At 67.1% G+C, this 54,646-nt stretch carries 61 protein-coding genes (2 of these 61 only partly in view); 31 read left to right on the top strand and 30 right to left on the bottom strand.

Features of this window, described 5'->3' with window-relative positions:
• Positions 1–286 carry the 3' end of an AraC family transcriptional regulator gene (locus AB3K92_RS03215; RefSeq protein ID WP_059492759.1) on the top strand. 629 nt of this gene lie to the left of the window's left edge, so 286 of the gene's 915 nt are visible here — the last part of the coding sequence; the start codon falls outside the window, past its left edge; it ends in the stop codon at positions 284–286.
• An 89-nt stretch (positions 287–375) separates the two neighbouring features.
• Here the strand turns inward: AB3K92_RS03215 and AB3K92_RS03220 are convergent, their stop codons facing one another.
• Complete coding sequence (locus AB3K92_RS03220; protein WP_369464634.1) at positions 376–1,317, bottom strand: MBL fold metallo-hydrolase; 942 nt, start codon at positions 1,315–1,317, stop codon at positions 376–378.
• Between the two features lie 165 nt (positions 1,318–1,482).
• The gene (locus AB3K92_RS03225) at positions 1,483–2,133 is read right to left on the bottom strand and encodes a DsbA family oxidoreductase (protein WP_369464429.1); all 651 of its coding nucleotides are present in this window, start codon (positions 2,131–2,133) and stop codon (positions 1,483–1,485) included.
• 120 nt (positions 2,134–2,253) lie between these two features.
• On the opposite strand from AB3K92_RS03225, the gene AB3K92_RS03230 reads away from it, so the two are divergent.
• Entirely contained in the window at positions 2,254–3,159 is a 906-nt protein-coding gene (locus tag AB3K92_RS03230; protein WP_369464430.1) for a LysR family transcriptional regulator, read from the top strand.
• A 38-nt stretch (positions 3,160–3,197) separates the two neighbouring features.
• Here AB3K92_RS03230 and AB3K92_RS03235 read toward each other — a convergent pair whose 3' ends face one another.
• Genes AB3K92_RS03235 through AB3K92_RS03245 form a run of 3 tightly spaced genes read right to left on the bottom strand, consistent with a single transcriptional unit; the run spans position 3,198 to position 6,394 of the window.
• Positions 3,198–4,658: an alginate export family protein gene (locus tag AB3K92_RS03235; protein ID WP_059855991.1), complete on the bottom strand. Its 1,461-nt coding sequence runs from the start codon at positions 4,656–4,658 to the stop codon at positions 3,198–3,200.
• Between the two features lie 14 nt (positions 4,659–4,672).
• Positions 4,673–5,614 (bottom strand): glyoxalase, encoded by a 942-nt coding sequence (locus AB3K92_RS03240; protein WP_369464431.1) that lies wholly within the window; start codon positions 5,612–5,614, stop codon positions 4,673–4,675.
• Between the two features lie 48 nt (positions 5,615–5,662).
• Complete coding sequence (locus AB3K92_RS03245; protein WP_048027023.1) at positions 5,663–6,394, bottom strand: YoaK family protein; 732 nt, start codon at positions 6,392–6,394, stop codon at positions 5,663–5,665.
• Positions 6,395–6,738: 344 nt separating this feature from the next.
• Here AB3K92_RS03245 and AB3K92_RS03250 point away from each other — a divergent pair, with 344 nt between their 5' ends.
• The 3 genes from AB3K92_RS03250 to AB3K92_RS03260 all read left to right on the top strand — a co-directional run bounded on the left by AB3K92_RS03250 (position 6,739) and on the right by AB3K92_RS03260 (position 9,810).
• A complete protein-coding gene (locus tag AB3K92_RS03250) occupies positions 6,739–7,458 on the top strand; it encodes a TetR/AcrR family transcriptional regulator (RefSeq protein ID WP_021158247.1) in 720 nt (239 codons plus the stop codon).
• 294 nt (positions 7,459–7,752) lie between these two features.
• Positions 7,753–8,628 carry an alpha/beta fold hydrolase gene (locus AB3K92_RS03255; RefSeq protein ID WP_059587589.1) on the top strand — a complete coding sequence of 292 codons (876 nt, stop codon included), beginning with the start codon at positions 7,753–7,755 and terminating at the stop codon, positions 8,626–8,628.
• Positions 8,629–8,667: 39 nt separating this feature from the next.
• A complete protein-coding gene (locus AB3K92_RS03260; RefSeq protein WP_318834393.1) occupies positions 8,668–9,810 on the top strand; it encodes an FAD binding domain-containing protein in 1,143 nt (380 codons plus the stop codon).
• A 51-nt stretch (positions 9,811–9,861) separates the two neighbouring features.
• Here the strand turns inward: AB3K92_RS03260 and AB3K92_RS03265 are convergent, their stop codons facing one another.
• Positions 9,862–11,136, bottom strand: a complete 1,275-nt coding sequence (locus AB3K92_RS03265) for a hypothetical protein (RefSeq protein WP_369464432.1) — start codon at positions 11,134–11,136, stop codon at positions 9,862–9,864.
• A gap of 403 nt (positions 11,137–11,539) precedes the next feature.
• Here AB3K92_RS03265 and AB3K92_RS03270 point away from each other — a divergent pair, with 403 nt between their 5' ends.
• Positions 11,540–11,860: a hypothetical protein gene (locus tag AB3K92_RS03270; RefSeq protein ID WP_027792604.1), complete on the top strand. Its 321-nt coding sequence runs from the start codon at positions 11,540–11,542 to the stop codon at positions 11,858–11,860.
• 83 nt (positions 11,861–11,943) lie between these two features.
• On the opposite strand, the gene AB3K92_RS03275 is transcribed toward AB3K92_RS03270, so the two are convergent.
• Together AB3K92_RS03275 and AB3K92_RS03280 are read right to left on the bottom strand one after the other, a co-directional pair.
• Positions 11,944–12,942, bottom strand: coding sequence for an ABC transporter substrate-binding protein (locus AB3K92_RS03275; RefSeq protein ID WP_048027016.1), 999 nt, complete (start codon positions 12,940–12,942; stop codon positions 11,944–11,946).
• A gap of 52 nt (positions 12,943–12,994) precedes the next feature.
• Positions 12,995–13,339 (bottom strand): DUF3088 domain-containing protein, encoded by a 345-nt coding sequence (locus tag AB3K92_RS03280; protein ID WP_021158240.1) that lies wholly within the window; start codon positions 13,337–13,339, stop codon positions 12,995–12,997.
• 487 nt (positions 13,340–13,826) lie between these two features.
• On the opposite strand from AB3K92_RS03280, the gene AB3K92_RS03285 reads away from it, so the two are divergent.
• The gene (locus AB3K92_RS03285) at positions 13,827–15,011 is read left to right on the top strand and encodes a porin (protein ID WP_021158238.1); all 1,185 of its coding nucleotides are present in this window, start codon (positions 13,827–13,829) and stop codon (positions 15,009–15,011) included.
• Positions 15,012–15,310: 299 nt separating this feature from the next.
• Positions 15,311–16,498, top strand: a complete 1,188-nt coding sequence (locus AB3K92_RS03290; RefSeq protein WP_226167454.1) for an LLM class flavin-dependent oxidoreductase — start codon at positions 15,311–15,313, stop codon at positions 16,496–16,498.
• Positions 16,499–16,553: 55 nt separating this feature from the next.
• Here AB3K92_RS03290 and AB3K92_RS03295 read toward each other — a convergent pair whose 3' ends face one another.
• On the bottom strand, positions 16,554–17,771 hold the full coding sequence (locus AB3K92_RS03295) for an acyl-CoA dehydrogenase family protein (protein ID WP_369464433.1): 1,218 nt from the start codon (positions 17,769–17,771) through the stop codon (positions 16,554–16,556).
• A gap of 255 nt (positions 17,772–18,026) precedes the next feature.
• A complete protein-coding gene (locus tag AB3K92_RS03300) occupies positions 18,027–19,256 on the bottom strand; it encodes a DKNYY domain-containing protein (protein WP_226204571.1) in 1,230 nt (409 codons plus the stop codon).
• Positions 19,257–19,555: 299 nt separating this feature from the next.
• Here AB3K92_RS03300 and AB3K92_RS03305 point away from each other — a divergent pair, with 299 nt between their 5' ends.
• Together AB3K92_RS03305 and AB3K92_RS03310 are read left to right on the top strand one after the other, a co-directional pair.
• Positions 19,556–19,840 carry a helix-turn-helix domain-containing protein gene (locus AB3K92_RS03305; RefSeq protein ID WP_021158233.1) on the top strand — a complete coding sequence of 95 codons (285 nt, stop codon included), beginning with the start codon at positions 19,556–19,558 and terminating at the stop codon, positions 19,838–19,840.
• The gene (locus tag AB3K92_RS03310) at positions 19,830–21,134 is read left to right on the top strand and encodes a HipA domain-containing protein (protein WP_060309359.1); all 1,305 of its coding nucleotides are present in this window, start codon (positions 19,830–19,832) and stop codon (positions 21,132–21,134) included. Before AB3K92_RS03305 ends, AB3K92_RS03310 begins: the two co-directional genes overlap by 11 nt.
• 179 nt (positions 21,135–21,313) lie before the next feature.
• On the opposite strand, the gene AB3K92_RS03315 is transcribed toward AB3K92_RS03310, so the two are convergent.
• On the bottom strand, positions 21,314–22,351 hold the full coding sequence (locus tag AB3K92_RS03315; RefSeq protein ID WP_369464434.1) for a LysR family transcriptional regulator: 1,038 nt from the start codon (positions 22,349–22,351) through the stop codon (positions 21,314–21,316).
• An 81-nt stretch (positions 22,352–22,432) separates the two neighbouring features.
• Entirely contained in the window at positions 22,433–23,176 is a 744-nt protein-coding gene (locus AB3K92_RS03320) for an SDR family oxidoreductase (protein ID WP_224052879.1), read from the bottom strand.
• A gap of 192 nt (positions 23,177–23,368) precedes the next feature.
• On the opposite strand from AB3K92_RS03320, the gene AB3K92_RS03325 reads away from it, so the two are divergent.
• Positions 23,369–24,886: a PLP-dependent aminotransferase family protein gene (locus tag AB3K92_RS03325; RefSeq protein WP_059710522.1), complete on the top strand. Its 1,518-nt coding sequence runs from the start codon at positions 23,369–23,371 to the stop codon at positions 24,884–24,886.
• A gap of 292 nt (positions 24,887–25,178) precedes the next feature.
• A complete protein-coding gene (locus AB3K92_RS03330) occupies positions 25,179–25,679 on the top strand; it encodes an Ohr family peroxiredoxin (protein WP_021158227.1) in 501 nt (166 codons plus the stop codon).
• 108 nt (positions 25,680–25,787) lie between these two features.
• Here AB3K92_RS03330 and AB3K92_RS03335 read toward each other — a convergent pair whose 3' ends face one another.
• A complete protein-coding gene (locus AB3K92_RS03335; protein WP_369464435.1) occupies positions 25,788–26,996 on the bottom strand; it encodes an NAD(P)/FAD-dependent oxidoreductase in 1,209 nt (402 codons plus the stop codon).
• Positions 26,997–27,222: 226 nt separating this feature from the next.
• Between AB3K92_RS03335 and AB3K92_RS03340 the strand changes: the two genes are divergently transcribed.
• The 7 genes from AB3K92_RS03340 (at position 27,223) to AB3K92_RS03370 (ending at position 32,992) form a co-directional block, all read left to right on the top strand.
• Positions 27,223–28,224, top strand: a complete 1,002-nt coding sequence (locus tag AB3K92_RS03340) for a bestrophin family protein (protein ID WP_369464436.1) — start codon at positions 27,223–27,225, stop codon at positions 28,222–28,224.
• Between the two features lie 352 nt (positions 28,225–28,576).
• Positions 28,577–29,581 (top strand): DedA family protein/thiosulfate sulfurtransferase GlpE, encoded by a 1,005-nt coding sequence (locus AB3K92_RS03345; RefSeq protein WP_369464437.1) that lies wholly within the window; start codon positions 28,577–28,579, stop codon positions 29,579–29,581.
• Between the two features lie 222 nt (positions 29,582–29,803).
• Positions 29,804–30,607 (top strand): lipid II flippase Amj family protein, encoded by an 804-nt coding sequence (locus tag AB3K92_RS03350; protein WP_060156596.1) that lies wholly within the window; start codon positions 29,804–29,806, stop codon positions 30,605–30,607.
• A gap of 86 nt (positions 30,608–30,693) precedes the next feature.
• Positions 30,694–31,152 (top strand): MEKHLA domain-containing protein, encoded by a 459-nt coding sequence (locus AB3K92_RS03355; protein WP_369464635.1) that lies wholly within the window; start codon positions 30,694–30,696, stop codon positions 31,150–31,152.
• Positions 31,153–31,447: 295 nt separating this feature from the next.
• On the top strand, positions 31,448–31,948 hold the full coding sequence (locus AB3K92_RS03360) for an Ohr family peroxiredoxin (RefSeq protein ID WP_369464438.1): 501 nt from the start codon (positions 31,448–31,450) through the stop codon (positions 31,946–31,948).
• Between the two features lie 155 nt (positions 31,949–32,103).
• Complete coding sequence (locus AB3K92_RS03365) at positions 32,104–32,583, top strand: carboxymuconolactone decarboxylase family protein (RefSeq protein ID WP_021158220.1); 480 nt, start codon at positions 32,104–32,106, stop codon at positions 32,581–32,583.
• Positions 32,584–32,587: 4 nt separating this feature from the next.
• Positions 32,588–32,992 (top strand): cupin domain-containing protein, encoded by a 405-nt coding sequence (locus tag AB3K92_RS03370; RefSeq protein ID WP_021158219.1) that lies wholly within the window; start codon positions 32,588–32,590, stop codon positions 32,990–32,992.
• A 563-nt stretch (positions 32,993–33,555) separates the two neighbouring features.
• Here AB3K92_RS03370 and AB3K92_RS03375 read toward each other — a convergent pair.
• Complete coding sequence (locus AB3K92_RS03375) at positions 33,556–34,521, bottom strand: SDR family NAD(P)-dependent oxidoreductase (RefSeq protein ID WP_060219804.1); 966 nt, start codon at positions 34,519–34,521, stop codon at positions 33,556–33,558.
• 139 nt (positions 34,522–34,660) lie between these two features.
• Here AB3K92_RS03375 and AB3K92_RS03380 point away from each other — a divergent pair, with 139 nt between their 5' ends.
• The 6 genes from AB3K92_RS03380 to AB3K92_RS03405 all read left to right on the top strand — a co-directional run bounded on the left by AB3K92_RS03380 (position 34,661) and on the right by AB3K92_RS03405 (position 38,148).
• Positions 34,661–35,581, top strand: a complete 921-nt coding sequence (locus AB3K92_RS03380; RefSeq protein WP_059707858.1) for an AraC family transcriptional regulator — start codon at positions 34,661–34,663, stop codon at positions 35,579–35,581.
• An 895-nt stretch (positions 35,582–36,476) separates the two neighbouring features.
• Entirely contained in the window at positions 36,477–36,761 is a 285-nt protein-coding gene (locus AB3K92_RS03385) for a hypothetical protein (RefSeq protein ID WP_027792578.1), read from the top strand.
• A 47-nt stretch (positions 36,762–36,808) separates the two neighbouring features.
• The gene (locus AB3K92_RS03390) at positions 36,809–37,018 is read left to right on the top strand and encodes a hypothetical protein (protein WP_042973949.1); all 210 of its coding nucleotides are present in this window, start codon (positions 36,809–36,811) and stop codon (positions 37,016–37,018) included.
• Between the two features lie 33 nt (positions 37,019–37,051).
• Positions 37,052–37,264, top strand: coding sequence for a 30S ribosomal protein S21 (gene rpsU / locus AB3K92_RS03395; protein WP_021158214.1), 213 nt, complete (start codon positions 37,052–37,054; stop codon positions 37,262–37,264).
• A gap of 256 nt (positions 37,265–37,520) precedes the next feature.
• The gene (locus tag AB3K92_RS03400; RefSeq protein ID WP_059492741.1) at positions 37,521–37,757 is read left to right on the top strand and encodes a hypothetical protein; all 237 of its coding nucleotides are present in this window, start codon (positions 37,521–37,523) and stop codon (positions 37,755–37,757) included.
• A gap of 73 nt (positions 37,758–37,830) precedes the next feature.
• Positions 37,831–38,148, top strand: a complete 318-nt coding sequence (locus tag AB3K92_RS03405; RefSeq protein ID WP_369464440.1) for a hypothetical protein — start codon at positions 37,831–37,833, stop codon at positions 38,146–38,148.
• Positions 38,149–38,327: 179 nt separating this feature from the next.
• Here the strand turns inward: AB3K92_RS03405 and AB3K92_RS03410 are convergent, their stop codons facing one another.
• Together AB3K92_RS03410 and AB3K92_RS03415 are read right to left on the bottom strand one after the other, a co-directional pair.
• Positions 38,328–38,540, bottom strand: a complete 213-nt coding sequence (locus AB3K92_RS03410; protein ID WP_006489184.1) for a twin transmembrane helix small protein — start codon at positions 38,538–38,540, stop codon at positions 38,328–38,330.
• Entirely contained in the window at positions 38,537–38,887 is a 351-nt protein-coding gene (locus AB3K92_RS03415) for a hypothetical protein (RefSeq protein ID WP_027792574.1), read from the bottom strand. The genes AB3K92_RS03410 and AB3K92_RS03415 overlap by 4 nt, the downstream gene beginning before the upstream one ends.
• Positions 38,888–39,138: 251 nt before the next feature.
• Here AB3K92_RS03415 and AB3K92_RS03420 point away from each other — a divergent pair, with 251 nt between their 5' ends.
• Both AB3K92_RS03420 and AB3K92_RS03425 read left to right on the top strand, forming a co-directional pair.
• The gene (locus tag AB3K92_RS03420) at positions 39,139–39,897 is read left to right on the top strand and encodes a YoaK family protein (RefSeq protein WP_021158210.1); all 759 of its coding nucleotides are present in this window, start codon (positions 39,139–39,141) and stop codon (positions 39,895–39,897) included.
• Between the two features lie 106 nt (positions 39,898–40,003).
• Positions 40,004–40,189 (top strand): ribbon-helix-helix protein, CopG family, encoded by a 186-nt coding sequence (locus tag AB3K92_RS03425; protein WP_021158209.1) that lies wholly within the window; start codon positions 40,004–40,006, stop codon positions 40,187–40,189.
• 64 nt (positions 40,190–40,253) lie between these two features.
• Here AB3K92_RS03425 and AB3K92_RS03430 read toward each other — a convergent pair whose 3' ends face one another.
• Complete coding sequence (locus tag AB3K92_RS03430) at positions 40,254–41,090, bottom strand: spermidine synthase (RefSeq protein ID WP_369464441.1); 837 nt, start codon at positions 41,088–41,090, stop codon at positions 40,254–40,256.
• Between the two features lie 40 nt (positions 41,091–41,130).
• On the bottom strand, positions 41,131–41,475 hold the full coding sequence (locus AB3K92_RS03435) for a zinc ribbon domain-containing protein YjdM (RefSeq protein ID WP_021158207.1): 345 nt from the start codon (positions 41,473–41,475) through the stop codon (positions 41,131–41,133).
• Between the two features lie 357 nt (positions 41,476–41,832).
• On the opposite strand from AB3K92_RS03435, the gene AB3K92_RS03440 reads away from it, so the two are divergent.
• The 3 genes from AB3K92_RS03440 (at position 41,833) to AB3K92_RS03450 (ending at position 43,063) form a co-directional block, all read left to right on the top strand.
• Positions 41,833–42,096: an HPr family phosphocarrier protein gene (locus AB3K92_RS03440; protein WP_042973918.1), complete on the top strand. Its 264-nt coding sequence runs from the start codon at positions 41,833–41,835 to the stop codon at positions 42,094–42,096.
• 63 nt (positions 42,097–42,159) lie between these two features.
• Entirely contained in the window at positions 42,160–42,381 is a 222-nt protein-coding gene (locus AB3K92_RS03445; protein WP_021158205.1) for a hypothetical protein, read from the top strand.
• Positions 42,382–42,520: 139 nt separating this feature from the next.
• Positions 42,521–43,063, top strand: coding sequence for a carboxymuconolactone decarboxylase family protein (locus AB3K92_RS03450; RefSeq protein ID WP_059485826.1), 543 nt, complete (start codon positions 42,521–42,523; stop codon positions 43,061–43,063).
• A gap of 275 nt (positions 43,064–43,338) precedes the next feature.
• On the opposite strand, the gene AB3K92_RS03455 is transcribed toward AB3K92_RS03450, so the two are convergent.
• Complete coding sequence (locus tag AB3K92_RS03455) at positions 43,339–44,340, bottom strand: AraC family transcriptional regulator (RefSeq protein ID WP_124467788.1); 1,002 nt, start codon at positions 44,338–44,340, stop codon at positions 43,339–43,341.
• Positions 44,341–44,720: 380 nt separating this feature from the next.
• On the opposite strand from AB3K92_RS03455, the gene AB3K92_RS03460 reads away from it, so the two are divergent.
• Positions 44,721–45,260, top strand: coding sequence for a GNAT family N-acetyltransferase (locus AB3K92_RS03460; RefSeq protein ID WP_059587615.1), 540 nt, complete (start codon positions 44,721–44,723; stop codon positions 45,258–45,260).
• Between the two features lie 23 nt (positions 45,261–45,283).
• Here AB3K92_RS03460 and AB3K92_RS03465 read toward each other — a convergent pair whose 3' ends face one another.
• The 11 genes from AB3K92_RS03465 to AB3K92_RS03515 all read right to left on the bottom strand — a co-directional run.
• Positions 45,284–45,505 carry a hypothetical protein gene (locus AB3K92_RS03465; RefSeq protein WP_059587617.1) on the bottom strand — a complete coding sequence of 74 codons (222 nt, stop codon included), beginning with the start codon at positions 45,503–45,505 and terminating at the stop codon, positions 45,284–45,286.
• A 35-nt stretch (positions 45,506–45,540) separates the two neighbouring features.
• Positions 45,541–45,909: a hypothetical protein gene (locus AB3K92_RS03470; protein WP_369464442.1), complete on the bottom strand. Its 369-nt coding sequence runs from the start codon at positions 45,907–45,909 to the stop codon at positions 45,541–45,543.
• 23 nt (positions 45,910–45,932) lie between these two features.
• Positions 45,933–46,283: a hypothetical protein gene (locus AB3K92_RS03475; RefSeq protein ID WP_155637512.1), complete on the bottom strand. Its 351-nt coding sequence runs from the start codon at positions 46,281–46,283 to the stop codon at positions 45,933–45,935.
• 153 nt (positions 46,284–46,436) lie between these two features.
• Positions 46,437–48,065, bottom strand: coding sequence for an efflux transporter outer membrane subunit (locus AB3K92_RS03480; RefSeq protein WP_369464443.1), 1,629 nt, complete (start codon positions 48,063–48,065; stop codon positions 46,437–46,439).
• 1 nt (position 48,066) lies between these two features.
• Positions 48,067–49,659: a DHA2 family efflux MFS transporter permease subunit gene (locus AB3K92_RS03485; protein WP_060156584.1), complete on the bottom strand. Its 1,593-nt coding sequence runs from the start codon at positions 49,657–49,659 to the stop codon at positions 48,067–48,069.
• A gap of 100 nt (positions 49,660–49,759) precedes the next feature.
• Positions 49,760–51,136: an HlyD family secretion protein gene (locus AB3K92_RS03490; RefSeq protein ID WP_369464444.1), complete on the bottom strand. Its 1,377-nt coding sequence runs from the start codon at positions 51,134–51,136 to the stop codon at positions 49,760–49,762.
• Positions 51,137–51,274: 138 nt separating this feature from the next.
• Positions 51,275–51,757, bottom strand: coding sequence for a DUF1641 domain-containing protein (locus tag AB3K92_RS03495; RefSeq protein ID WP_059492735.1), 483 nt, complete (start codon positions 51,755–51,757; stop codon positions 51,275–51,277).
• 112 nt (positions 51,758–51,869) lie between these two features.
• On the bottom strand, positions 51,870–52,346 hold the full coding sequence (locus AB3K92_RS03500; protein ID WP_059492961.1) for a BON domain-containing protein: 477 nt from the start codon (positions 52,344–52,346) through the stop codon (positions 51,870–51,872).
• 222 nt (positions 52,347–52,568) lie between these two features.
• Positions 52,569–53,081, bottom strand: a complete 513-nt coding sequence (locus AB3K92_RS03505) for a low affinity iron permease family protein (protein ID WP_059485836.1) — start codon at positions 53,079–53,081, stop codon at positions 52,569–52,571.
• A gap of 133 nt (positions 53,082–53,214) precedes the next feature.
• On the bottom strand, positions 53,215–53,598 hold the full coding sequence (locus AB3K92_RS03510) for a DUF305 domain-containing protein (RefSeq protein WP_059492734.1): 384 nt from the start codon (positions 53,596–53,598) through the stop codon (positions 53,215–53,217).
• Positions 53,599–53,686: 88 nt separating this feature from the next.
• Positions 53,687–54,646: the 3' portion of a GMC family oxidoreductase gene (locus AB3K92_RS03515; protein WP_369464445.1), read on the bottom strand. The gene runs 711 nt beyond the window's last position; 960 of the gene's 1,671 nt are visible here — the last part of the coding sequence; its start codon lies beyond the right edge, outside the window — the gene reads right to left on this strand; the stop codon is at positions 53,687–53,689.

The following is a 54,646-nucleotide window of genomic DNA, read 5'->3' on the forward strand; positions in this document are numbered from 1 at the left end:
GGAGAAGGCCGATCTCGGCGTGTCGATCGAGGAAGTCGCGCGCGAATGCGATCTGTCGCGCGGCTATTTCATTCGTGCGTTCTCGCGCACGACGGGGCGCACGCCGCATCAATGGCTGCTCGAACAGCGCGTGATCCGCGCGCGGCAACTGATCGAGACGACCGACATGTCGCTCGCGGAAATCGCGGCAGCCTGCGGCTTCGCTGACCAGAGCCACCTGAACCGCGTGTTCGCGCGCATCGTCGGCCATCCGCCCGGCGCCTGGCGGCGCGAACTGACGCGCTGACGCGGCCGCGCGCCGCGCGCCACCGCTACGCGCGCATCGCGGCACATCACGGCACATCACGGCACATCACGGCCCGCATCGCCCGTCGCTCACCGCAGCGGCGTCGCGTCGTAATTGACCGGCACCCAGTCGTACTGCTCCCCGTCCCTTCGCAAATGCCCGAGCCCGGGAAACGCGATGTGCGCGGCGCCGACGAGGTAACGCTGGTCCGCGACACGCTTCAGCGTATCGCGCCGGGTGCGGCGCGCCGCGTCCGCATCGCTGTCGTACTGGACCGTCGCGTCCGGGTCCTGCAGCTGGATCGCCGCGACGTGCACGATGTCGCCCCACGCGAGCAGCCCGGCGTCGCCGCTCTCGATCAGGTATGCGGTATGGCCCGGCGTATGGCCCGGCATCGGCACAGCGCGAATGCCGGGCGCGAGCGTCGCTTCGCCGCGAAACGTCCTGAAGCGGCCCGCCGCCACGTACGGCGCGACCGACGCGGCAGCCGCATCGAAGAACGACGCGAGGAACGCCGGCGCCTGTGCCTTGTTGTCCGGATCGAGCCAGTAGTTCGCTTCGATCTCGTTCACGCGCACCACCGCGTTCGGAAAGGTCATCCTGCCGTTCGTCACGATGCCGCCGACATGATCCTTGTGCAGGTGGGTGAGCAGCACCTCGTCGATCTGCTCCGGCGCATAACCGGCCGCACGCAGGTTCGCGAGCAGCTTGCCGCAGCAATCGCCGTACAGCACGCCGGCCCCCGAATCGACGAGGATCCGCTTCGTGCCGGTATCGACCAGGAACGCGTTGATCGAGCCCTGCACGGGCGGCTCGAGAAACGCGCGGTCGAGATCGCGCCGGATGTCGTCCTTCGAGATGTCGCGGAACACCGTATCGACCGGAAACGGATGCGTGCCGTCGGACAGCGCGACGATCCGCAGGCTGCCGAGCTGCTGCCGATAGAAGCCGGGCGCCTGATCCGCACCGCCCGGTTCGGCGGCACACGCGGCCGATGCGAGGATGCCGAAGCACCATGCGATGACCAGCATGCCGCCGGTACGCCAGTTCAGGTTCCTCATGTCCGCTCCCCGGTTGCGTATCGAGATATCGCGCGCGCTGCCGGCCCGGCCGGTCAGGCGCGCGACACCGAGCTTACCGGCCGGTTTCGCAATAATCCTGAGCACGACATGAATCGTTCTGAAAGCCGGCGCGGCTTACGCGGCCCGATCCCGCGCGCGCTGCGCGTCGAGCAATGCAGCGCGAAACACGTCGGCCGGCTGCGCGCCGCTGACGACCGTCGTACCGATGCGCGTCGACGGCACCGACGCGATGCCGTCGCGCACCGCCGCCTCCTCGAGCGCGACCACCGCGTCGAGCCCTTCGCCGGATGCGAGGAAGGCACGCACCGCGTCGCCAACCAGGCCGGCGCCGGCCGCGACCTCGACCAGCACGTCCGTATCGCCGATATCGCGGCCGTCGCGGAAATACGCGGCAAACAGTGCATCGACGAGCGCGACCGCGCTGCCGCGCTGCTGCGCGAACCAGACGAGCCGGTGCGCGAGCCGCGTGTTCGGCGTGCGCGCGATCCGTGCGTGGTCGAACACGAGGCCCGCTGCGCGGCCGGCGTCGGCCACGTGCGCATCGAGCGCCTGCGAACGCGCCCAGCTGCCGAACTTCGCGCTCCGGTACGCCTTGCGGTCGATGCCGCCGGCCGGCATCGTCGGGTTCAGCTCGAACGGCACGAACCGCACGTTCACGGCGCCGGCCAGGCCGGCTGCCTCGATCGCCTCCGCGAGCCGGTGCTCCGCGATCCAGCACCACGGGCAGATCAGGTCGTAGGTCACGGTTACTTCGACGGGTTTCATCGTCATCTCCTGTACATTGCAGTCCGGAAGATAACGCTTGCGCGGCGACGTTAGAATGCGAACGGCACGCAATGCATCGTTGCGGCCTGCACAAAGGCACGAAGACTCGAAGAGCACGACATGGACAAATTCTCCGCGCTGCGCGCGTTCGTCGAAGTAGCGGAAGCCGGCGGCTTCTCGAGCGCGGGGCGCCGCCTCGACCTCGCGGCATCGTCGGTGGTACGCGCGGTGGATGCGCTCGAGGCGTCGCTCGGCACCGTGCTGCTGAACCGCACGACGCGCCAGGTCACGCTGTCCGATGCGGGCGCCATGTACTACGCGCGCGCGAAGCAGCTGCTCGAGGAACTCGCGGAAGCCGACGCGCTGGTGTCCGATCGCGGCGACGAGCCGTCCGGGCCGCTGCGCGTGTCGGTGCCGGTCGCGTACGGCGTGCGCCGCATCGCGCCGCACGTCGCGGCGTTCCTCGCGCGCCATCCGAAGCTCGACCTCGACCTGCAGCTCACCGACGAACGCGTCGATCTCGTCGCGAGCCGCATCGACGTCGCGATCCGGCTCGGCGAAGCGGCGCCGTCCGCCGAAGTCGTCGCGCGAACGCTCGGCACGTTCCAGCGCTATGTCGTCGCGAGCCACGACTACCTCGCCGCGCACGGCACACCGGCCGCGCCGGGCGACCTCGTCGATCACGCGTGCCTGCGCTTTCACTTCGGCGGCGACCAGCAGGCGTGGTCGTTCGTCGACGCGCACGGCACGGCGCAGGTGCGCGTTGCCGGGCGCCTGAAATCGAACCACAGCGAAGTGCTTCGCGATGCGGCGCTCGACGGCGCCGGCATCGCGCTGCTGCCCGACTGGCTGGTCGAGGCCGACGTCCAGTCGGGCCGCCTGCGCCGCCTCTTCGAGCAATACGACGTGACGCCCGGCACGGCCCGCTCGGTCGTCACCGCGCTCTATCTGCCGACGCAGCGCGGCTCGAAACGCGTGACCGCGTTCATCGATTTCGTCGAAACGCTGGTGCGCGCGCCGCATTGAGCCGTCCGGCGGCGTGCCGCGCGACGCGCGGCGCCGCGCTACCAGCCGAACTTCGCTTCGACGCCTACGTAGTCGGCATTGCGCGCGCCGAGCGCGCGGATCGAATCGGCGATCTGGAAGTGCACGGCCTCGACGGCCAGCGCCATGTTCGGATTGACGAGCCAGTCCACGCGGGCCTGCGCATACATCCCCGTGTACGAACCGCCCTTGCCGGCCGTGCCGGGCACCGCCGACATCCCCTGCCCGTAGATCGCATCGGCCGTCGTCTCGCGCCACTGGAAACCGACCGCGGTCAGCACCGTCACGCTGCTCGACGGCTTGAACGTCAGCGACGGCTTCACGTGAATCAGGTTGCTGTAGCCGGTGTAGCCCGCGAGCGTGAAGTAATAGCCGTTCGGGAACAGCGGGTTGAAGGTGCCCATGCGTCCGTCGCCGGGATGCTTGTCGCCCGATGCGCCGTCGACCTGGATGCCGACGCGCGGCGTACCCGGCGTCTTCGCGAACGTGTAGCCGCCCAGCGCGCCGAATGCCCACGCGCCGATCGTGTCCTGGCCGATGTGCCCGGTCTGGAGCATCGCCTCGACGTCCCAGTCGAACCCGCTGGACTTGCCCGCGTAGCGCATGTCGAACACGTCGCGCCGCTCGGTGCCGGCCCCCGCGATGTAGCGCGCATTGTCGCGCGTATAACGCGACCAGTACGCCGACAGGTCGCCGGGGCCCGTGTTGGTGCGCTCGACACGCACGCCGTCGAACCGCAGGTGCCGGTTCGACACGTCGTCGAACGACGCGTCGTTGCGATACTGCACCGGGCGCGTCACATAGCCGATCAGCCGCCACTTGCCGATTTCGTAATCCGCCCACAGCGCGTCGAACGCCTGGCGCACGTTCGGGCCGTCGCGCACCGACACGAACCGCTGCAGGTCGTACGCCATCTCCTGCCGGCCGATCCGCGCCTTGAACGTGCCGCCGCCGATCTGGTCGACATACGCGACGAACGCCTGCTCGATATCGAGCTGATCCTTGTCGACGGGCGACACCGTGTCCTTGCCGAACGGCCGCGCATCGACGAACTGGACGAACGCCTGGACATGCCCGGCGTAACGCAGGTCCGCATGCACCGTCGCACGCTGGATCACGTAGTTGTCGTCGTGCGCGGCGCCGAGCCCGAACAGCGGCGCGTTGTTCAGCTCGAAGCGCTCGCGCAGGTTCGCGCCGAGCGACAGGTAGGTCGACGGGTCGCCGCCGAGCGGGATGTACTTCAGCGCATCGCCCGGCTGGCGCGGCACGCACGGGTTCGCGAGCACCGACCAGTCTTCCTGCCAGCGGTTGAACAGCACCGTGGGCCGCTTCGCGGTACACGTCGTGCCGGCGGCCGGGGCCGCCGAAGCTGTCGAAGCTGTCGAAGCGGCATCCTCGGCCCCGGCCGCCGTACCCGCATAACCCGCGACGCCGCCGGCCAGCACGGCGGCCGGCAGCACGCGCCGCCATGCCCGCCCCATCGACCCGCGCTCCATCACTTCGACCGCGCGTGGATTTCGGCGACGTAGCCGCCCGGGAACTGCACGAGCGCTGCATCGCGCCCGTCCGACGTGAACGTCGGCACCAGCACGGTCACGCCCGCGGCCTGCGCCTGCTTCAGCGTCGCGGCCAGGTCCGGCACTTCGTAGCCCGTCATCTCGCGGCCGAACGGGTAAGGCAGATGGCCGTCGGTGGCGAGCACGGTCATCTTGCCGAAACCCGATTCGATGCGGATGCGGCGATACGTATCGTTCGGCCGGCCGATCTCGATGCCCGGCGCCTTGCGCACGTCGGACACCACCTTGCCGCGCGAGAACGCGACGAAGTCGTGCACCAGCTTGCTCGCGCTTTCCGGCGACACGTACACGCGGTTTTCCGGCACCGTCTGCAGCGGGTCGTATTTCGGCGCCTGCGTGTGCCAGTAGAGCTGCATGTTCACGCCGCCCGGCCAGCGGATGATCGCGTCGCGGCCGATCGGGTCGGGGAACGTGTCGACGACCACGTCCGCGCCGTGCGCACGCGCCGATTTCATCGCGACGTCCATGTCGGTGACGAGGTAGCCGGTGCGCTCCTGGCAGAACGGATAAGGGATCGGCGTCTTGAAGCCGAACACCGAGATCGTGCCGGCCGGCGTGAACACGAGCTGCGACATCGTCTGGCTCGGCGTCGGCGTGACCTGGAACACGCCCTGCTGCGATTTCTTGCCGCCGAACGTCGCGACGAAGCTGTCGGTGAAGCGGTCGAAATCTTCCGGCGCGACGCACACGTGCGTCGTGTCGTACTGCGGGCCGACCGCGACGGCCGGCACCTTCACGGACGACGTGTCGAGCAGGCGCGTCTCGTCGGCATGGGCCGGCGCGGTTGCCAGCAATGCGCCGAGCACGGCCGCCGACGCGGCCGTCAGCCGCCATGCCTGTTGCAATTTCAGTGCGATCATCGGGTTCTCCTTGAAAGTGGCACGCGCGGCCACATGCCGCGCGCGCATTCAGCGTGACGTCGGCCGCTCGTCGGGCCGACCGGATTGATAGGCGAGGAAGCACAGCACCGCGAGCGGCAGCGCGAGCGCCCAGAACGCCGCGAACAGATAAGCCATCGCGCCCGCGCCGGCGCCGAGCGCGAAGCCCGCGACCGGCGGCAGCGTGCGCCGCAGCCGCACGCGCGCGGCTGCGCGTTCGGCCGGCGCGGCGAGCGGCACCAGCCAGTCGAATGCATCGATCACCGCCTGCGTGACGTTGCCCGTCATCACCGTGTTGGCGACGACCGAGCGGGCCGTCAGCCGCGCGTGCGCGTTCTGGACGCCCATCGCCGCGGCGCCGAGGAGGCCGCACAGGATCGTCCTCGGCGCGTCGGCATCGGCGATCGGCGAGGCCATCACGCCGGCCAGCATGAACCCGGCCAGCAGCACGGCCTGCAGCGCATACAGCGAACGCGCGCGCACGCCGTGGCCCAGCTGGCGCATCCGGTGGTCGAGCACGCGCGCGACGACGATGCCCGCGATGAAGGCCGGAAACGCGAGCCACTTGATCGCGAGCCCTTGCCCGACGCCGGCCAGGCCCGAGCCGATCAGGATGAAGTTGCCGGTGACGTGCGCGGTGAACAGGCCGAACAGCGCGACGAAGCCGAGCGTGTCGACATATCCCGCGATCGACGCGAGAAACACGTCCTCGCCGCGCACGCGGTCGGGCACGGCGCCCGCGGTTACCGGCTGCGACGGCATGACCGGGTTTCCTGGATGGTGGCGCCGGCCCCCGGCGAGATCTGATAACGCATGTTCCGCTCCGGTTGCGCCGACCGGCCCGGCCTGCCGACTGGCATCCGGCCCGTGCGGCGGTTCGGAAGCCAGACTAGTGAAGGCCGACCTTAATGTCATGGCGCCCGCCTGAATTTTTCTGAATCGGCGGCGGGCTCGCGTGGCCGGGGGGCCGGGCCGGCACGACGCGGATTGCGCCCCGCACCGGCCCCGCAGCGCGCCGAAAGCCGCGCCGCGCACGGCATGCGGCCTGTCAATCGTGCTATTTTTCGATCGATAGTTAACGCAGGCGCACCACCGGGAGCCGATGCATGACCGAAAGAAAACGCAGCACGCCGGCCCGCGAGCGCGGGACGGACGCCGACGGCAACGCCGTCACGCCGGGCCGCCGGCTCGCGCCGGAAGCGCGCGAGCGGCAGATCGTCGAGAAGGCGATCGAGCACTTCGCGACGCACGGCTTTTCCGGCAGCACGCGCGAGCTCGCGCGGCAGATCGGCGTCACCCAGCCGCTGCTGTACCGGTACTTCCCGAGCAAGGAAGCGCTGATCGACCGCGTGTACGACGAGATCTACACGTGGAACCCCGACTGGGAAAAACTGATCGCCGACCGCACGGTGTCGCTGCAGGAGCGGCTCGTCGCGTTCTATCGCGACTATGCGCAAACCATCCTGCGGCGCGAATGGATCCGCACGTTCATCTTCGCGGGGCTCAGCCGCGAGGGGTTCAACACGCGTTACCTGTCGCGGCTGCGCGAACGCGTGTTCCTGCCGGTGCTGCGCGAGCTGCGGCACGAATACGACCTCGCGACGCCCACCACCGAGGCCCAGCGCAATGCGGAAGTCGAGCTGGTCTGGAGCCTGCACGCGAGCATCTTCTATTTCGGCGTGCGCAAGTGGGTCTACGGCCTGCCGGTGCCCGACGATCTCGACACCGAGATCGAACGGCTGATCGACGCGTTCCTGCACGGCACGCCCGCCGCGCTGAAGCAGCTCACGTCGGACGCACCCGCGCGGCGGCGCCGGCGCGGCTGACACCGGTGGCAGGCATGCCGGACGACGACGGTCGAATCGTCGCCCGGCATGTTCACGCTCGCGCGTCTTCGTCAAGCCCGCACGCGACCGGACGCCACCGGCCGAGCGAATCACACGGGGATTGGGAGCCGCCTGCCACAGCCGGCCCGTGACCCGGCGGCCCGGTTCCGGCCGTGCGCGCAATCACGCGAATTCAGAACAATTTATCCGGCGCGCCGCACGATTCGCCTATCCTCGAAAGGCATTTGCGGCCGCGCCGGTTTCGCGCGGGCCGAACCGAACAGCGACCGCCCCATGACCCACGCCATGCCTTCGATCACCCATCACACCGTCACCGCGAACGGCATCCGCCAGCACTACATCGACGCCGGCAGCGGGCCTGCCGTCGTGCTGCTGCACGGCTTCCCCGAGACGAGCTTCGCGTGGCGCTTCCAGATCCCCGCGCTCGCGCAGCGCTACCGCGTGATCGCGCCCGACCTGCGCGGTTACGGCGAAACCGACAAGCCGGCCGCCGGTTACGACAAGCGCAACATGGCGCGCGACGTCGCCGGGCTGCTCGACGCGCTCGGCATCGGCCGCATCGCGCTCGTCGGGCACGACCGCGGTGCGCGCGTCGCGACGCGTTTCGCGAAGGACTTCCCCGAGCGCGTCGACCGGCTCGTCGTGATGGACAACGTGCCGACGCGCATCGTCGCGCAGAACATGACCGCGCAAACGGCGCGCGCGTACTGGTTCTTCCTGTTCCACCAGGTGCCGGATCTGCCCGAGGCGCTGATCGCCGGCAAGGAAGCCGAGTGGCTCAGCCACTTCTTCTCCGACTGGTGCTACAACCCGCACGCGATCTCCGGCGACGCGTTCGACACCTACGTGCGCGCGTACCGGCGCCCGGGCGCCGTGCGCGGCGCGCTGGCCGACTACCGCGCGAACGCCGAGGACGTGCAGCAGGATCTCGTCGACGCGGACGTCAAGATCGCGTGCCCGACGATGGCGCTCTGGGGCGAGGATTTCTACGCGGTCGGCAAGATGTTCGACATGAAATCCGTGTGGGAAAGCATGGCGACGGACCTGCGCGCCGAGCCGATCGCACAGTGCGGGCACCTGCCGCAGGAGGAGCAGCCGGAGCGCGTGAACGCGCTGCTGCTCGACTTCCTGCAGCACTGGGAAGGCTGATTCGATGCGCGCGCAACGAACCATCGGGAGGCTGGCAGCATGAGCGACGTTTCGGGCCCGCTGGCGGTCGTGATCGGCGGATCGGTGGGCGGGCTGTTCACCGCCACTTCACTGCGGGCGGCCGGCTGGCGCGTCAAGGTCTTCGAGCAATCGCCGAACGAGCTCGACAGCCGCGGCGGCGGCATCGTGCTGCAAACGCCGATCGAACGCGCGTTCGCGTTCGGCGGCGTGCCCGTGCCGCACGATGCGGGTGTCGATTCCGGCGACCGGATCTATCTCGACGCGCACGACCGGATCGTGCAACGCATGAACATGCCGCAGACGCAGACCGCGTGGAACGTGATCTATACGGCGCTGAAGCGCGCGCTGCCCGCCGGCGTCGTGCATGGCGGCGTGTCGTTCGAGCGCTTCGAGCAGGACGGCGAACGCGTGATCGCGCACTTCGCGGACGGCCGCGTCGAGCCGGCCGACCTGCTGGTCGGCGCCGACGGCGGCCGCTCGAACGTGCGCGCGCAACTGCTGCCCGATGCGCGGCCCGCGTATGCGGGTTATGTCGCGTGGCGCGGGCTCGTCGACGAGCACCTGCTGCCCGAGCCGGCGCTGAAGGTGCTGCGCGACCGCTTCACGTTCCAGCAAGGCGACGCGCACCTGTTCCTCACCTATCTGGTCCCCGGCCGCGACGGCGCGGTCGAACCGGGCAAGCGGCGCGTGAACTGGGTCTGGTACCGGCGGCTCGCGCCGGCGAGCCTGCCGTCGCTGTTTCTCGCGCAGGACGGCACGCAGCGCGACGGTTCGCTGCCGCCCGGCGCGATGCGCGACGACAACCGGCTCGAACTCGTGAACGCGGGCCGCCGGATGCTGGCGCCCACGCTCGCCGCGCTCGTCGACGCGACGCAGGCGCCGTTCGCGCAGGCGATCCTCGATCTCTCGGTCGAGCGCATGGCGTTCGGCCGCGCGGTGCTGCTCGGCGACGCGGCCTGCCTCGTGCGGCCGCATACGGCCGCGGGCGTCGCGAAAGCGGCGGAGAATGCGGTCGGGCTCGCCGAGGCACTGCGCGGCGTCGTGCACGGCCCCGCGTTCGACGCCGCGCTGGCGGGCTGGGAAAAGCGCCAGCTCGCGACCAACGCGTCGCTGTCCAACCTCGGCATCTCGCTCGGCACGCGGATCATGGGGCGCGCGTGACCGTCCGGCGGTGCGCGCCGCTTCGGTCGATCGCGCGTGCGGGCCGGGCCGTCACGCGTGGCGCACGACGATATCCCACGCGGTATGACACGCCTGCCCCGGCAGCGTCAGCGCGCGCAGCACCACCCGATCGCCCTGCTGCGTCGCGACGCTGAACTTGTGCGGCGCCAGCAGCGCGACCGTCGCGCCGTTGTGCTCCAGTTGCAAGCCTGGCGCCGCAGGCTGGCCGCTCAGATGCGACAGCCAGATGTCCAGCACCAACCGGTCGCGCGTCACCGCGAATTCGACCGTGTGCGCCGCCCACGCATTCAGTGCATGGCCCTGCGGGTTGCGGAACGACGGCCCCGCGGCCAGACGCGGCACGTTCGCCAGCACGTCCTCGTGCGCGGCCAGCACCGACAACCCGCTCGCGACGAAGCGTTCGGGCTGAAGCAGGCCGGGATCGGCCGGCTGCGCCCGCTTGCCGGCCTCGGGCGCCAGCGCGAACGCCTGCCCGAGCGCGATCGCATGCTCGGCATGACGCGCCAGGTAGCGCCAGTGGTTCAGGAAGCGCACGTCGCCCGTCATGTGCAGGCCACGGATCGGTTTGCCCTGATGCTCGAGCACGATACGGACCGCATCGAAATCGTGCCGCTCGTGCAGCCCCCATTTCGTGACGAAATTTTGCTCGCAGCCCACGAGCCGCACGTGGCCGAGGCCGCCCCACAGATGCAGGAAGGTCGTGTCCAGCCCGTAGATCGCCACGAAATCCTGGCCGATCCTGCCGGCCTGTTCGCGGACAAACCGCGCGAATCGCGCCCAGGGCTCGCGGCCGCCGACCACGAGCCCCGCCTGCAGCGGCTGCCCCAGCCGCTCGAGCACGTCCTGCACGCACTGGTGGATCAGCGCGTCGCGCCGTTCGCCGATGAGCGGCATCATCACGAACGCGCAGAAGTGCGCATCGGGCGCGACGTGAAGGGCCTCGTCGTGCGGCACGACGTCGAAGATGTCGAACCGCGGCCCCGGGAACCAGATGTCGGCATCGTAGAGCGCGAGCGTCTGCAACGCCGGATCGGTGTCGAAGATCGCGGCCGCGGAGATGTAGCGGTCCCAGGCAAGGTCGCCGACGCCCGCCGCCGCGTACACCTCGATCCCGTTCGCGCGCAGCCGCTGCTGCTTCTCGTCGGACAACCCGTAGCCGATGACGCCGATGCGCCCCCGGTAGTCCGTCGCGCGCAGCGAGACGATGAACGGGATGACCATTTCGTACCAGGCCTGCGTGTTGTCGTCGATCGCGAACGCGACGAGTTGATGGCGGTCGGCCTCGTTGTGGTCGGACGTGTTCATGCGTGTGGTGAGAGTGGTCAGTCCGTCGTTCCGATCGGTCCGGCTGCCGGTGTGCCTTTACGCGCGACGCCGATTATCGGAAGGCGGCCGAATACCCGTTATCGTCATACGATTGCGAGCGATATCCATTCGGCGGCGCCCCCGATCGCCGGGGCCGTTCGCCAGAAAATGGATGCTCGATTTTTACCACGACGCGATATTCCCGCGCGACCTGAAAATGCGTCGCGATTCCGAACATTTGTTAAATAGCTTGAATGACCGACAACCGGCCGGCAATTTGCCTTAACATCCGGCCGTCATCTCGACTGACGCCGATCACGGTTGACCGACCCTGGACTCCGGCCGTGGCTTTCATTTTCCAGGTGCCTGAACGGGGCGCCGATTTCATCCGCGACGACCGACCATGTTCCAGACCCCGGGAGATTCATTCGTCAACGGCTCGTTGCTGGGCCTGTGCGTCGAGGTGCCGCTCGCCGCGCTGGTGTCGCTCGCCATGCACGGCGTCGACTGGAACGGGCAGCGCATCGCGATGCTGATCGCCACGCCGGTGCTGCTCGCCTGCATTGCGCTGCTGACCCGTCCGGTCGCATTCAGCACGGTGTGGAAGCACAAGCGCTCGCCGTTCGTGCTCGACGACAACGTGCGCGCGTCGATCTACGGCCGGCTCTGCGGGATCGCGCTCGGGCTCGTGTTCGGCATCATGGTCGCGACGACGTTCGCCTGATCCCGCCGGACCGGCGCGCCCGACCAAACCTGCGTCGGGCCTGAAGCCGCCGGCTCACGAGCAAGTCTTCCCGGCGCATCGCGTCACGCCGATGCCACCAGCGTGTTGAACGACGTATCCCACAACGGCGCGACATTCGCCGGCCCATCCAGCACGCCGATCCGCGCGAACACATCCGCGACCTGCTGATGCTGCGCCACCACGTCGGGCGTCACCGGCAGCAGCGCATAGTCTTCGCTGCGCTGGTCGAACATCGCGACGAGATCGGCCACCGGCACGCGCGTCTCCTGATTCTGCACCCGCGCGTAGTCGCCGAAATGCCCGTTCGCCCACGCGTACGCGCGCCGGAACCGCAGCAGCAGATCGCCCGTCGCCGCACGACGGCGCGCATCGTCGAGCGTGCGCGGGTTCGCGTACACCGGGAAATTGCCCGACAGATAACCCTTCCCCGTCTTCAGCACGCGCGCACCGTAGCGATTGCGCGCGAGCTGGCCGTTGTAGCCGTAGATCGCCCACGCGTCGATGTCGCCGCGATCGTAGGCCGACAACCCGTCGGCCGGCGACAGGTTGATCGGCTGGATGTCGTCGAAGCCGAGGCCAGCCTCCGTGAGCTGGCGATACAGGAAGTAGTGCGACGTCGTCGCGCGCACGTAGCCGACGCGCTTGCCCTTCAGGTCCGCGATACTGCGGATCGGCGTGTCCTTGCGTGCGAGCGTGACCTGGTTGTTCAGGTCTTCGCGCACGCGGGTGATGAGCCGGACGCTGGCCTTCTGGCGCGCGGCGAACACGGCCGGAATTTCGCTGCCCGAACCGATATCGAGCGCGTCCGCATTGAGCGCCTCGATGTGCAGCACGCCGTTGTTCAGTTCGCGCCAGTCGATCCGGTACGGTGTGTCGCCGAGGCCGGCCGCCTGCAGCAGCGCGCGCCAGCCGCCCTTGTAGGTCGCGACGCGCAATGTCGTGCCGGCGAGATCGGCGTTGACGGCCGGCGTGGCGAACGCGGCCTTCGCGGCGAACGGCGCCGCCACGGCCGCGGCGCCGGCAAGTATCAGGCGGCGGCGTGCCGCCGACGTTGACGCCATCGAATCCTCCTGTCGATCGGTTGCGAATTGAGCGGAAGCCCGCGCGGCTGCATCAATGCAGCACCGGGAACCCGTGGCGCTCGGCCAGCAGTTCGAGGATGCGGCGCGCGTCGGTGACGAACCGCACGTCGCCGAGCGTCTGCGCGTCGTCCGGCGCCGGCTGGTCGCGACCGAGCACAAGGACCGGCAAGCCCTGGTGCGCATCGTCGAGCGCCTCGATCACTGCGTGGCGCGGCCGCTCGAAGCCAACGCGCTTCACGTCGATGCGGCCGGCCTGCTCGGGCGCACTCGCCAGCAGCCCCTCGATCGACAGTCCGTGCGGACAGACGAAACGCTGGCCCGGATGCTTCGGATCGGCAAAGCCCGGTTCCAGCAAAAACAGTACATCGCGACTCATGTCAAACGGCTCCCGTGTTCGTTGTTCAGCCGGGACGCATGCGCACGTGGGCGCCGTCGTGGTCCCGGAGCAGGCCGGCCCCTGGCCGGATGCCCGACTCTACCGTTGCGCGTCGCACCGCCCTACCAACGTTTTGCGAAATCGATATGCCGGCGCGCGTAGCGCATCGATCGTGCGCCGCACAGACGGCCGTTGCGTAAATGCATCGCCCGTTGCATCGCGGACATTGCGGATATCGAACGATTTCATCGATCGATATGACGGCGGCCGCGGGTAGCTGGCACCCGACGTTCGGCGTTCGAGCGATGCGTTCGCCGCAGCAGGGGTGCCGGACGCGATCGCGACGCACATGCCGGATTTGCAGCAACGCACATTACAAATCGGCCGCGCAGCGATTTACAAACCACGGATCGGCCGTTCGCCGGTACGACCCGCGTCAATAGCATCGTGCTCCTCACTGTCGTACTCAAAAAAACAGAGGAAAGTCATGATCAAAAAAACGGTAGTCCTGGGTTTGGTTTCGATCGGTTCGGTCAGCGCGCATGCGCAGAGTTCGGTCACGTTGTACGGCGTCGTCGATGCCGGTTTCGCCTATACGAACAACCAGGGCGGCGCGAGCAACATCCAGCAGACGAGCGGCAAGCTGAGCGGCAGCCGCTGGGGCCTGAAAGGCGTCGAAGATCTCGGTGGCGGCCTGCAGGCGGTCTTCACGCTCGAAAGCGGGTTCCGGCCGAGCGACGGCGGGCTCGGCCAGGGCGGCCGGCTGTTCGGCCGTTCCGCGTACGTCGGGCTGGCCAAGTCCGGCATCGGCACGCTGACCTTCGGCCGCCAGTACGAGCCGATCACCGATCTCGTCGCGCAGTACTCGGGGTCCGGCTTCTGGTCGCCGGCCACGCACGTGGGCGACAACGACAACATGAACCAGAGCTTCCGCCTGAACAACGCGGTGAAGTTCCGCAGCGACACGATCGCCGGCTTCACGGCCGACCTGCTCTATGCGTTCAGCAACCAGGCGAACGGCGGCGCCGGCACCGGCTTCTCGAACAACAATGCGTGGGGCGTGTCGGCGAACTACGTGAACGGGCCGCTGTCGGTCGGCGGCGGTTACGTGCGACTCAATCACCCGAATGCGACGTCGAATACGACCGGCGCGGTGGGCGGCGCGACCTCGACCACCGGCAACGACTACAGCGGCGCGTTCTTCTACGGGCTGAACGGCGGCGTGCTCAAGCAGCAGATCGGCGTGGCAGGCGCGAACTACGCGCTCGGCCGCGCGACGCTCGGCTTCGCGTGGAGCCACACGCAGCTCAACTATCTCGACGGCTCGTCGCGCAAGTTCAACAACTACGACGTGAACGCGCGTTACCAGATCACGCCGGCGGCTACGCTGATCGGCGTCTATACGTTCACCGACGGGCGCGCGAGCGGCCTGCCGGGCACCGGCGGCCAGACGCTGAAGCCGCGCTGGCACCAGTTCACGCTCGGGTTCGACTATGCGCTGTCGAAGCGCACCGATATCTACGTGTCGGGCATCTACCAGCTCGCGGCCGGCGATGCGAGCACGGCGACGGCGGGCGGTTATCGCAGGATCGCGGCGATCTCGAACATCGGCAGCGCGTCGTCGACGAACCGCCAGGTCGCGCTCGTCAGCGGGCTGCGCGTGAAGTTCTGACGGCATGCGCGGCGGGTGCGGTGCGATGCGGTGAGGTGCGATAAGCAAAGCGGGAATCGTTGTTTGCCGCGCCGTGCCCGGTTGCCGAGAATGGGCGTTTCCCGTGAGTTACCCGCGTGCTGCCCGCAGGCGCGATACGCGTTCGACGATGACCGGCTCCCTCCCCGCGCGCCGCGCAGCAGCCGGTGCGCGGCACTGCTTCGGCTCGCCGGCACGTCGGGCATCGCACCCGGGCGATTCGCTGCCGCACGTCCCTGCCGTTGCCGTGCGGTGCGTGCCCAACCCGCAAGGAAGCCATCATGAACGCCCCCTCCGTCGCCGCGCCGGTCGCGACGTCACCGTTCGTCGACGTCCGCTCGCCGGCGGATTTCCCCGACAGCCCCGTGTCGCGCGTGCTCGCGCAGCCGCTGATGCTCGGGCTGTTCCTGCCGATCCAGGCCGGCGGCTGGAGCGCATCGACGCTGCCGCGCACGACCGACTGGACGTTCGACTACAACGCCGAGCTGGTCGCGCGCGCGGAAGCGCTCGGCTTCGATCTCGTGTTCGCGCTGTCGCAATGGCTGCCGAAAGGCGGTTACGGCGGCGTGTTCGACGGCCACGCGCTCGACTCGTTCATGACGCTGGCCGCGCTGACCGCACGCACCGAGCGGATCATCCTGGTCGCGACGAGCCATGTGCTGTACGGGCCGTGGCATCCGCTGCATTTCGCGAAGTTCACCGCGACACTCGATCACATCTCGCGCGGGCGCTGGGGCATCAACGTCGTGACCGGTCATCGCGCCATCGAGCACGAGATGTTCGGCTGGAACCGGATCGAGCACGACCGGCGCTACGAGATGGCCGCCGAGTTCGTCGACGCGGTGCAGCAGTTGTGGGCGCAACCGGACAATTTCAGCTACACGCCCGCGCTGTCGGGCTGGCGGCTGGGCGGCGCGTTCGTCACGCCGAAACCACGCTACGGCCGCCCGTTGCTGATCAACGCGACCGGCTCCGACGCGGGGATCGACTTCGCGGCGCGCTATTCGGACATCGTGTTCGTCACGAGCCCGGCCGGCCCCGACGCCGAACGCGCGATCGACGCCCTGCCCGCACATACCGCGCGCGTGAAGGCGGCCGCCGCCGCGCGCGGCCGGACGATCCGCACGCTGCTCAACCCGCTCGTGATCTGCCGCGAAACGGCAGCCGAAGCGCGCGCGTATCGCGACGCGATCGTCGCGCATGCGGACGAAGGCAGCTTCCACCGTTTCGACAGCGACGCGCATGCGTGGCGAGGCGGCTTCGAACAGCGCGCGCAGGCCGACGCGCGCGCGATCGGCGGCAACATCTCGATCACGGGTTCGCCGGAGGAAGTCGCGGACACCATCGTGCGGCTGCACCGCGCGGGCATCGACGGCATCCAGTTGAGCTTCTACGATTTCAAGCCCGATCTCGACTTCTTCGGCGAGCGCGTGCTGCCGCTGCTGCGCGCCGCCGGCTTGCGGCGCTGACGCGGGCGGCGGACGCATCGCCCGCCGCGGCACTCACGGTTTCGACACGGCGTGGTCAGAACACGCGGCCTTCGGTGAGGTGCGTCGTCACGCCGTTCAGGTCGTAGTCGCCGATCACGCGCGCCTTGTGCAGCAGCGGGTTGTGGCTGAAGATCGTGCGCAGGTTGCGCCAGTGCCGGTCGAGATTGTGTTCGCGCGCCGTCGCCGATGCCCCGCCGACTTCGAACAGCCGCTCGGCCGCGTGCAGCGCGAGCTTGCTGACGACGAGCTGCGTACGCGCGGTTGCGAGCGCGCTGTCGAGCACGCGTGCATCCGCATCGGCGTCGCCGGCCTCGATCGCGTCGGCGGAACGGTCGAGCGCCCGCGCGTTTTCGCGCACGAGCGCGTCGATCGCGTGACTGTGCGCGGACAGCTCGCCGACGACCTGCTGGATGAAGTGATCGTCGCGCGCGGTCGGCGCCGGGCTGTGCAGCACCGGGCGGCCGTGCGCGAGCACATAACGACGCGCATCGGCAACCACGTTGCGCACGATGCCCGCGCCCGTCGCGACGAGATGCAGCTGGCGCAGCGCGCCGCAATGGCGGCCGACGAGCGTCGAGCCGTCGCGCGGGGCCACTTCGTCCGCGAACACCTGCACGTCGTCGAGCAGCAGGCTGCCGCTCGCGGTCATGCGCTGGCCCATGCCGTCCCAGTCGTCGAGCACCTGCACGCCGTCGCGCGCGACGGGAATGATCACGGCGACCGCGTCGCCCTGTTCGTTTTCCACGTTGATGCGCGCGAAATCGGCGAACGCCGTGCCGGTCGAATAGTATTTGCGCCCCGTCACGCGATAGTGCTCGCCGTCCCGGCGCAGCACGGCGGTGTTCTCGCCCGGCCGCGACGTGCCGCGCTCGGTCGACGCACCGCCGAAGATCGCGCCGGCCAGTGCCCGCTCGAGCTGCACGTCGTTGAACGGCGTGCGCGGCGACAGCCGCAGCGTCTCGGTCTGGTCGTAGTGGATCCGCAGCGCGTGCGCGAGGTTCGAATCGGCGGCGGCCAGTGTCGCGATCGTGTCGAACAGATCGACCAGCGTGCCGCCGAGGCCGCCACGCGCGACCGGAATCCGCAGCACGCCCAGCGCCGAGCGGCGGAAAAGTGCGAAGCCGTCGAACGGCAATTCGCGACGCGCCTCGCGTTGCGCGGCATCCTGCCCGATCGCGTTCGCGAGATCGGGCAGTGCGGCGAGCGCGTCGCGCAACGCGTCGCGCGGATCGACGGCATCACGGGCGGTCATTCTGCGGTTCCTTGTACGAGAAGTTCGGGCATGCCGCTGCGCGGTGCGATCGCGACATCCGCGAACCGGCGCACATACGGCACCGCAAAGTATAGGGACGCCCCCGGTGTGCGTGAAAAGCCGATTTCAGCTTTTGTTATGCGTGTGCAGGGAATGGTCGCGCGCCATCGCACCAATGCATCATCGCGCCATCGCGCGATACCCCGGCGCGGCGTGGTCGCGCGTGGCGACCCCGAACCCGGCCGATCGCGACGGTCACGATTCCGTCGACGGGTCGGGTACGCGCACGATGCCCTCCGGATACCGGATGTCGATCAGCCCGTGCTTGTCGCGGATGCGGATCGGCGGCACGACCTCGACGCTCGCACGGTCGACGCCCTCGCACACGGCCAGGTTCGTATTGGTGCGGTAGTACACGCGCTGGTCGTCGACCGCAAAGGCCCAGTTCAGAAAGCGCAAGCTTCGTGCGTCGATCCCCGGCAACGGCTTGCGGTAGTTCTTCCCCCACAGCACGTGACCGTCGGCGTCGATCAGCATGTCGTGAAAGACGCCGCGCGCGGTCTCGACGTCGACGCGCCCCGGCTTCGTCACGATCTTGCCGTCGTAAAGGATCTGCGCGCCGAGCCGTGCATACCGGTAGCCGAGGCTCACCACGCCGGCCGGATCGTCGATGCCGCGCTTGCGCACGCCGGCGCAGAACAGGTGTTTCGCATCCCGCGCGTATGCGCCGCCGATATGCGTCAGGCTGGCCACGTCGGCCTTGACGACGGTCAGGTGGCCGGAATCGTAGATGTCACGCTCGAAGTAGTAAGCCTGCCGTGCATCGCGATACCAGCCGCCGCCCAGGGGTTCCAGCGTGGCGGCATCGCCGTCGGCAACGAGCCCTTCGCCTGCATCGTCGTAGCTGAACGCGGCGCCTCCCGCGTAGTAGCGCAGCCCCGACGCATCGACGGCAAAGTGGTCGACCAGGTGCCGGAAGCTGCCCAGATCGAAGTTGTTGAGCGCGCGATACTGATGCCCGCTGCCGGTGCGGGCCCAGACGCGTTCGCCATCGCTGTGGAACGGCCCGCCGAGCGGGGCAAGCGGCTCGTTGCGCGTGTCGCGGCGCCGCCGCGCTTCCGCCTCCTCACGGCGCTGTGCCTCCTCGGCGTCGTAGATGGCCTGCTGCTCCGGCGTGACCCGCGCCGCATCCTCGTACTTCTGCATGTGGAGCGCATGCAGCGACTGCACGGTCGCGATGCAGTACACCGAATGCGGAACCGAGCGCAGGTACAGCGCCCAGTCCTCGTCGTCGCACCGGTAGAACCAGTGGATCGCCTCGCCGTCCCATCCGGCCGGGTCGGTGCGCGCGAGCAGCGCGGCCTTGACGTCCCGGACCTTGCCGGGCACGACGAAGGAAAGGCTGTAGCCGGTGTCGGCGACGATGTCGAGGCTCTCATCCTCGAACAGGCTTCGCATCAGTTTTTCGAGTTCTTGCAAGGTCATGGGCGCGTGTCGACCCGGTGACGGGCCACGAAATGAACGGACGTGCGGCGGTCATTCTAACCATGGCGACGTGCGCTGCCCCGGCCTTCTTCGGGACATGCCGTCGATCCATCGCGTATCCGCCCGGATACGAACATGTCGACGATCGTCATTTCAGCACACCTGGTTCCCGATCGGGAACGAAATGGATATTCCGTTGCCGGCACGACCAATTCGTTTCCGTTCGGATACGAATGGATGCCTGCGCCCACGAGTTGTGCAATACTGTTCCCGATCAGATACGAAGCACGGAGGACGTCATGCACGAGATCCTGCCCGTCGGCACGATCGGCGCACTCGCCAACCTCATCCGCGCGGCCCGGCTCCAGCAGGGATTCACGCGGGACGAACTCGCGAACGCCACGGGGCTTTCGCCGAAATTCATCAGCCAGGTGGAGGCCGGGAAACCCACCGCGCAGGTCGGCAAGATCCTGCTGCTGCTCGGCGAACTGGGCATCACCCTGCTCGCGCAGTCGTCCATCGAGATTTCGGCGGCAAACGTGCTGAAGGCCGCGCAACGCCGCAGGAGCCGCCATGGCGAGTAGAACGCTGATCGCCTCCGCGAACGGGTTGCGCATGGGCGCGCTGACCGACGACAAAGGCGTCTGGTCGTTCACGTACGACGCGCAGTGGCTGGCATCGCCACGCGCGTACCCGCTGTCCCCCGCTTTCCCGCTGCGCGCCGGCACCTTCACCGACACCTCGACCGATCGCCCGGTCCAGTGGTTCTTCGACAACCTGCTGCCGGAAGAAGGCATGCGCACGTCGCTTGCGCGCGAGGCCAGGGTCGACGCCGCCGACGCATGGGGCCTGCTCGCGTACTTCGGGCGCGAATCGGCCGGCGCGCTCACGCTGCTCGCGCAAGGCGAGCAGGAAGCGGCCGGCAGCATGCAGCCGCTCCCGCTCGACGAACTCGAACGCCGCATCCAGGCGATGCCCGAGCGCGCGCTGACGGCCACCGCGCCCAAGCGCATGTCGGCGGCCGGCGCGCAGCAGAAGCTGCTGCTGATCCTGCGCGGCGACGCGCCCGACTACACGCTGTTCGAGCCGGTCGGCAGCGAACCGTCGATGCATCTGCTGAAACCGGACATGCGCGCCGCCGGCTATCCGCATTCGGCGATCAACGAGTTCTTCTGCATGAAGCTCGCGAAGCGGATGGGCCTCGACGTGCCCGACGTGCACTTTCTGCGCGCGCCGTCCGCGTGCTACGTGATCGACCGTTTCGACCGCGATACCGCATCGGAGCCGGCCGCCCGCCTGCATACGATCGATGCGATGCAGTTGCTGAACTACGATCGCGGCTTCAAGTACCAGCGCGCGAACGCGGAAGAACTCGGCCGCGCGATCGGGCAGACCAGCACGCGTGCGCTGGCGCGCCTGTCGGTGTTCCGCTGGACGATCTTCAACGTGGTGGTCGGCAACGGCGACGCGCACCTGAAGAACCTGTCGTTCTTCGTCGACGCGCGCGGCTACCGGCTCGCGCCGTTCTACGACATCGTCAGCACGGTCGTCTATCACACGCCCACGCACCGGCCCGATCATCGCGGCGATCATTGGCCGCACTGCGAACTGACGATGCCGCTCGGCGCGGCGACGCGCTTCGCCGACATCGACCAGGGCGCGCTGGTCGCGTTCGGCAACGCACTCGGGCTCAGGGATAAGGCAGCCGAAAACGAGCTGCGGCGCTTTCTCGAACCGCTCGATCGCAGCGTCGCGCAGACGCTCGACGAAGTGCGCGAGGTCGCGCGCCCCGACGCCGGGGAAATGCGCCTGCTGAACTCGATCGTCTCGATGCCGATCGCGGAGATGGGCCGCGCGCTGCGGCAGGGGCGCGGGTAAGCGGCCGCGCACGGGTTTCGCGCCGGTCGCGCGCCCGATTCCTCGTTTTCCTGCGCGACAACCGCGACGTCGCAATCGTCCCGTTCGTGACATGAACGCTTCTCGCGTGCCGTCCGCTCACCGCGGCCGATGCCTGACGAACCGGCCCCGGCCCGTGGTGGATGCGCTTCACCGGCTCGTCACGCCGCGAGCCCGGCCGGCGGCGCAACCGCGACATCCGGATTGAACCGGGTCATGCAGTTCAGGTCGAGTGCGCGTATCTGCTCGGTCATGAAGTCGACGAAGATACGAATGCGCGTCGGAAGATGTTGCCGGCTGAGATAGCAGATATAGTGGCCGCGATCTTCCGGCACATGCTTCGCCAGCGCGACGACGAGTTCGCTCGAAGCGATATGGTCGCGGATCTGGTAACCCGCCATCTGCGCGATGCCCGACCCGTTCAGGACCGCACGCAACACCAGGTCCGCGTCGTTGAACGTCAGCCGCGACTTCGGCAGGTATTTCTGCACGCGGCCGTCGACGTTGAACTCCCATTCGAAGATGCGGCCGCTGGCGAAACGAAAGTTGATGCACTCGTGCCGTCCCAGATCCTCCAGACTCTGCGGAAGGCCGTGCCTGGCCACATACGACGGCGACGCGCAGAGCGCCATCTGCATCGGAATCAGTTGCCGGGCGATGATGCTCGAATCCTCGATGCGTCCATTGCGGAACGACACGTCGATTCGTTCGGACACCAGATCGACCGGCCGGTCGTCGAGCAGCAGATCGATGACGATGTCGGGGTACGCTTTCGCAAACGTTTCCAGCAGCGGCGCAACGATCTTCCGGCCGAAGCCCACCGCCGAGCTGATCCGGATGAGGCCGCGCGGCGGCCCCTCCCGCAGTTCCAGCATGTCGTTCATCGCTTCGACGATCTGCGCCACGCCCTGGCGGCAGTTCTCGAAGAATCGCTGGCCTTCGCAGGTCAGTTCCGTCATGCGCGTGGTCCGCTGGAACAGCCGCGTGCTCAACTGCGCCTCCAGCTTCTGGACGTTGCGGCTCACGGCCGGCCGGCCGACGCCGAGACGTTCGGCGGCCTTGGTGAAGCTCCCCTCGCTCGCCACCGCGACGAACGCAAGGATGCCCGCGTAGCTTGCACCGAAGCTGGCCGATAATGCGTCGGCGCGCCTTGGCAAGTCGCGACGAACGCCGTGCTCCGACGTATCCGATCGATTCATTTCCGCTGCCCCCAGACATCCCGCCCATCCCGACTGCCCGTCGCAGGCGTACGCCTGCGCCCCCCACCTTCGACACGCGAATCAGCTTCCCGCGAGCCACCGGTCCAGGCCGATGCTGCCGAGTCGCGCTGCCCCGAGCGGCACGAGCGATCGTTCCTCGACACGGCCGCCGTAATAACGGGCATCGCGATCGGTCACCACCGCACGCGTGTCGCCGACCGACTTCAGGTAACGCGCGACGATCTCCGCGAACGGTGCGCGATCCGGGCCCGCGATCTCGACCGTGCCGTTCAGCGGCCCGGCCAGCGCGATCTGCGCGAGCAGCGCCGCGACGTCTTCCGCGGCAATCGGCTGAAACAGTCCGTCGCCGATGCGCACGGTCCCGTCTTCCGTGCCGAAATCCGCAATACCGCCGATGAACTCCATGAATTGCGTGGCACGCACGATCGTGTACGGCACGCCGGCCGCCTCGATCGCCTGTTCCTGCGCGACCTTGGCCGCGAAATAGCCGTTCTCCGGCATCCGGTCGCAGCCGACGATCGACAGCGCGACGTGATGGCGCACGCCTGCGGCCACTTCGGCCTTGCCGAGATTGCGGGCCGACGTGCGGAAGAAATCCAGCACCGCCTGCGGTTCCCATGACGGCGCGTTCGCGACGTCCACGACGACGTCGGCGTCCGTCAATGCGTCGGTCAGGCCTTCGCCCGTGATGGAATTGACGCCGGTGCGCGGCGACGCCGCGAGCGCCTGGTGCCCTGCCTCGCCGAGCAACGTGACGACGCGTGAGCCGATCAGGCCCGAACCACCGATGACAACGATCTTCATCGCAAAATCTCCTGACGAAAGGGTTTTCCTGGAACGCGTGCGGCACGTGACGCGCGCCGCCTCCGATGAAAACGGTCATGACCGTCGCATCGCATGGCGCAATTGTGGAAGAATCATGTCCTATCCATCAGTGCCAAGAATCGTCGATCGGACTGGTCCATGCCGTCCGCTCCCGTCGCCCACGAGACCGTGATGCCCGCCCCAACGCCCGCCCTGACCATCGAAATCGACCGGCACCATCAGTTGCCGATCTACCTGCAGATCTGCGAGCGATTCAGAACCGCGATCGCGGCAGGCCATCTGCGTCCCGGCGATCGCGTGCCCGCGCTGCGCGGCCTCGCGACGCAGCTGAACACGGCGCGCGGCACCGTCGAGCAGGCGTACACGATCCTGGTCGACGAGGGATATCTGCAGATGCGCGGCGCGGCCGGCACGTTCGTCTCGCCGTCCCTGCCGAAATCGCTGACGCGGCCGACGCCCGCGCGCGGCGACGAACAGGCATGGCGCCCCGACGCCGCCGCCCTCCGGGTGCCGGGCGTGTCGCGCGAGCACCCGCCTCCGCGCCGGCCCCAGCCGATCGCGGTCGCGCTGAGCGGCGAGCCGCGCCCGTTGCAACCGGGGCTCCCCGCACTGGACGCGTTTCCGCGCAAGGTGTGGCACCGGCTCGTGTCTCACCGTGCACGCAGCGCCGAACGCGCGTTGCTCGGCTACCCGAACCCGGCCGGCTACCGGCCGCTACGCGAGCACATCGCCACCTATCTCGGCTTGTCGCGCGGCGTCACCTGCGTACCGGAACAGGTGTTCATCACCGGTGGCTACCGCGCCACGCTGGAACTCGTGCTGCGCAGCCTCGCGCGTCCGAACGATCGCGTATGGTTCGAGGACCCCGGCTACCTGCTGGCCCGCACCTTCCTGTCCGAGACCGGTGTGCAGCTCGTTCCGGTACCGGTGGACGCCGAGGGCATCGACGTCGAGCGCGGCAAGCAGCTTGACGCGCACGCGCGCTTCGCGCTGGTGACGCCGTCCCATCAGAGCCCGCTTGGGCACACCCTGTCGCTGGCCCGGCGCATCGCGCTGCTGGACTGGGCGGAAAAGACGTCGGGCTGGATCGTCGAGGACGACTACGACAGCGAGTTTCGCTATCTCGGCCGCCCGCTGCAGGCGCTGAAGAGTCTCGACCGCCGGGATCACGTGATCTATTGCAGTACCTTCAGCAAGGCGATGTATCCCGGTTTGCGGCTCGCCTACGCGGTCGTGCCCGAGCGGGCGATAGAGCGTGTCGACCGCGTCGCATGCAGCATGAATGCCGGATCGCCGACACTGCTGCAGGCCGCCCTGGCGGATTTCATCGAACAGGGGCACTTTGCCCGGCACCTGAAGCGGATGCGTACGCTGTACGGCGAGCGGCGCACGCTGATCGTGAACGCCTTGCGGCAGGCGTTCGGCGAGCGGCTGATCGTCGAGCTGCCGCCCGGCGGAATCCAGTTCGCGGTGCGGTTCCCGGACGGGCCCGACGGGCCGGTCGACGACGTCGCCGTCGCCGCGCGCGCCCGCGAAGCGGGCCTTGCGATCCTGCCGCTCTCGATCTGGTATACGAACAGCCACACGCAGCAGACGCCGCGCGGGCTCGTCATCGGGTTCGCGAACGTCGTCGATGCGGCCGAAGCGCACCGTCACGCGCACACGCTGCGCGCGTGCCTGGATCGCTGACACACGGAAATTCGCGGCTGCGCCCGTCGCACCGGGTTCCGGATTGGTGTCCGACGGGAAACAGACAATCGCCCTGAACGGCTATACCGCCGCCCTGTGCACGCCTCTAGCATGGACACGTCGTTCTTTCGTGGACGAACCAGGAATCAGGCTGCACCGGGCGATTGCCGTATTCGTCACACGATCGCTCGACACCCACCCTTCGCGGCAGACGCAATTCGCGTGGGGCGTGCAGCCCCCTTCGCAAGACGTTTCGACCGTCGAAGCGCGTCGCTGAACTCGAGCAAGCATCATGGATGACAAGAAGCTGCAGGCCCCCTCGCTGTCTCTCCTCGACAGGTATCGGGGCCGTGACTTTCAACCCCTTTACACGACGACCGTCACCGTTTCCGGCGGCGAGACGGGACACGGCCGCGCATCCGGCGTGGCCCGCTCCGACGACGGCAATCTCGCGGTCGATCTGCGCCTGCCCGCCGAGTTCGGCGGGCCCGGCAACGGGACCAATCCGGAGCAGTTGTTCGCCGCGGGGTTCGCCGCGTGCTTCCACGGCGCGCTCAATCTGCTCGGGAAACGCGCCGAAATGGAGGCCCCCGAGACGGCCGTGGAAGTGCAGGTGTCGTTCGGCCGCGATCCGATGGACGGTGGCTTTGCATTGCTCGTCGACGTTCGGGTGCGGATGCCGGGCGTCGATCGCAGCGTCGCGGAGGAAATGGTCCGCACCGCCGAGCGCCTGTGCCCGTATGCAAAGATGGCGCGGCAAGGCACCGTCAACATCATGACCGTCGTCGACTGAATCGGCGCCTTGCGTGCCGCGGCGGCGTCTTGTCGCCGACGTCCTTCAACCGCCGCGTGCCTGCACGCCCCGCCGCGCATCTCGCGACACACGCGGGGCGCCGACCGATCAGCCGAACGATGCCAGCGGATTACCCGCTGCCAGCGCGTCGGTGCGATTCGGCGCCGGCGGGTAGATCCCTTGCGTGTTGATCATCTGCTTGCGCGCCTTTCCTTCCGCGTGCGTCAGCTTGATCTGCCGATCCCAGCCTTCCGAGTAGACAGCGCCCCACTCGCCAAGGTCGACGCATGTCGCATAGAACGGCTGGCGGTACGTGAGCGTCGGCACACCGATCAGATCCGCGGCCACGTTGTGTCCGCCGAATTGCCCCATCACGATCGCGTGCTGGCACGACATCAATGCATCGTGCCCGTCGTCGTCGCACCGTGCCCGCGCCACGTCTCCCGCCACGAATACGTGCGGTGCGTCGGCGACCCGAAGATCGGCCGTGACCGCGACACGTCCGAGCGCGTCGAGATGCGACGAGACTTGCGCCGCCAGCGGGCTGGCGCGCATTCCGCCTGCCCAGATCACGGTCATCGCTTCGATATGCGTGCCCGATGCGGTGCGAACGCCGTCGGCCGCGATCGACACGACACGCGAACCGAGCACGGCTTCGACGCCCAGCGAATCGAAGGCTTCAGCGACGTACGGGCGAGGATTGGGCCCGAGATCGGGGCCGATGTCGTCCTGCGCGCCGATCACGACGACACGGCTCTTCGCATCCGGGCCAAACCACTCGCGCAATCGCTTGGGCAACTCGGTGGCGACCTCGATGCCCGTGAAGCCGCAGCCGACCACCGCGACCGTATTGCGTGCCGGCGATTCCGGCAGTTTCGCGAGCGTCGCGAAGTGCGCGTCGAGTGCGACCGCGTCCTCGATGCAATCGACGGAGAACGCGTGTTCCGAGAGCCCGGGCACCGGCGGCCTGCTCAGCTTGCTGCCGCTGGTCAGCAACAGCCGGTCGTACGCGATCTGGCGCTTCTCGCCGTCGGCGCAAGCAACACCGACCGTCTTCTCGCGAACGTCGATCTCCTCGACACTGCCCTCGAGAAATTTCACGCCGACGGCATCGAGCAGCGGCAGCAGCGGCGCGGCCATGTGCTGCGGCCCGCTTTCGTACAACCGCGGCCGGATCTGCAATTCCGGCTTCGGCGAAACCAGCGTGATTTCAACGTCGCTACTCGTGACGCCGGCGGCGTCGAGTACGCGAGCCGCGCCCAGTGCGCCCCACACGCCGGCAAAACCGGCCCCCACTATCAGGATTTTCTGCGACATGATCATCGCCCTCGGTTGATGTCGACCGCGGCCATCCGCCGCGCGAAATCATCGTAGGGCGATGCGGACGCGCGCAGTAGATCCGCAACCGTGCTCACGATGTTGCCTGCGCGGCACCAATCGATCGCATGTCACCGGAATCGATCGCAGGCATGATGTGCGGCGAAGTTCGTGCGTTGCTGCCCCCCCTTCGTCACCCACCTGAATCGTCGATGAGGCAAATGAAATGCATCTCGGAAGATCGTACAAGCTATCGGAATTCCTGATCTGGACGCGCTGGAAGATCTACGAGCTGCTCATTTTCGGTTCCGTTCCGGTCGTGCTGTACAAGTTCTTTTCGATCACGTGGCTGTCGATCCCCCTGACGATCGTGGTGCTCCTCGGCACCGCCACGTCGTTCATCGTCGGCTTCAAGAACGTCCAGACGTACAACCGTGCAGCGGACGCGCTCGAAATCTGGACCGGCATCCTGAGCAAGAGCCGCCGCTGGGGACAAATTGCGCGCGACTTCGTCGCGGATGAAGAAGTTGCCCGAAAGCTGGTATACCGCCACCTCGCCTGGCTGACCGCGCTGCGATACGACCTGCGTCGCCCGAGGATCTGGGAAAGCACGACCAGACGCTACAACGCGGAGTACCGCCGCTTCTATCGTGTTCCCGAATGGGAAAAGGACATCGGGGAACTGCTGCCCCAATACCTGTCTTCCGCGGAAACGGCGCAGGCGCTGTCGTCCTCCTCCATCACGACATGCGTGCTGAGCCTTCAAGGTACGTCGCTCAAGACGCTTTACCAGGCCGGCCAGCTGAATTCGGGTTTTTACATGGAGCTTCAAAAGACGATCGGGGACTTCGTCGATCTCCAGTCGAGATCGGAGCGATTCAAGAACTTCCCCTATCCGCGCCAGTATGCGACCGTCAGCTCGCTGTTCGTGCGGTTCTTCTGCCTTTCCCTTCCGTTCGGTCTTCTGAACGAATTCAATCGATTGAACGATAGCGTGAGCGGCTTCATGCACGGCAACATGGTATGGCTGGTCGTACCGTGCAGCGTCGCCGTTTCGTGGATGTATACGTCGCTCGAACAGGTGGGCGAAAGCACCGAGAACCCGTTTGAAGGCGGTGCGAACGATGTGCCCATTTCAACGCTGTGCAGCACGATCGAGCGCGACCTGAAGGCGATGCTCGGAGAACACGAAAGCGAAGCGTCGAGCCGCACAATCATTGCGCTTTAGGGCGTCGAGCGCCTTTCCGACGCCGCTCGACGCGACTACACGCTGCACGTGCCGCCGTCGATGCCGTCGTTCGGGCCGCACGGCGTTCCCTGCCTGTTTCCTGCTCCGGGCAATCCTCCTTTCGTCGATTGTTGTCGCCGAGACAACATGGTGAGGTCCTTCGCGGCGCTACTGCCGCGCGACCACATCGCCTACGCTTGGCGCTGACGGTGGCCGTACATGCTGCCCGATGCGTTCCGGAGCACAGGGACGACACCGCAAGCGCAACGCGCGAAACCACGCGGCAGATCTGCGCCGCGTCGCGTCTTCACGCGTCATTGGTCGCGCCGGCAAACGCCTCAAGGAGAGCATCATGATGTCGCATGAATTGATCGCGCGGTACGGTACATGGGTCGTATTCCTGAACGTGCTCGGGTCTTCGCTCGGCCTCCCGTTGCCTGCCATACCGACGTTGATCACGGTAGGTGCTGGCACCGCGCTCGTCGCGCATGTCGGGTCGTCGACGCTGCTGCATTTCCTGACGATACTGGGTGCCGCCGTGGTCGGCGGCCTGCTCGGCGATCTGGTCTGGTTCCAGGGAGGCAAACGGTACGGCAAGCGCACGCTTCACACCGTCTGCGGCCTGTCGCCGTCGCGCGAAGCGTGCGTCACGACGACCGAGCGCTTTTTCGGACGCTGGGGCGTTCGCGTGCTCGTCGTGGCACGGTTCGTACCCGGCCTTTCGCTCGTTGCCGTTCCGCTCTGCGGTGCGATGGCCGTCCGGGTGCGTGCCTTCGTCCTGCACGATTGCGCCGGCATTGCGCTGTGGGCGTCGATCGGCCTCGCCGTCGGCACGCTGTTCGCGTCGCAGATCGATGCGATCTTCGCGACTGTCGCCCGTCTCGGCTGGCAAGCGCTCGTCGTGATCGGCATCGCCCCGGTGCTGTACTTTCTGTATCGCTACTGCCGCAGGCAGATGATGGCAAATGCGCTCGGGAACGCGCGGATCAGCGCGGCCGAATTGCATGCGCTGCTCGCGAACAAGCCGCGGCCGGCCGTGATCGATATCCGTTCCGCCGAGGGGAGAACGCGCGATCCGTTTGTCATTCCGGGCGCGCTGATCGCCGATGAACACCAGCCCCGCCAGATCATGGAGTGCTATGGAACGAACCGGACGCTGGTCATCTATTGCGCGTGTCCGCACGAAGCGTCTGCCGCATCAGTGGCCAGGCAGTTGCGGCTGTCCGGCGTCAAGCTCGCCTTGCCGCTCACCGGCGGCATCGATGCATGGCGTGTCGCCGGCTTCGACGTGGAACCGATGATCGCGATGAACGACACGGCAATCGGCGTCGCCGGGCAGCAGTTTTTCACGCAGTGACCGCCATGGCGCCCTCATGCGCCGAAGTAGCGCGTATCGCCCGGCTCGCGCGGCGGGCGGCCGAAATCGGCGTCACGACTCTTGCTGCGCCGGCTTCGCGCATCCCCCGCCCCGATCGTCGGCGAACCGGGCCTTGCGCTCCCGCGACCGTGCGCCGCTCGACAACAGGGCCGGTACTTTGCTCGGGTACACTCATGCATCCGCCACACGCGCCGTCACAGCATGGACAGTCAGCTTTGGATCATTTGCGGGCTTACATTCGTCATCCATGTGATCGCGACACTGGCCTATGCGGTGCGGATTGCCGGCGTTCGAACGCGCCGGATCGCCTTGTCGTTTTCCTTGTTCGGGATCATCGCGCTGGTTTCCCGGACGGCAAATTCCTTTCAGGGGCCGTTCATCGCGAAACGGGTCGAAATGGATATTGCGCATCGGATGGGCGGCGGGCTGCTCACCGATTTTCGGCTCTTCCTGCTGAGCGCCACCGTGGCGAGCATTGCCGGCGCCTTCCTGATCCCGACTTTCCAGCGTTATTTCAGCCGCGCCGTCGAACATTTCCAGGTGAACCGTTCGATTCCGCGGCTGCTGGTGGACGCCTGCAGTCGCGCCGGCGTCAACTATCTTCGCGTGGGTGCACGATTGCCTTCCCGCCACAACGTCACGCAGCTGACCGCGAGCACCGGCGTGTCCTGGAAAGTCATCGTGCTGAACGTGGCGGCCATGGCGATCTGGACGGTCGGTGTGTTCGCGTCGCTGTATGCGGGTTACCTGAAACCCGACCTGAGGGTGACATGCGCGAACCTGTCGTCCGTCATCAACGGCTTCGCGACCGTGGTGCTGGCCGTCGTCATCGACCCGCAGGTTTCCGTCATGACCGACGATGTCATCGAGGGCCGGATATCGGAAAACAGCTTTCGGCGGGCCATCACGACGCTCGCCGGCGCGCGGGTTCTCGGCACGCTGTGCGCTCAGGCGGCGCTCGTTCCGGCGGCGTGGGTCATCGTCCGTGTTGCGGAAATCATTTAACCAGGAATAGTAGTCTGCGGATGCTGTATCGTAAGCACCCACACAGTCGCGCAGACGGGCCCACGATCTCCGTCGAGATGTTCCAGATGATCCCACTCCACAGCAATCCAGCGTTCTTTCAGCTCCTTGCCGACAGCTACGCCCGGCTGCTTGGCCGCCCCCTGGTGCCTCAGGCCATGCACGTGGACGAAGCTACCGAATGGCTCTATGAGCATGCGCCGTTCGCGGTACTCGCGCACAACACCGATCCCGACCCGGTCTTTATTTACGGCAACAAGGCCGCGCAGCGCCGGTTCGGGTACAGCTGGGATGAAATCACCCGACTGCCGTCCCGACTTTCAGCCGAGGCCCCGAATCGCGAGGAGCGGCAGCAATTCCTCGCACGCGTTCAGCGGCTCGGCTACGAAGCGGGCTACAAGGGCGTGCGGGTCACCAAGTCAGGCCAGCGCTTCACGATCGAGGAAGCCACGCTGTGGCAACTACTCGACGCCGACGGCACACTGCACGGTCAGGCGGTCGTCATCCCGCGCACGCGGGACATCTGATCGGACGGTCCGGTTTCTGAACCAGGGTCTGGCCGCCCTGCACGCTCCACCCTTCCATCGACTGCATTGGTGCGGAACGGGCAACACCATGCATCCCGAGTCGGTCTGGTGCGTCGGCTTGTCTTTGCCTAGCATGCAAGTACGTGTGGTCCATCGACGGGATGGCGCTCGTGGGGATTGACTGGCAGGCAAGCGCTGCGCCGTTGCGCTGATTCGCTTCGAAGAACAACGCAGCGCCTCGATACGCAAGGTTCGAGAGACGTTCGCGTTGGCCATACCAGCAACCAGGAGGCATATGGAGAACGAGAGGTTGCAACCTCCGCCGCTGACACTGCTCGACAAATACCGCGGGAAGGAGTTCGCCCCGCTCTACACGACCACGGTCACGGTCTCTGGCGGTACATCCAGGCACGGCCGTGCATCGGGCATCGTGAAATCCGACGACGGCAGTCTCGTCCTCGATCTGCGCTCGCCCCCCGAATTGGGCGGCCCGGGCGGCGGCACCAATCCCGAGCAGCTATTTGCCGCCGGTTACGCCGCGTGCTTTCACGGCGCGCTGAGCCTGCTGGCGCAACGCGCGCGGGTCGATATCCGGGAAACGACCGTCGCCGTCGAAGTCTCGTTCGGCCGCGATCCGGTAGATGGCGGATATGCGCTGGTTGCCAACGTCACCGTCCGCATGCCGGGTGTCGAGTTGCCCGTCGCGGAAGGCCTCGTGCGCGACACGGAACGTCTCTGTCCTTATACGAAGATGGCACGACAAGGCATATGTGGCTTCATTGCCGTGTCGGCATGATGAGCGACTGGTGCGGAAGCGGCAACAGAGTGCGCACCTTGCCGGTACTACTGGCCCCCGGGGCGCACGATTACGATGGTTGCCAGGCAGGTGCTGCGGCGAATCACCATCCGACGCGCCGGCGGCACCGCTTCAACCGATCAGGAGAACAGATCATGACGCAACGTATCAACTACTTTCAGCAATCGCCGGAACTGACCAGGAAGCTCATCGAGCTGGACGGCCTGTTTCAGAAGACGACGATCGAGGCGCCGGTGCGCGAGCTCGTCGAGATCCGGGCATCGCAGCTCAACGGCTGCGCATTCTGCGTCGACATGCACATCAAGATGGCAAAGATTCATGGCGAGCGTGAATTGCGCCTGCACCACGTCGCGATCTGGCTCGAATCGACGCTGTTTTCACCCCGCGAGCGCGCCGCGCTGGAATGGACCGAGGTACTGACCCGCCTCCCCGCGCATGGCGTGCCGGACGACCTCTACGCACGCGTTCGGGAACACTATTCCGAGCAGGAATTGTCGGATCTCACCGTCCTCGTGGGCGCCATCAATAGCTGGAACCGGCTGAATGTCGCATTCCGCATCGTGCCGGGATCGTTCGACAAGATGTTCGGGCTCGACAAGGCCAACCTGGAGTAACGACATGAAACGCATCATGCTCGTACTCGCGCCGCTGGTATCGTCGCTGCTGATGGCCGTTCAGCCGGCCGTCGCCGCACCGCACGCGAAGGTCACGCCGCTGACCACGGAGCCGTTGCCCGAGTATCCGGGCAAGGAAGTCCAGATGATCGTCGTGGACTATCCGCCCGGCAGCGTCGACCCCGTTCATCGTCACGACGCGCACGCGTTCGTCTACGTGCTCGACGGCAGCATCGTGATGGGCCTGAACGGCGGCAAGGAGGTCACGCTCCACGCCGGCGACACGTTCCACGAAGGCCCGGAGGACGTCCACACGGTCGGGCGAAATGCCAGCAGCACGAAGCCGGCAAAATTCGTCGTGTTCCTCATCAAGAACAAAGGCGCACCGGTCCTCACCCCCGTGAAGTAGGGTAATCGTCGTCGCGGCCCGGTAACGGCGGGCCGCTTCGCCGGTTTCAATCGCGACAATGCGTCGAACCCATGTGTTTCGTGTACGGCGACGACTCGATCCACCTCGGATCGGCAGACAGCAGCGGATCGATTCGTGTTTGAGGCCACGTTGAGGCGATCGAGCGACTTGAACGGATACGCGACGGGCGATCGCCCGATCGGGCGCCGGCGCACCGTGGTGGCGTCGGAACCTGACCCGGTTGACACGGCGGATGCGACCATCGGCCTGATCTTGCTTACCGCCCTCTGATATATGCACCGTGTTCTCGGCGGCAATCGGCCGCCGTGAACTGCCCCCTCCTGACTGGAATCAATCGCTGTCTCAAGCTTCGCGATCAACCAACTCGCATCAACCTTCGATGCACTTGTCTCGAACCCCGACTCGCTTTCCGCGATACCGATCGCGGAGATGAGCCGCGGGCTTCGCGCGACGCGTGACCAAGTGGCCGCGCGCGGATCTCGCGCCGGCCGCATGCCCTGTCTCCGCCGGTGCCTGTGCCCTCCTTCGTACGCGCCCGGCCGTCAGCGGCTCGCCGCAAAGGCATCGATTCCGGTCAGCTTCGCGGACCACGCCCACAGACGCGCCGCCTCATCCGGATCGATCGCATGCGGCCGCACGCCGAATTCCTCGTTTCCCTGCGTGACGACCGCAACGTCGCAATCCTCGCAATAGATACCGCCGATCGCCGCAAGGCGCGGCGACGTTGCCGCCCATACCTGGGTTGCGGCACCCTGGGCCGGCGTCTTGAAAGTCGGATCGACCGGCACACCGTGCTCGTCCACCCAGCCCTGCGCCATCATCTCTTCACGTGTCAGATGGCGCTGCAGCGGCGTCGCGATCTTGCCCGGATGCAGCGAATAGGCGCGGACACCGAACGGGGCGCCCAGCGCGTCGAGCTGCACCGCGAACAGCGCGTTGGCGGTCTTCGACTGCCCGTACGCGAGCCATTTGTCGTAGCCGTGTGCGAACTGGACGTCATCCCAACGAATCGGTGACAGCCGGTGCCCGAGCGACGACACTGCAACCACGCGGGCGCCGCCGCCATGCGCAAGCACGGGCCACAGTCCGTTGACGAGTGCGTAATGGCCAAGATGATTGACGGCCATCTGCGCTTCCCGGCCATCGCCGACGCGCGTCTCCGGGCACGCCATGATGCCCGCGCTGTTGATGACGATGTCCACGTTGCGCCGCCCATCGACGAACCGCGCCGCGAACGTGGCCACGCTCGCTAGATCGGCGAGGTCGAGTGCCGCAATCTCCACACCGTCGATGCCGCGCGTTGCTTCGCGTGCGGCATCGACGTGCCGTGCGCCGACGACAACGGTCGCACCGGCTTGCGCCAGCGCGCGCGTCGTTTCCAGGCCGAGGCCCGAATGGCCGCCCGTGACGATGGCGGTCTTGCCACGAAGGTCGAGATCGGCCAGTACATCGCTTGCCGTCGACGCTGCGCCGAATCCGGAATGAAGGGGGTGTTGCCTGCTCGTCATCGAAGGCTCCTGGAACGATGCGTGAAGCACGCGCCCGCCTGTCGGTCGCGTCACTGCACGAGGCCATTTTCCGGCGGCGCCCCCGGACTGTGAATGCAATAGAATCCGATTTTTCGTCGAGATCGTCCGGAGCGTGAACGTGGATCCCCTGTCGGAAGTGCTGTCGCTGCTGGAAACGCGCGACTCGTATTTCACCGGCCTGAGAGCGGGCGGCCAGTGGGCGGTTGCCATTCCCCCGCCCGAGGGAATCAAGTTCAATGCGGTTGTCGAGGGCAGTTGCTGGCTGACCGTCGACGGCGCCGGGGCGCCGATCCGGCTGCGCACGGGAGACTGTTTCCTGCTCGCATCGCCGCGGGCATTTTCGCTGGCGAGCGATCCATCTGTGACGCCGGTCCCTGCCGCCGACGTGTACCGGAACGTCGAACACGGCATCGCGCACTATGGCGAACCGGCGAACTGCTTTCTGATCGGCGGCCGCTTCTCGTACGAGGAAGGCATGCCGCTGCTGCTTGGCAGCCTGCCGCCCGTGGTGGTCGTGAGCGGCGACTCCGAACAAGCGGCGGTGTTGCGCTGGGCGCTGCAGCGGCTCGCACATGAGTTCGGCAGACCATCGCCGGGGGCGTCGCTGATGGTTCGGCATCTCGGCCACATGATGCTGGTCGAGATCCTGCGCCGCTACGTGGACGACGGCGCAAACAGCGATGTCGGATGGCTCGCCGGGTTCGCGGATTCCCGGGTGAGCACGGCGCTTGTCGCCATTCATGCGGAGCCCGCGCGACGCTGGACAGTCGACGAACTCGCGACCTGCTGCCACGTATCGCGGTCGACGTTCGCGCTGCACTTCAAGCGGCGGCTGGGATTCGGGCCGCTCGAGTACGTACTGCGCTGGCGCGTGCAGCTCGCAATGCGGGAACTGCGACGCTCGAACGCGTCGATATCGGCAATCGCGCAAATGCTCGGCTACGACTCGGATAGCGCGTTCGGACACGCGTTCAAGCGCATCGCGGGTTGCTCTCCCCGTGCCTATCGACATGACATCACGGGCGGGGCGGGCGGCTAGCGTCATCGCGCGCCACGCTACGCCCTCTGCTGGCGCCCCAGAACCCGTTTCAGTCACGCCAGTGATGCTGCCATCCGCCGATGGGATTCACTCCGATCAACATCATCGGGATAAGTTTAATTATCACAATAGCATTGTTATCAGATAAAACTCACAATCGACACAACGCGCGACCACGAGCGTCCCCGTCGTGACGACCCTGTCGAAAGTTGGCAGACGCCTTTGCATAGCCTCCCCCGGTGGCAACTTCAGCGCGTGGCGCGCAATCGCGTGAATTCACCAGGGTTCCGCACCTGTCGACCGACGACGACTGGCGAATTGACATCATTGCTTCGCAAACGGTGACAACCCCATTTTTGTCTACGCCCGCCTGCAGTGGCATGCGCGCGATGTGCCGAATCCCGTTTCGTCGAACGCCAATCGAATGATCGCGCCGGCTTACCGCCCGCGTCACGGAACGACGTGCATCGGCTGGCGACTGACACTGACTTCGCACTGACGTCCAGACGCGGGCCCCCTGTCGATTCGACAGTTGTCACAATTTCGGCAAGCAACATCAGGTGCATCCCCCCTGCCCCATGTCGCTAAATGGGGAAAAGTTTCGTTTTCCGTACGAGGCATGAATGGTCGGCGTCGACTGGTTGTCGAGGCAGTTGCCTTGTCGCGGTCGAAATAAGATGGACACCCGCTCGACGATGCGCGTATGATGGTTTCATTCGAGCGCCCGTTTGCTGTTTGCCCGCTCGCCCTCCACCCGCCACCGTGTTGCGTCGCGTACTGCCTCGCTCGCAACGTTTGTCCCTTTCACACCGACCCGCCGCGCCAAGCATCAGGCGATGCTGGCTGAATACGCTCGTCCTTGCGAGTCGCCGCAATCGATCGCCAGGAGTTCATGATGAGCATGCATATTTACCGTGGATTCGAGATCTATCCACTGATTTACCCACACGTGCCTGCGTTGGATGGCAACCCGCATAACTACGATGCCGGCTTCGACGCAGCGGTCAAGATTTGTCTTCGCGGCACCACCGATACGCTGACGCAGAGCCAGACGTTCAGGCTTCTCGACGACAGTCCGTTCGATACCGCCGGTGACGCACGTCGTGCGTCATTGCGCTATGCCGAGAGTGTCATCGACGAAAATCGCGAAAAGCAGGGCTTCTTTTCGAGCGCCGTCTGACGCGACACACGATGGCAAAGCAACTTTCCAGCAATTTGGAGGACGAAATGATCGTCGACGAACTTCTCGACCTGATCAGAGGGTGCAAGGTCACGCGGAGCGACGCTGTCCTGCCCGCTGGAATGACCCATTCCGCGCTATGTCATCAACAGGAGCTGCAGATGTTCGCGGCCGTGCGTGCGTTTTCAATCGGAGCCGGGTATTCGGAATTCGAATCCGACGAGATCGCAAGCACCGTCATGACACGACTCGGCTAGATTTCCTGTCGACCGTTTTCAACCAGGAGTTACATGACAACCATCACACTGAAGATCAACGAACCGATCGATGTCGCGCTGCGACGATTCCGGCGCAGTATCGAGAAGACCGGGTTGATTCGGGAGTTGCGCAGTCGCACCAGCTACGAAAAGCCCACGACGGAGCGCAAGCGGAAAAAGGCCAGTGCCGTTGCCAGGCAGCGCTTGCGGACGAAACGCCTGATGCCGCCCCGCAAAATGTTCTAGGAACATCGTGCACGCCGTGCCGGCCAGAGGGCCGCTTGCGTCGCCCCCTCGCCCCCCGGCATGAATTGCGGTGGCCGGACGACGCAGGCTGCAAGCCGGCCGCCTCGCAGCCGCAAGAAGGATGATCAGTACGCCCGTCACGCCGTGCAGCCGTGGTGCTGCCCGATATTGACTCCAGCATCGCCTTAGGCGTGAGCGCACATGCGCTCGCCGTGCAGCAAGTCAGGATGAAAATCATAATCAGAAGGCGAAAAACATGAGCGGGTACTGCGACGCGGCACACGAGTTGGCCCATATCAGACGATCGATCGGGCTGCTCGAGCAAGCGCAACACGCGTTCATCAACAGATCGACCGTCAACGATCCAGCGTACTGGAGAGTCAAGCTCAACAAGCTTCGCACGCAATCCGGGCGCAACAAGGTTCTCTCGCTCCAGGTGGACGAACTCCTGGCCCGCCTCGAACGCATTCACGATTCACGCTCCCGAAAATAAGAGCCGACTCCTTCTTCGCCCCCTCTTTTCCGGGTGCACGCGCATTGCAGGGAGCAATCCCGGGAGCACCATCATGATCGACGCCAACCCAGGCAACACGTTTCGACACCTTCCACTCTCGCCCGAGCAGGACGCGGAAATCCGGCACTATATAAAGAAGAAGGCGCAAAAGGGCGAAGCGTGGGACACCCCTGAGTTGGCGATGATGCTCGGAGACATGCTTTCCCCTCCGCCAAGCGACGACGAGACGCCAGAGGCTACCGTCGAAGAAGTGAAACTGGCCTGCGAACATGCATTGGCCTCGATCGACGAAGCCATGGAGTCCGTATCCGCACGTGAAGAACGACTCGCCGCGATGGAAGCCGAGGAAATGAAGCATCCCAGGCGGTAACGCATCCACGATGCCCGAAGCTCGAGCCGCAGTTGCGCCGCCGCCCCTTTGCCTTCAGCCGGATTGAACGGCCCGGCCATCCCTCCGCTCATGACGTCGCGTACGCAATCGCGCCGCCACTCGCCTCGAAAAAACGCGAATTTCCGCGAACGCCCCGCCTGCAATGGGGCGCCCGTCGTTCAGCGGCCGATCGGCAAACCCGTCGGCTCGATCCAGCCCAGCTTGTAAGCGATCAGCAGCGACAGGAACAGCGTGACCGACAACCCGACGCGTGCCGCGAGCGACCATGCCATCCGCTTGGACTTGCCGCGATCGTGATTCATGAAATACAGCGCGAAGATCAGGCTCGCGATGATCATCGCGAATGCCACGGAAACCAGCAGAGTTTTCATTGGTGATGCCCTTGAAGATCTGAATCGGCCTGAATCAGTTCGGCCAGTTTTTGCCGCTCGTCGGCGAGCGCGCCGACGCCCGACGCCGGCCAGTCCAGCGCGACGCCGTTGCCCAGCGAATCGCGCACGAGCGCCTGGTAGCGCCGGTCGTTGATCCGGCCGTGGTCCATCGTTTCCGAGATCTCGCGCCGGAACGGCAGCGGGAAACTCGCGTACGCACGCGACAGCGCCGCATATTGTCTCGCATCGATCTCTTTCGACGATGGTATGACTGTCCAGATCACCACGGCCACGATGGCCGTGAACGGGATCGCAGTGTAGCGAAGGATGAACTTGATCGGGGTCATGAAACGGTGGGCAGAAGTGATCGCGAATGCGGGCGGCACGACAATGCGGCAGCGACGACGCGGCCGGCCCGCGCAGCACGACATTGTACTGTCAGCCCCATACGGCTGACAGAGTATGATAATGACATTATCATGTCGATCACATGATTCAAGAGACCCGGCACCCGTACGCATGCGGCGTTCCCGCCCTGCCACCAGGCGCCGGTTGTCATGTCCGTGCCCGCGATCCGCGGCGATTGAGCGAAGCCACCATGCCAGCGCAGTACTTTCGAAACCTGACGGGAAAACACCGCAGCGCGACCGCAAACCGTCAGCTCGGGTTTTCGCTGGCGTTCGTCGCCGGCGCGGCCAATGCCGGCGGCTTCCTCGCGGTCAAGCAATACACGTCGCACATGAGCGGCATCGTATCGGCGATCGCCGACCAGACGGCGCTCGGCGACGTGCGGCTCGCGCTGGCCGGTATCAGCTCGCTGGGGTCGTTCCTGATCGGCGCCAGCTGCTCGGCGATCCTCGTCAACTGGGGCCGCCGTCGCGGCCTGCACAGCCAGTTCATGCTGCCGCTGCTGGTCGAGGCCGCGCTGCTGCTTCTGTTCGGGCTGCTCGGCAGCCATCTCGCGCTGTGGGAAACCTTCTTCGTGCCGGTGACCGTGACGCTGCTGTGCTTCATCATGGGGCTTCAGAACGCGACGATCACGAAGCTGTCGGGCGCGGAGATCCGCACCACACACATGACCGGCATCGTGACCGACCTCGGCATCGAACTCGGGAAGCTGTTCTACTGGAACCGGTCGGCGATCGACGTCGACGCGCACGCGGTGATCGCCAACCGCTCGAAGCTGCGGATTCACGCAACGATGCTTTCGTCGTTCTTCATCGGCGGCCTGGCCGGCGCAATCGGCTTCAAGCATGTCGGCTACGTATCGACCGTGCCGCTCGCCGCGGTGCTCGTCACGCTGGCGATCGTACCGGTGATCGACGACCTGCTCGCGTTGGTCCGCAGCAAGCGCTGAGTGCGCACCCGGCTGCGTTTCCCCACGCTTCCCCGCGTGTCCGGTAGTGGCACCGAAGGCTCATCGATTATAATTTGATTAACATACCGACCACCCTCGCCCCGCAATGGAAACAAAAACCGCCCGCCTGACCGTCCTGATCGATCCCGCGAAGAAGGAAGCATTCGAGATGCTCTGCGCAGAGCAGGACCTCACGCCTTCGCAAGTCGTGCGGCAACTGATCCGCGAGTATCTCGACCGTCACGGCGTGACGTACAAGACCAAGAGCGCGCTCGGCAAGCGCGTGAAGTAAGCGCGGCCCCACCGGCCACGCATGCTGCGGCGCATTAATGCCGCTTAATGCCGCTCAACACCGATTACGCTCCGATCTCCCACCGCCCCGGAGGCTGCGTACGCTGCACCAGCCGCTGCGGCTCGATGCACTCCCCGGCCTTCATGCGTCTCGCCGTGGCTCCCAGCTTGAGCTCGCCGGCCTGTGCGCACGCAAGTGCGCGTTCGAGCAGGATGCGGAGTGACGGCAGCCGCTGGCCGCCCTTCCACGCAAACGCGATGTAGTTGTTGTCGTCGCCGCACGGCACCAGCGTATACGACGCACCGAACACCGCTCGCAGTTGCTCGAGATGTTGCGGCAACGCCGGATCGTCGTCCATGAAGTTGATCGCCAGTACGCCGGTATCACTCAGGCGCGCCCGGCACGCAGCGAGGAATGCGGCACCCGTGCACCGGCCACGCATGCCGTCCGCGACGAACGCGTCGTGCAGGATCACGTTCGTCCGGATCTCCGCCCTTTCCAGGTGATCCGCGGCGTCGGCGCACACCACCTTGAACCGGCCGTCATCGGCAGGAATCCTGAATACGTCCCGCAGCGCGATCACGTCCGGGTTGATCTCGACCGCGTCGATCGCCGCACCGGGCAGGTGCCGGTAGCAGTACTTCGCCAGCGAACCGCCGCCGAGCCCGAGCATGCAGATATGCGCGGGCTCCGGCTGCAGCAGCAGAAAGCCCATCATCACGCGTGTATAGCCGAGCTCGAGCCGGCCCGGATCCCGGAGCGACATGAAGCTCTGCGTGCCGAAATGGTCGAAATGGAGCGAAAGCGCGTGCTGCGTCTCCAGCACGAAAGGCCGGCCGTCGTTCAGCGGCGTCGCCAGGAACCTGACGAACGCATCGTAGGAAAATCGTTCCTCGGCCATAGCGGGAAGTCGATCAAGCAGTCGATTGGCGCGGGTGCACTCAGACCTTCTTCAGGTAGCAGGCCTTCAGCATGAAGCCGCCCATGTCGGTCTTGCAGTCGACCTCGTGATCGCCGCCGACGAGCCGGATGCTCTTGACCTTGGTACCCATCTTCAGCGTGATCGACGAGCCCTTCACGCGCAAGTCCTTGATCAGCACGACCGAATCGCCATCCGACAGCACGTTGCCGTTCGCGTCCTTGACGACGTCGCCGGCAGGCTCGTCACCGGTTTCGGCGCCGGCACCGGCCGACCATTCATGGCCGCAGTCCGCGCATACGGTCAGCGTGCCGTCCGGGTAAGTGTTTTCCATCGCGCATTGCGGGCAGGCGGGGGCGGCGTTCATTGCAGCTTCCATTCGGGATGAGTTGGGTCGTCGATAAAAATGCCGGGCGCGCTGGCAGCGTCGCCCGGCCGGCCTGACGGCACACGCCGACGGATCGGCGGACCGCCGTCGGCGCACACGGCATTATAATGCAATTCACATATCTTGATCGCTGTATTATAATCGGCGTTTTCGTGCCGTTCGCCGGATTTGCAACCTGTTTCCCCGAGAATGCCGGCACATCCACGCAGGATGCACACACCCCGGCCTCGCCGCCGGCTTCTCCGGGTTCCGCGGGAAAGCGTGTTTCACGCGCGCCAGGCGCAGCGCCGGCCCGGCACCGCACACCGATTCTCCGTTCAGAGGCTTTCCGACATCGTGGCAACCGTCGTGTACGTTGAAATCGGCCCCGCGTGGAACCGCAACCGCGGCGGCGCCGCACGAAAAGCAGCCGTCGACGCGGCGCGCGGCTTCGACAGCGACATCCTGCTGATCGCGAACGGGATCAGCAGCAACGCGAAGGACAGCGCCGCCGTCGCAGCGCTGCAGGTGCACGGCGGCACGTCCGCGCAAGTGCTGGCCACCGGCCCCGACGAGGAGGCGGCGCTGCAGGCGCTGCTGCCCGTACTGCAAGCGCGCTGATTCGCGCACCACCCGGCGTCACGGCATCCCGCCCACCCCGAATCCCCTTTTCACGAGGAAGCGATGAGCGACAACTTCACGTCCAACACCCCGAACCTGTCGGCCTCCGCCATCTGGGCGCTCGAGCGCCTCGCCGACGTCCGCTACGGGCGCGATGCGCCCGCGCTCGGCTGGTCGATCGCGCGGGAACTCGTCAGCGCGGGCTTCGTCAGCCATTCCGCACACGGCCGCTCCGGCGCGTCGATCACGGCCGAAGGGCGGACCTTCCTGAAAAGCCGGAAGTAGACCGCCGGCGGCGGCGAATCGACTTGATCCTTTTGAGCATCACAATGGCGATTTTTCGCCTTATGAGGATCGCCCTGCGCTTCTAAAGTGGAGTCACCCCGAACGAACGGGCGTCAACTTTCCGATCAAGGAGCCAGTCATGAGCCGCATCGCCATCCCCGCCATCGAAACCGCCACCGGCGCAACCGCCGACGTGTACGCACAAGTCCGCAAGGTCGCCGGCGGCACTGTCCCCAACCTGTTCGCCGCCGTCGGCCATCTCGCGCCGAACGCGCTCGCGGCCGTGCTCGACGCCGAAGGCGTGCTCGCCGGCGGCACGCTGACCCGGCAGGATCTCGAAACGATCAAGCTGCTCGTCAGCGCCGATACCGGGTGTGACTACTGCGTCGCCGCGCACAACCTGCTCGGCAAGATGAGCGGCCTGTCGGCCGACGCACTGCGCGCGATCCGTTCGCGCGAGCCGAACACCGGCGACGCGAAGCGCGACGCACTGATCCGTTTCGTGCTGAACCTGCAACGGACGAGCGGCACGATCACCGACGACGAATTCGCCGCGATCCGCGAAGCCGGCTACACGGACACGCAACTCGCGGAAATCTCGCTCGCGATCGCGCTGACGATCTTCACCAACACGTTCAATCGCATCAACGACACGGTCGTCGATTTCCCGCCTGTGAAGTAAGTCGCGCGGCTGCAAGAACATCGGGACGGCATGCGCTGCCGCTGCCGTTTCGATCGCGCCCGTCGCCGGCTCCATAGCCGCGGCGGGCGTGCCGCCCGGAGGACGGCCACGGTGCTGCCTGGGGGATCGGAAAATCCAAGGTGCCGCGCTGTTCGTCGAGTGGTTCGTCGGGCCGGACAACCGTAGCAATGGGCCCGGCATCGAACCGTGCGCCGACATCTGGCTGATCCGCCTGCGATTGCATCGAACCGCAGCAGGCGCCGCCTCCTTCGCGTTTACTCCGCATCGCCGGCCTCGCCGTCGTCCAATGCCGCCGCATCGCGCGGACCACCGAACGACTGGCGCCGCCATTCACCTGGCGTCATCCCCGCCCAGCGCGTGAACACGCGGCGAAACGCAGCCACCGACTGATAACCGACGTCGGCCGACACGGCCTCCGCGCTGGCCGACGGCCGGCGCAGCGCATTCGCGGCGAGGCTCATCCGGATATCCGTCAGCAGATCGGCGGCCGAGTGCCCGAGTTTCGACTGGAAATGGCGCATGAAGGTCGCGCGCGACATGCTGCACAGCGCGGCCAGATCGGGCAGCGTCCACGGCCTTGCCGGATCGTCGAGCATCGCGACGATCGCGGGCGCGAGGCGCGGCTGGCCGGCCAGCGCCAGCAGGCCGGTCGGCGCCTGCCCCGACTCGCTGATCGCGCGCAGCGCGAGCGCGAACAGCGCCGCCGACAGCGCGTCGAGGATCGCGAGACCGCCGAGTTGCTGCTCGAGCGATTCCGCGCGCATCAGTTCCACGAGGGCGGTCAGCCGCGCGGTGGCGGCCAGCGCGTCCGCCGTGCGGCTGTCCGCCACCGCGCGCACGACGAGATCGGCCGGCAAGTGGCGCCGGATCAGCCGGTCGTGCGGCGGCGCGACCACGAAACGTCCGCACAGCATGTCCAGCCGCTCGCCGGTGCCCGCGTTCTCGCCGATGAAGACGTGACCGCCGGGCCGCTTGACCGCCGGCACCGGCGGCAACCCGCTGCCGTCGTGGAGCACATGCGGGGAACCGTGCGGCAACAGCACGAGATCGCCGCCGCCGAGTTCGCGCACGGAGCCGTCGTCGGGATTCTCGAGGATCGCGCGGCCGCGCAGCACCACGTGATACGGAATCTCGCACGCAGGCGATCTTTCATACGTGACCGCCCACGGCGCGCCGAACGCGCAGCGGATTTCGAGCTTCCCGGTGACCGTGACGAGCGCCATGAAGCGGCTCAGCCAGTCGGATTCGAGTGTCATGTCGAGGGGTGAACGCACATCGGAAGTGCGGCGTGCGCCGCATGAAAGTCCGATTATCGCGCGGTCGGCCGCTGCAATCGCGCACGTTTCCGGTTCGACGCCGTCGATGCACCGGCGTCACTCGCGGCCGCCGGAGGCCGCCGGACGCGACGCCCGCCGCGACAGGGGTTTTGCTATCATTCCCGCGCCCTGTCTTGCCGAAATGGACCTGCCCGCTCGCAGCGTGCCGCGCTCGTGTACCGCCGATCGCATGCCGCCGCTCACCGACCAACACCGCCGCCCGACCTGCCGGCGAGCGCGTGAACGGGCCCCGACCAGCGCGGCATCGACGTGCCGACGGCCCGGCCGTCCCATGCGCCCCCTTCTTTCCGGAAACCACGATGCCGCCTGTCTCTTCCCCGCCCGTTCTCGACACGCCGCGCCTCATCCTCGAAGGCCATCCGCTCGGCGACTTCGACGCGCTCGCCACGATGTGGGCCGAGCCCAAGGTCGTCGAGCACATCTTCAACGGCGAGCCGTCCGCGCCGCGCGACTCGTGGATGCGCATGCTCGCGTATCGCGGGCTGTGGCCGCTGCTGGGTTATGGCTACTGGGCGATTCGCGAGAAGGCGTCGGGCCGCTATGTCGGCGACCTCGGCTTCGCCGATTTCCACCGGCTCATCGAGCCGTCGATTCGCGGCGTGCCGGAAGCCGGCTGGGCCCTCGCGACGTGGGCGCACGGCAACGGCTACGCGACCGAGGCGCTCGCGGCCGCGCTTGCGTGGCTCGACGGGCAGCAGCGGTTCGAGCGCAGCGTATGCGTGATCAAGCCGACCAACGTTGCGTCGATTCGCGTCGCGGAGAAAGCGGGTTATGGCGAGCCGCAGCGTATCCGCTTCAACGACGCCGATTCGTTGCTGTTTTCGCGCAAGCGCCGATAGGCGAGCGTGGTCCGTCGGTCACGTCAGTCCACGACCGGTTCGTAAAAGCGCAGGAAGAGGCCGTTGTCCATCGGCCAGCAGTTCCCGCTTTCGTCGAGCAGAATCCAGTCGCCCGGCTTCACCGGACGCCAGCCTTCCGGCGTCGCGACTGCCCACGTGCCGTGGCGCCGCGCCACCCGGTCATGGTCGCCATCGACGAACCATCGTGTGGCGTCGACGTAGGCGGTACGTTTTCTGAATCTCATCCTGCCACCCAAGAAAGCGGATATCTGCATCGCGCTCAATGACGGAGCGCGAATCGCGTGTCGGCGCGGGACGCGCATCGCGATGCCGCAGCGTCCGCGTCGAGCGCGCGCTGCCCGGCCTGCAACGCATGCGTCGCCGCCTGCGTTTCGTGCAACGCCGCCCAGCCCTCGGCGACGAGCGCCTGCAACGTTTCGCGTGCGACGATGGAGATCCGGACATCGGTCTCCTGCATTCTCCCGAGCGCCGACACGACCTCGTCCGGCTGATCGGGCGCGAGCGCAAGCACGAACCGCGAACGCGTCTCGGCGGCCCGGACGGCCTCGGCCCAGTCGGCCCGCGCCACAGCGGCTTCGATCGCGTTCGTGAGCGCTTCGAGACTCTGCACGACTTGCCACGGCATCATGTCGCCTTCCCGTCAGTTGCCTGTCACCGTCCGCATGACGGACGAAATCGCGGCGCATCATGCGCGCGCATCAGGAAGCGAAATTGTAGGGAACGATACGCGGCGACATCGGTAATATTTTGTAATGAAATGTCGAGTAACCTTGCCTGGCGGGGGATCGACTCGTACAGGCGGCGTTCGAGACGGTGGAATTCCGCAAACGGTTTCGCCGGAGGCATGTTCGACGGCCCCCGCTCAGCCGCGCCGCTGCCGGACATCGCATCGAAGCGCTTCGGCAACACGCGCGTGCTGGATGCCGCCCGCTTCGCGCGTTCCGCCCGGCAGCGGCGACTTCCCGATAGCTGCGTGTCATCCCCGGATTCAGATTTCGCCACATTTCGGCGAAATTCTGCACCGTATCATCCGCGTCGCTTCTGCGACGACGCGGTACCGACATCATGGTGACCGCGTCTGACGAACGACTCGTCAGGACCATCCGCTCCGACGGTCATCCGGCCGACAGGCACGGTAACGCCGCGCGCTTGCCGCTATCGCCCGGACGCCGTGTCCCTGCCCAAAGCCGCGGCCGTGCTGGCCGGCCATCCTCCACCCAGCGCCTTGTACAACGCGACGAGATCGGTCGTGGTCTGCAATGCGCCCTGCTCCGCCTGCTGGCGCCCCTCCGACCACTGTCGCTCGGCGTCGAGCACGTCGAGGAACGGCGACAATCCCTTGCGGTAACGGTCGCGTGCCAGTTCGAGCGCGCCCTGTTCGGCCTTCGCCGCATCGTCGAGCGCGGTCGCGCGCGCCTGGTCGGTGCGATACGCGGCCAGCGCGTTGTCGACGTCGCGCAGCGCAACCAGCACGGCTTGCCGGTAAGCCAGGGCCGCTTCGGCCTGGCGCGCTTGCGACAGCCGCAGGTTCGACACGAGCGCACCACCGGAAAATACCGGCAGCGACACGGCAGGCCCGAACGCATAAAACAGATGCGACCAGTGAGCAAGTTCACGCACGTGCGAAGCGCGCAGGCCCACCTGCCCGGTCAACGAGATGTCCGGATAGAACTGCGCGACCGCGACGCCGACATCGGCGGTGGCCGCATGCAGGTCGGCCTCCGCGCGGCGAATATCGGGGCGTCGCCGCGCCAGCGTCGACGGCAGGCCGACCGGCACGGTCGGCGGCACGCCCGGCAACGCCCGCGGGGCGGCCAGCCAGTCGTCGAGCGCGCCAGGCGCACCGCCGACGAGGTACGCGAGACCATTGCGCAGCAGCACGATCTGCTGGTCGAATTGCGGCAACTGCGCGCGAATCTGTGCGAGCCGCGCGTCGGCACTGCGCACGTCGAGATCGCTCGCCAGCCCGTGCGCTGCCCGCTCGCGCGTGAGATCGAGCAGGTCGTGCTGCGCACGTTGCAGGTCGTCGGCAAGCGCGCGCTGTGCCTCGGCGCCGCGCAGTTGCAGATAGGTCTGCGCGACTTCGGCCTCGAGCGACAGCAGCGCGTCGTCGCGGCTCGCGATCGCTGAACGCGCCTGCGCATCGGCCGATTCGACCGAGCGGCGCACGCGCCCGAACAGGTCGAGTTCCCACGATGCGTCGAATCCGGCCTGCCACAGGTTGACCGGCGCCTCGAGGGCATCGAGCGCGTCTTGCGCACCTCGCCGCGCGCTCGCGCCGGTACCCGGCCCGAACCGGTCGAGCGGCGAGCCCGGTGCGCCGAGCTGGTCGACGCGGCGGTCGATGCCCTGCTCCTCGACGATGCCTTTCAGGCCGAGCTGTTCACGCTGATAGCTCGCGTTCGCGCGCACGTCGGGCAAACCCTGCGCAGCGGCCGCGCGAACCTGCGCCCGCGCCTGTGCGATACGCAGCACGGCAGCCTGCACGCCGAGATTGTCTTGTGCCGCGCGCTCGACGAGCCTGTCGAGCAGCGGATCGCCGAACGCCTGCCACCAGCGCGGATCAGGATCGACGTCGGTCACGGGCGACGACCGCATGGCGGTGTCCGGGGCCGCCTGCGCATCGGCATGCATCGCATGCCAGGTGTCCGGCATGTCGGCGTGCGGCGGCTTGTAATCGGGGCCGACGGTACAACCCGATAACGTTGCGCATGCAACCAGTGCAATCGCCGTGCCGCGCACGAGGCACTCCCGGCGGCTACGATCGTGTCGGCGCATGCGCATCTCAATGCCCTCCCGCACCGCGCGCCGCTTTCACCGGCGAGAACAGGAACGTCAACGGAATGCTGAACGCGCAGAACACCGCGAGCAACGCGAACACGTCGATATAGGCGAGGATCGTCGCCTGCAGCACGAAGGTTTCATACAGCCGCCCGGTGGCCGTTTGCAGCGCGACCGACGGCGGTCCGCCGGTCAGCTCGCCGATCGCGCGCGCGTTGTCCTGCAGCGCGGCCTGGAAGTTCTGCGACAGCGGCGACATGTGCCCGGACAGATGCGCCATCCGCGCCTGGGTACGCTCGCGGATCAGCGCGGTCGATAGCGAAATGCCGATCGAACCCGCGACGTTGCGGAACATCGTGAACAGCGCGGACGCATCGTCGTTGAGCCGTCGCGGCACGGTCAGGTACGCGAGCGTCGTGATCGGCACGAACATGAAGCCAATCGCGAGCGACTGCGCGCACCGGATCATCACGAGATGCCGGTAGTCGATGTCGGGCACCAGCATGCGCGAATAGGCGAGCGCGCCGCACAGCAGCACGAAGCCGGACCCGACGAGATAGCGTGTCTGCACATGCGGCATCAGCCGGCTCACGAACGGAATTTCGAGCGTGATCAGCAGCGCGCCCGGCGACAGCACGAGCCCCGCAAGCGTCGCCGTATAGCCGAGATGTTGCTGCGCGAGTTGCGGCACGATCACCGCGCTGCCGTACAGCACAGCCGCGAACGTCGCGATCGTCACGCAGCCGAGCGCGAAATTGCGATCGCGCAGGCACGACAGGTCGACCACCGGCTTTTTCGCGCGCAACAGCCACAGCGTCGCGCCGACGAGACCCAGTGCCGACAGCACCGCGAATATCCGGATAAGCGGCGAGCCGAACCAGTCCTCGTCCTCGCCGCGGTCGAGCATCACCTGCAGGCAACCGAGCCCGATCGCGATCAGCCCGATGCCGATGTAGTCGACGGAGATCCCGCGTTCGGCGCCGCGCCGCCAGGGCGGGTCCTCGACGAGCTGCATCACCGCGAGCACGGTCAGCGCACCGATCGGCACGTTGAGCAGGAACACCCAGCGCCACGAAAAGTGATCGGTGATCCAGCCGCCGAGCGTCGGCCCGAGCACCGGCGCGACGACGATCGCGACCGCCGAGATCGAGAACGCGCGGTTGCGCTCTTCGGGCGGGAACGTGTCAAGAATGATCGACTGCTGGTTCGGCTGCAGGCCACCGCCGAACAGCCCCTGCAGCACGCGAAACACGATCAGTTCGCCGAGATTGGTCGCCACGCCGCACAGGAACGAGCACACCGTGAAAGCGGCGATGCACAGCACGAAGTAGCGCTTGCGGCCGAGCAGGCGTCCAAGGAAACCCGAGATCGGCAACACGATGCCGTTCGCGACGAGGTACGACGTGAGCGTCCAGGTCGCTTCGTCGTAGCTCGCCGACATCGTGCCCGCGATATGCGGCAGCGCGACGTTGACGATCGTCGTGTCAAGCACTTCCATGAATGCGGCGAGCGTGACGACGATCGCGACGAGCCACGGGTTCGAGGCCGGACGCCATGCGTCGCCCGGCTCACCGTTTCGGTCGGACGGCCGGTTCATCGGCGGAGTCCGCGAAGCGGGAACGGCAAGCGAGTGTCGGGCATCGGAACGCTCCGGTCGGGGCCGGCCGCCGTATGCCGGCGCAACATGCGGCGGCTGTTCATTTCAAATGCACGGTCGGCTCGACCGACAGACCGAGACCGAGCGGCGGACGGTTCGGCAGCGGACCGTCGAGCACGATCTTCACCGGTACGCGCTGCACGATCTTCACGAAATTGCCGGTGGCGTTCTCGGCCGGAAACGCGGAAAAGCGCGCACCGCTGCCGAGCTGAATACTGTCGACGTGGCCGTGCAGGTCGAGGCTGGGATACGCGTCGACGGACACGTCGACGCGATCGCCGACGCGCATCCGTTCCAGCTGCGATTCCTTGAAGTTCGCGGTGATCCATACGCGCGGCGCGACAAGCAGGAAAATCGACGTGCCCGGCTGCAGGAACGAGCCGAGCTGCACATTGCGCCGTGTCACCCACCCGTCCGACGGCGCACGCAATTCGCAGTACGACAGGTTCAACGCGGCGGTATCGAGCTGCGCGCGCGCCTGCAACACTTGCTGGCGCTGCTCCTCGACGGCCGTCTCCGCCTGGCGGATCTGCTGCGGCACGAGGCTCGCGGTGCGCGCCTGCGCCTGAGCCATCGCGACGTTCGCATCGGCGCTCGTGCGTTGCGCGTCGGCAGCGTCGATCGCCTGCTGCGACGTCGCGCGCGCATCGACCGCGCGCTGCCGCTCCTGCGCGGCGAGCGCCTGTCGATAGGCGGCTTCCGCCGATTCGATCTGCGCACGTGCCTGCCGGTACTGGGCTGGATACTGCACGTGCGCGATGTCGAGCTGCACGCGCGCCGCATCGAGCCGGGCCTGCGCGAGGCCGAGCTGCGCCTGCGCTGCGTCGACCTGCGCGCGGTAGTCGCGCGGATCGATCTCGACGAGCACGTCACCGCGTCGCACGAACGTGTTGTCGTCGACCGCGAGCCGTGTCACGTAACCGGACACGTGCGGCGCCACCGCGACCGCGTTGCCGTCGGTGTACGCGTCGTCGGTGCTTTCCTGGTCGCGCGTGGCGAGCCACCAGACCAGGCCCGCGACGAGCAGCACGCACAGCATCGCGCCGAAGACGAGGAGCGGCTTCTTGCCGGGACGTTTGCGTTCGCCTTCGCCGTGGCCGCCGTCTCCATCGCCACCGGTACGTCCGCCGCGATCGTCGTGCGGATGGCCGTCGCCTCCGCCGCCACCCGGGGCATCGGTCGAACGTTCGTCGTCGCGGCGCGGTGCCGGGCCGTCGCCGTTGCCGCCGGGCCGATCGTCGTCGCCCGCACGCGCGACGGCGGCCGGTGCCAGACCGTCACCGTTCCGGCCGGCCGGTTCGCCGGATTTCCCCGTCACGCGCGCCCGGCCCTCACGCCATCCGGAGATCGATGCACGCGACGGCGCGAAGCCGAATCGCTCGGGTATGGACAACGGACACGGAATGGCATCGGGCATCAAATGGCGCTCCTGGCGGCGGCCGCGTACGTCATTGCACGCGCCGGCCGCGTCGCACGTCATCCAGCAAACGTCGGGCCCGGGCGCAGCAGGCGAAGCGCCGGGCCGCCGATACGGCCGAAAAACGCCGGAGCATCGTCACGTACCAGTCGCCTTCCCGCCGGACGCTGTGACGGGCGCCTCCGGATCGCGCGCCAGCCCTTGCGCGAACACCTTCAGGCCCTCGAGCAACGGCGTCAGCGCGTCCCACAGCGCTTCATCGTGCAGCAGCCGGTACGCGCCGCGCACGCCGGGCGCGACATGCTCGTGCTGCGCCGGCTGCCATGCGCCGACGTGATGCAGCGCATCCGCGGCCGCGAACACGGCCTTGCCGAACTGCTCCGGCGGAATGCGCGACAGCGCCATCAACAGCACCGCGAGATTCTGCATCCCGCTCTGCATGCCCGGCTTGTCGAGTGCATCGACGAACGTATCGGCCAGCCGCGCGTTCGCGCCGACGACCTCGCTCGCCAGATGCAGGAATCCATGCCGGTGCAGGCTGCCGAGCAGGTGCTCGAGCGCTTCGTGCGCACCGGGCTCCGCGTGCGGCGGCGTCGAGTCGCCGGACGGACGTTCGATCATCGGCTGTGCTCCAGGTGAGGCGCGCGGCAGCCGCCGCTCGAGCGACGCCGCATGCGCCGAGTTCGTAGTTCGTGCGTTGCGCGGCTCACCGCATCGCCGGCAAACGCCGCTGTCAGCGCGAGTGGCCGGGCGGCACCTTGTACTCGCTGCGCGCGCCCATCGCGTCCTCGACTGTCTCCACGCCATGCAGCGCGGCCACACCGTCGACGACGGTTCGCCGCTCGGCCTCGTCGATCTGCCCGCTGAGCCGCACATGCCCGTGTTCGACGATCGCTTCGACGTCGCGTGGATGGCCGGCCAGCCGGCCGAGTGCCGAACGCACGCGCTCGGCTACCTGGGCGTCGCCTGCATCGCCCGCAAGCCAGTCCGCACGCAGGCCTGCGATCGCGCCCCGCGCATGGTCGGCCACCCGCCTCGCCTGCGCATTCGCATAATCGGTCACGCCGTGCCGGCCCGAGGCCGCCTTGTCGCGCAGGTACGCACGCCGGCGCCGGCCCGATGCCGGATCGAGGAAGTACATCGCGGCCGCGCCGCACGCAACGGCTACCGCAAGATTCAACAACGGGTAAAAAGGAGGTCTGGCGTTCATGGCAGCACCGTAGGCAACCCCCGGAACGACCGGGGTTTCGTCGCGAGGTGCAGCACGTGTCGTTCCCTGTGCGCCCTGCACCCGCCGGAAGACGGCGCGCTGCCATGCGTTCATCGCGCGGATGCCCTGCATGCCGGGGTGCATGGACAGAAATGACAAGCGGTTGAAAAATCGTCCGCGGGTCGCGCCCCGATCGCGCGCAGCCCTGCAGCGTCACGTCCGTCATGATTCCGGCGAAGGTTCGGCCGGTTCGCGGTCGCAATCGGCATCCGGATCGGCGTCCCGGGCGGCTACCCGCTTCGCTTTGTCGAGGTAGGTCTGCGCCATTGCGCGCAACTCTTCCTCCGACGCGTCCTCGATCCCGATCAGCCGGTCGCTCGCCGCGTGCGTGACGGCCACGAGTTCGTCGAGCTTCAGGTGCATCGCGACACTGTCGCGGTTCTGGTTGCGCTGCAGCAGGAACACCATCAGGAATGTGATGATCGTCGTTCCGGTATTGATGACGAGTTGCCATGCGTCCGAGTAGTGGAAGAGCGGGCCGGTGACGAGCCACAGCGCCGTGACGGCGACCGCGCTGCCGAACGCGACCGGCGAGCCGGCCCACACGGTCACGCGCGACGCGAAACGTTCGAACGCGCGCGTGACGGGGTGCCTGACCGTGACCGCCCGGGGATCGGTCGCAGCCTGTCCGTCCGGGCCCGTCCGGACACTGGATGGATCGCTCGATTCACGCATGGCGCCTCCCGGATACAAATGTCGAGATCGGCGCACACGCGGGCCCGCGACACGCAACGGCACGCGGTTCCGTGCCCGCAGGCGGGCGCCGTCCAAAGGCGGAGCAACGTGCGTGCCCGCGCCGCACGGCCGCTCACGGCGCCTTGCCGTGCATCTTTTGCCAGCGCTCCATCAGCGCGATCTCGTCGCGCTGCGCCGCGACGATCCGGCTCGCGAGCTGCCGCAGCGTCGGGTCCTTTCCGTATTTCAACTCGACCTGCGCCATGTCGATCGCGCCCTGATGATGCGGTGCCATGTGGGCGACGAAATCGCGGTCGGCGTCGCCCGTGTACCGTGCGGCCTCCATCGCGTCCATCATTTTTTGGTCGGCGCGCTTGTACGCCTGCGTAGATGAATCGGGCACGCTGGCCGGTTCGGCGGGGCGCAACTGGGCCGCCGCCGGCAGCGCCGACGCGCACGCCGCGAGCACCGCACCGGCGACGCACCGGCGCACGGACAAGCAAAGGAATGCTGGCATGGGGTAAGTCCTCGATAAAGGATTGAAACGGGTCACACGCGATCGCCCCTGTCGTGCTCGAGCATCGCCGAGCGCGTCGGCGCGTGGTTCACCGCCACCGGGCACGCGCAACCGCGTCGCCGCGCGCGACCAGCGTACGGATTCGATCGGCGGTGCGGCACGCGATCGCCTGAATCGTCAGCGACGGATTCACGCCGCCGACGGTCGGAAACACCGAGCCGTCGCACACCCACAGATTCGGAATGTCCCAGCTGCGGCAGTCTGCATCGACGACGCTCGTCGCCGGATCGCTGCCCATCCGCGCGGTCCCGGCGAGATGGCAGGTATCGTCCTCCTCGTGCCAGACGTCGCGTGCGCCGGCCGCTTCGAGCGCGCGCCCCATCTGCGCAAGCGCGTGGCGGATCATCCGCCGGTCGTTGTCGTCGTATGCATAAGTCACGCGCGCGACCGGCAGCCCGAACGCGTCGCGCTCGTCGGCGAGCGTCACGCGGTTGTCCGCGCGCGGCAGCGTCTCGCCGACGATCTTCAGCCCGGCCTGGAAGTTGTAGCGCGCCATCTCGCGCTTCAGCGCATCGCCCCACAACCCGCGCGCGGCCAGCTTTCTCGCCCATTCGATCGGCAGCGGCCCCTGGCTCATCCAGCAGTAGCCGCCGAAGAAATCCTTGCCGTCGTCCGCGTAGTTCCAGTGCTCGGTCAGCGACAGCGACGGCGGCCCCTTGTACCAGCGCACTTCGTCGTCCATCGTCCCCCACGACGCCTGGTTGAGCTGCGCCATCATGAAGCGACCGACGAGGCCCGAGCTGTTCGCGAGCCCCTGCGGATGCCGCCCGGTCGCGGACAGCAGCAGCAAGCGCGGCGTCTCGATCGCGTAGCCGGCGACGACGACGTTGCGCGCGCGCTGGAAACGTATACGCCCGTCGCGGGCGTAGTGCACGCCGGTCACGCGATCCCGTTGCGCTTCGATCCGCAGCACCATCGCGAGATCGCGCACTTCGGCGCCGGCCGCGACGGCGCGCGGAATCCACGTGACGAGCGCACTCTGCTTCGC

The organism is Burkholderia sp. Bmkn7 (assembly GCF_041103175.1).
GTDB classification, from domain to species: domain Bacteria; phylum Pseudomonadota; class Gammaproteobacteria; order Burkholderiales; family Burkholderiaceae; genus Burkholderia; species Burkholderia cepacia.

Coding starts and splice junctions, on each gene's coding strand:
- AB3K92_RS03220 (WP_369464634.1), bottom strand. CDS start 1,317: ATGCTGGTCATCGCATGGTGCTTCGGCATCCTCGCATCGGCCGCGTGT.
- AB3K92_RS03225 (WP_369464429.1), bottom strand. CDS start 2,133: ATGAAACCCGTCGAAGTAACCGTGACCTACGACCTGATCTGCCCGTGG.
- AB3K92_RS03230 (WP_369464430.1), top strand. CDS start 2,254: ATGGACAAATTCTCCGCGCTGCGCGCGTTCGTCGAAGTAGCGGAAGCC.
- AB3K92_RS03235 (WP_059855991.1), bottom strand. CDS start 4,658: ATGGGGCGGGCATGGCGGCGCGTGCTGCCGGCCGCCGTGCTGGCCGGC.
- AB3K92_RS03240 (WP_369464431.1), bottom strand. CDS start 5,614: ATGATCGCACTGAAATTGCAACAGGCATGGCGGCTGACGGCCGCGTCG.
- AB3K92_RS03245 (WP_048027023.1), bottom strand. CDS start 6,394: ATGCCGTCGCAGCCGGTAACCGCGGGCGCCGTGCCCGACCGCGTGCGC.
- AB3K92_RS03250 (WP_021158247.1), top strand. CDS start 6,739: ATGACCGAAAGAAAACGCAGCACGCCGGCCCGCGAGCGCGGGACGGAC.
- AB3K92_RS03255 (WP_059587589.1), top strand. CDS start 7,753: ATGACCCACGCCATGCCTTCGATCACCCATCACACCGTCACCGCGAAC.
- AB3K92_RS03260 (WP_318834393.1), top strand. CDS start 8,668: ATGAGCGACGTTTCGGGCCCGCTGGCGGTCGTGATCGGCGGATCGGTG.
- AB3K92_RS03265 (WP_369464432.1), bottom strand. CDS start 11,136: ATGAACACGTCCGACCACAACGAGGCCGACCGCCATCAACTCGTCGCG.
- AB3K92_RS03270 (WP_027792604.1), top strand. CDS start 11,540: ATGTTCCAGACCCCGGGAGATTCATTCGTCAACGGCTCGTTGCTGGGC.
- AB3K92_RS03275 (WP_048027016.1), bottom strand. CDS start 12,942: ATGGCGTCAACGTCGGCGGCACGCCGCCGCCTGATACTTGCCGGCGCC.
- AB3K92_RS03280 (WP_021158240.1), bottom strand. CDS start 13,339: ATGAGTCGCGATGTACTGTTTTTGCTGGAACCGGGCTTTGCCGATCCG.
- AB3K92_RS03285 (WP_021158238.1), top strand. CDS start 13,827: ATGATCAAAAAAACGGTAGTCCTGGGTTTGGTTTCGATCGGTTCGGTC.
- AB3K92_RS03290 (WP_226167454.1), top strand. CDS start 15,311: ATGAACGCCCCCTCCGTCGCCGCGCCGGTCGCGACGTCACCGTTCGTC.
- AB3K92_RS03295 (WP_369464433.1), bottom strand. CDS start 17,771: ATGACCGCCCGTGATGCCGTCGATCCGCGCGACGCGTTGCGCGACGCG.
- AB3K92_RS03300 (WP_226204571.1), bottom strand. CDS start 19,256: ATGACCTTGCAAGAACTCGAAAAACTGATGCGAAGCCTGTTCGAGGAT.
- AB3K92_RS03305 (WP_021158233.1), top strand. CDS start 19,556: ATGCACGAGATCCTGCCCGTCGGCACGATCGGCGCACTCGCCAACCTC.
- AB3K92_RS03310 (WP_060309359.1), top strand. CDS start 19,830: ATGGCGAGTAGAACGCTGATCGCCTCCGCGAACGGGTTGCGCATGGGC.
- AB3K92_RS03315 (WP_369464434.1), bottom strand. CDS start 22,351: ATGAATCGATCGGATACGTCGGAGCACGGCGTTCGTCGCGACTTGCCA.
- AB3K92_RS03320 (WP_224052879.1), bottom strand. CDS start 23,176: ATGAAGATCGTTGTCATCGGTGGTTCGGGCCTGATCGGCTCACGCGTC.
- AB3K92_RS03325 (WP_059710522.1), top strand. CDS start 23,369: ATGCCCGCCCCAACGCCCGCCCTGACCATCGAAATCGACCGGCACCAT.
- AB3K92_RS03330 (WP_021158227.1), top strand. CDS start 25,179: ATGGATGACAAGAAGCTGCAGGCCCCCTCGCTGTCTCTCCTCGACAGG.
- AB3K92_RS03335 (WP_369464435.1), bottom strand. CDS start 26,996: ATGTCGCAGAAAATCCTGATAGTGGGGGCCGGTTTTGCCGGCGTGTGG.
- AB3K92_RS03340 (WP_369464436.1), top strand. CDS start 27,223: ATGCATCTCGGAAGATCGTACAAGCTATCGGAATTCCTGATCTGGACG.
- AB3K92_RS03345 (WP_369464437.1), top strand. CDS start 28,577: ATGATGTCGCATGAATTGATCGCGCGGTACGGTACATGGGTCGTATTC.
- AB3K92_RS03350 (WP_060156596.1), top strand. CDS start 29,804: ATGGACAGTCAGCTTTGGATCATTTGCGGGCTTACATTCGTCATCCAT.
- AB3K92_RS03355 (WP_369464635.1), top strand. CDS start 30,694: ATGATCCCACTCCACAGCAATCCAGCGTTCTTTCAGCTCCTTGCCGAC.
- AB3K92_RS03360 (WP_369464438.1), top strand. CDS start 31,448: ATGGAGAACGAGAGGTTGCAACCTCCGCCGCTGACACTGCTCGACAAA.
- AB3K92_RS03365 (WP_021158220.1), top strand. CDS start 32,104: ATGACGCAACGTATCAACTACTTTCAGCAATCGCCGGAACTGACCAGG.
- AB3K92_RS03370 (WP_021158219.1), top strand. CDS start 32,588: ATGAAACGCATCATGCTCGTACTCGCGCCGCTGGTATCGTCGCTGCTG.
- AB3K92_RS03375 (WP_060219804.1), bottom strand. CDS start 34,521: ATGACGAGCAGGCAACACCCCCTTCATTCCGGATTCGGCGCAGCGTCG.
- AB3K92_RS03385 (WP_027792578.1), top strand. CDS start 36,477: ATGAGCATGCATATTTACCGTGGATTCGAGATCTATCCACTGATTTAC.
- AB3K92_RS03390 (WP_042973949.1), top strand. CDS start 36,809: ATGATCGTCGACGAACTTCTCGACCTGATCAGAGGGTGCAAGGTCACG.
- rpsU (WP_021158214.1), top strand. CDS start 37,052: ATGACAACCATCACACTGAAGATCAACGAACCGATCGATGTCGCGCTG.
- AB3K92_RS03400 (WP_059492741.1), top strand. CDS start 37,521: ATGAGCGGGTACTGCGACGCGGCACACGAGTTGGCCCATATCAGACGA.
- AB3K92_RS03405 (WP_369464440.1), top strand. CDS start 37,831: ATGATCGACGCCAACCCAGGCAACACGTTTCGACACCTTCCACTCTCG.
- AB3K92_RS03410 (WP_006489184.1), bottom strand. CDS start 38,540: ATGAAAACTCTGCTGGTTTCCGTGGCATTCGCGATGATCATCGCGAGC.
- AB3K92_RS03415 (WP_027792574.1), bottom strand. CDS start 38,887: ATGACCCCGATCAAGTTCATCCTTCGCTACACTGCGATCCCGTTCACG.
- AB3K92_RS03420 (WP_021158210.1), top strand. CDS start 39,139: ATGCCAGCGCAGTACTTTCGAAACCTGACGGGAAAACACCGCAGCGCG.
- AB3K92_RS03425 (WP_021158209.1), top strand. CDS start 40,004: ATGGAAACAAAAACCGCCCGCCTGACCGTCCTGATCGATCCCGCGAAG.
- AB3K92_RS03430 (WP_369464441.1), bottom strand. CDS start 41,090: ATGGCCGAGGAACGATTTTCCTACGATGCGTTCGTCAGGTTCCTGGCG.
- AB3K92_RS03435 (WP_021158207.1), bottom strand. CDS start 41,475: ATGAACGCCGCCCCCGCCTGCCCGCAATGCGCGATGGAAAACACTTAC.
- AB3K92_RS03445 (WP_021158205.1), top strand. CDS start 42,160: ATGAGCGACAACTTCACGTCCAACACCCCGAACCTGTCGGCCTCCGCC.
- AB3K92_RS03450 (WP_059485826.1), top strand. CDS start 42,521: ATGAGCCGCATCGCCATCCCCGCCATCGAAACCGCCACCGGCGCAACC.
- AB3K92_RS03455 (WP_124467788.1), bottom strand. CDS start 44,340: ATGACACTCGAATCCGACTGGCTGAGCCGCTTCATGGCGCTCGTCACG.
- AB3K92_RS03460 (WP_059587615.1), top strand. CDS start 44,721: ATGCCGCCTGTCTCTTCCCCGCCCGTTCTCGACACGCCGCGCCTCATC.
- AB3K92_RS03465 (WP_059587617.1), bottom strand. CDS start 45,505: ATGAGATTCAGAAAACGTACCGCCTACGTCGACGCCACACGATGGTTC.
- AB3K92_RS03470 (WP_369464442.1), bottom strand. CDS start 45,909: ATGATGCCGTGGCAAGTCGTGCAGAGTCTCGAAGCGCTCACGAACGCG.
- AB3K92_RS03480 (WP_369464443.1), bottom strand. CDS start 48,065: ATGCGCATGCGCCGACACGATCGTAGCCGCCGGGAGTGCCTCGTGCGC.
- AB3K92_RS03485 (WP_060156584.1), bottom strand. CDS start 49,659: ATGAACCGGCCGTCCGACCGAAACGGTGAGCCGGGCGACGCATGGCGT.
- AB3K92_RS03490 (WP_369464444.1), bottom strand. CDS start 51,136: ATGCCCGATGCCATTCCGTGTCCGTTGTCCATACCCGAGCGATTCGGC.
- AB3K92_RS03495 (WP_059492735.1), bottom strand. CDS start 51,757: ATGATCGAACGTCCGTCCGGCGACTCGACGCCGCCGCACGCGGAGCCC.
- AB3K92_RS03500 (WP_059492961.1), bottom strand. CDS start 52,346: ATGAACGCCAGACCTCCTTTTTACCCGTTGTTGAATCTTGCGGTAGCC.
- AB3K92_RS03505 (WP_059485836.1), bottom strand. CDS start 53,081: ATGCGTGAATCGAGCGATCCATCCAGTGTCCGGACGGGCCCGGACGGA.
- AB3K92_RS03510 (WP_059492734.1), bottom strand. CDS start 53,598: ATGCCAGCATTCCTTTGCTTGTCCGTGCGCCGGTGCGTCGCCGGTGCG.